The sequence below is a fragment of the Pseudomonas sp. AB39(2026) genome, assembly GCF_059831485.1.
On the sequence record NZ_CP195212.1, the window covers coordinates 911,824 to 968,485 of the forward strand.

General features: G+C 61.1%; 52 protein-coding genes and 2 pseudogenes (2 of these 54 running past the window's edge). 24 read left to right on the plus strand and 30 right to left on the minus strand.

Annotation, left to right across the window (positions count from 1 at the left end; genetic code table 11):
* On the minus strand, positions 1–838 hold the 5' portion of the coding sequence (locus tag ACSAMW_RS03930) for an acetolactate synthase large subunit (RefSeq protein ID WP_500592761.1). 806 nt of this gene lie to the left of the window's left edge; the window shows 838 of its 1,644 coding nt (coding positions 1–838); its start codon is at positions 836–838; its stop codon lies beyond the left edge, outside the window.
* 292 nt (positions 839–1,130) lie between these two features.
* Here ACSAMW_RS03930 and ACSAMW_RS03935 point away from each other — a divergent pair, with 292 nt between their 5' ends.
* Positions 1,131–2,429 (plus strand): Gfo/Idh/MocA family protein, encoded by a 1,299-nt coding sequence (locus ACSAMW_RS03935; RefSeq protein ID WP_500592762.1) that lies wholly within the window; start codon positions 1,131–1,133, stop codon positions 2,427–2,429.
* Positions 2,430–2,439: 10 nt separating this feature from the next.
* Here the strand turns inward: ACSAMW_RS03935 and ACSAMW_RS03940 are convergent, their stop codons facing one another.
* From ACSAMW_RS03940 to ACSAMW_RS03950, 3 genes are all read right to left on the minus strand, one after another.
* Positions 2,440–3,660, minus strand: a complete 1,221-nt coding sequence (locus ACSAMW_RS03940) for a chloride channel protein (protein WP_500593969.1) — start codon at positions 3,658–3,660, stop codon at positions 2,440–2,442.
* Between the two features lie 120 nt (positions 3,661–3,780).
* Positions 3,781–8,943, minus strand: a complete 5,163-nt coding sequence (proA, locus tag ACSAMW_RS03945; RefSeq protein WP_500592763.1) for an anti-phage protein ProA — start codon at positions 8,941–8,943, stop codon at positions 3,781–3,783.
* A 157-nt stretch (positions 8,944–9,100) separates the two neighbouring features.
* Entirely contained in the window at positions 9,101–10,096 is a 996-nt protein-coding gene (locus ACSAMW_RS03950) for an aldo/keto reductase (RefSeq protein ID WP_500592764.1), read from the minus strand.
* Between the two features lie 228 nt (positions 10,097–10,324).
* Here ACSAMW_RS03950 and ACSAMW_RS03955 point away from each other — a divergent pair, with 228 nt between their 5' ends.
* A complete protein-coding gene (locus tag ACSAMW_RS03955; protein ID WP_500592765.1) occupies positions 10,325–10,720 on the plus strand; it encodes a response regulator in 396 nt (131 codons plus the stop codon).
* A 7-nt stretch (positions 10,721–10,727) separates the two neighbouring features.
* On the opposite strand, the gene ACSAMW_RS03960 is transcribed toward ACSAMW_RS03955, so the two are convergent.
* Positions 10,728–10,955: a VF530 family protein gene (locus ACSAMW_RS03960; RefSeq protein ID WP_500592766.1), complete on the minus strand. Its 228-nt coding sequence runs from the start codon at positions 10,953–10,955 to the stop codon at positions 10,728–10,730.
* Positions 10,956–11,245: 290 nt separating this feature from the next.
* On the opposite strand from ACSAMW_RS03960, the gene ACSAMW_RS03965 reads away from it, so the two are divergent.
* Positions 11,246–11,731, plus strand: coding sequence for a flavin reductase family protein (locus tag ACSAMW_RS03965; RefSeq protein ID WP_500592767.1), 486 nt, complete (start codon positions 11,246–11,248; stop codon positions 11,729–11,731).
* Positions 11,732–12,018: 287 nt separating this feature from the next.
* A complete protein-coding gene (locus ACSAMW_RS03970) occupies positions 12,019–12,867 on the plus strand; it encodes a flagellin domain-containing protein (protein WP_500592556.1) in 849 nt (282 codons plus the stop codon).
* 59 nt (positions 12,868–12,926) lie between these two features.
* Here the strand turns inward: ACSAMW_RS03970 and ACSAMW_RS03975 are convergent, their stop codons facing one another.
* Positions 12,927–13,076: a hypothetical protein gene (locus ACSAMW_RS03975; protein WP_500592768.1), complete on the minus strand. Its 150-nt coding sequence runs from the start codon at positions 13,074–13,076 to the stop codon at positions 12,927–12,929.
* Positions 13,057–13,236 (minus strand): hypothetical protein, encoded by a 180-nt coding sequence (locus tag ACSAMW_RS03980; protein WP_500592769.1) that lies wholly within the window; start codon positions 13,234–13,236, stop codon positions 13,057–13,059. Before ACSAMW_RS03980 ends, ACSAMW_RS03975 begins: the two co-directional genes overlap by 20 nt.
* A gap of 173 nt (positions 13,237–13,409) precedes the next feature.
* On the opposite strand from ACSAMW_RS03980, the gene ACSAMW_RS03985 reads away from it, so the two are divergent.
* Complete coding sequence (locus tag ACSAMW_RS03985) at positions 13,410–14,621, plus strand: aldose 1-epimerase family protein (RefSeq protein ID WP_500592770.1); 1,212 nt, start codon at positions 13,410–13,412, stop codon at positions 14,619–14,621.
* Positions 14,622–14,815: 194 nt separating this feature from the next.
* Here the strand turns inward: ACSAMW_RS03985 and ACSAMW_RS03990 are convergent, their stop codons facing one another.
* Positions 14,816–15,274 (minus strand): VOC family protein, encoded by a 459-nt coding sequence (locus tag ACSAMW_RS03990; protein ID WP_500592771.1) that lies wholly within the window; start codon positions 15,272–15,274, stop codon positions 14,816–14,818.
* Between the two features lie 146 nt (positions 15,275–15,420).
* Positions 15,421–16,599 (minus strand): XylR family transcriptional regulator, encoded by a 1,179-nt coding sequence (locus tag ACSAMW_RS03995; protein WP_500592772.1) that lies wholly within the window; start codon positions 16,597–16,599, stop codon positions 15,421–15,423.
* Between the two features lie 139 nt (positions 16,600–16,738).
* Between ACSAMW_RS03995 and ACSAMW_RS04000 the strand changes: the two genes are divergently transcribed.
* The 3 genes from ACSAMW_RS04000 to ACSAMW_RS04010 all read left to right on the plus strand — a co-directional run bounded on the left by ACSAMW_RS04000 (position 16,739) and on the right by ACSAMW_RS04010 (position 18,401).
* Positions 16,739–16,984, plus strand: coding sequence for a type II toxin-antitoxin system Phd/YefM family antitoxin (locus ACSAMW_RS04000; RefSeq protein WP_500592773.1), 246 nt, complete (start codon positions 16,739–16,741; stop codon positions 16,982–16,984).
* Between the two features lie 373 nt (positions 16,985–17,357).
* Positions 17,358–18,017, plus strand: a complete 660-nt coding sequence (locus ACSAMW_RS04005; protein ID WP_500592774.1) for a hypothetical protein — start codon at positions 17,358–17,360, stop codon at positions 18,015–18,017.
* Between the two features lie 198 nt (positions 18,018–18,215).
* Positions 18,216–18,401: a hypothetical protein gene (locus ACSAMW_RS04010; RefSeq protein ID WP_500592775.1), complete on the plus strand. Its 186-nt coding sequence runs from the start codon at positions 18,216–18,218 to the stop codon at positions 18,399–18,401.
* A 185-nt stretch (positions 18,402–18,586) separates the two neighbouring features.
* Here ACSAMW_RS04010 and ACSAMW_RS04015 read toward each other — a convergent pair.
* Positions 18,587–18,820, minus strand: a pseudogene (locus ACSAMW_RS04015) (IS3 family transposase); the annotation flags it as partial.
* Positions 18,821–18,987: 167 nt separating this feature from the next.
* On the opposite strand from ACSAMW_RS04015, the gene xylA reads away from it, so the two are divergent.
* The 4 genes from xylA (at position 18,988) to ACSAMW_RS04035 (ending at position 24,158) form a co-directional block, all read left to right on the plus strand.
* A complete protein-coding gene (gene xylA / locus ACSAMW_RS04020) occupies positions 18,988–20,304 on the plus strand; it encodes a xylose isomerase (protein ID WP_500592776.1) in 1,317 nt (438 codons plus the stop codon).
* A gap of 114 nt (positions 20,305–20,418) precedes the next feature.
* Positions 20,419–21,420, plus strand: a complete 1,002-nt coding sequence (gene xylF, locus ACSAMW_RS04025) for a D-xylose ABC transporter substrate-binding protein (RefSeq protein WP_500592777.1) — start codon at positions 20,419–20,421, stop codon at positions 21,418–21,420.
* Between the two features lie 41 nt (positions 21,421–21,461).
* Entirely contained in the window at positions 21,462–23,021 is a 1,560-nt protein-coding gene (gene xylG / locus ACSAMW_RS04030) for a D-xylose ABC transporter ATP-binding protein (RefSeq protein ID WP_500592778.1), read from the plus strand.
* A complete protein-coding gene (locus ACSAMW_RS04035; protein ID WP_500592779.1) occupies positions 23,022–24,158 on the plus strand; it encodes a sugar ABC transporter permease in 1,137 nt (378 codons plus the stop codon).
* Between the two features lie 55 nt (positions 24,159–24,213).
* Here ACSAMW_RS04035 and ACSAMW_RS04040 read toward each other — a convergent pair whose 3' ends face one another.
* Entirely contained in the window at positions 24,214–25,545 is a 1,332-nt protein-coding gene (locus ACSAMW_RS04040; protein ID WP_500592780.1) for an aminotransferase-like domain-containing protein, read from the minus strand.
* Between the two features lie 102 nt (positions 25,546–25,647).
* Here ACSAMW_RS04040 and ACSAMW_RS04045 point away from each other — a divergent pair, with 102 nt between their 5' ends.
* Positions 25,648–26,517, plus strand: a complete 870-nt coding sequence (locus ACSAMW_RS04045) for a DMT family transporter (protein WP_500592781.1) — start codon at positions 25,648–25,650, stop codon at positions 26,515–26,517.
* A 114-nt stretch (positions 26,518–26,631) separates the two neighbouring features.
* Positions 26,632–27,603 (plus strand): SdiA-regulated domain-containing protein, encoded by a 972-nt coding sequence (locus tag ACSAMW_RS04050; protein WP_500592782.1) that lies wholly within the window; start codon positions 26,632–26,634, stop codon positions 27,601–27,603.
* Here ACSAMW_RS04050 and ACSAMW_RS04055 read toward each other — a convergent pair.
* A complete protein-coding gene (locus tag ACSAMW_RS04055) occupies positions 27,557–28,210 on the minus strand; it encodes a hypothetical protein (RefSeq protein ID WP_500592783.1) in 654 nt (217 codons plus the stop codon). The two genes, ACSAMW_RS04050 and ACSAMW_RS04055, sit on opposite strands and share 47 nt — an antisense overlap.
* A gap of 223 nt (positions 28,211–28,433) precedes the next feature.
* Between ACSAMW_RS04055 and ACSAMW_RS04060 the strand changes: the two genes are divergently transcribed.
* The gene (locus ACSAMW_RS04060; RefSeq protein WP_500592784.1) at positions 28,434–30,803 is read left to right on the plus strand and encodes a membrane-bound PQQ-dependent dehydrogenase, glucose/quinate/shikimate family; all 2,370 of its coding nucleotides are present in this window, start codon (positions 28,434–28,436) and stop codon (positions 30,801–30,803) included.
* Positions 30,804–30,813: 10 nt separating this feature from the next.
* Here the strand turns inward: ACSAMW_RS04060 and ACSAMW_RS04065 are convergent, their stop codons facing one another.
* Both ACSAMW_RS04065 and ACSAMW_RS04070 read right to left on the minus strand, forming a co-directional pair.
* Positions 30,814–31,224, minus strand: a complete 411-nt coding sequence (locus tag ACSAMW_RS04065; protein ID WP_500592785.1) for a hypothetical protein — start codon at positions 31,222–31,224, stop codon at positions 30,814–30,816.
* A 247-nt stretch (positions 31,225–31,471) separates the two neighbouring features.
* On the minus strand, positions 31,472–32,146 hold the full coding sequence (locus tag ACSAMW_RS04070; RefSeq protein WP_168085942.1) for an HAD family hydrolase: 675 nt from the start codon (positions 32,144–32,146) through the stop codon (positions 31,472–31,474).
* 170 nt (positions 32,147–32,316) lie between these two features.
* On the opposite strand from ACSAMW_RS04070, the gene ACSAMW_RS04075 reads away from it, so the two are divergent.
* Complete coding sequence (locus ACSAMW_RS04075; protein ID WP_500592786.1) at positions 32,317–32,943, plus strand: glutathione S-transferase family protein; 627 nt, start codon at positions 32,317–32,319, stop codon at positions 32,941–32,943.
* Between the two features lies 1 nt (position 32,944).
* Here the strand turns inward: ACSAMW_RS04075 and ACSAMW_RS04080 are convergent, their stop codons facing one another.
* From ACSAMW_RS04080 to ACSAMW_RS04140, 13 genes and pseudogenes are all read right to left on the minus strand, one after another.
* Positions 32,945–33,109 (minus strand): DUF2986 domain-containing protein, encoded by a 165-nt coding sequence (locus ACSAMW_RS04080; protein WP_500592787.1) that lies wholly within the window; start codon positions 33,107–33,109, stop codon positions 32,945–32,947.
* Between the two features lie 63 nt (positions 33,110–33,172).
* Positions 33,173–33,967, minus strand: coding sequence for a DeoR/GlpR family DNA-binding transcription regulator (locus tag ACSAMW_RS04085; RefSeq protein WP_500592788.1), 795 nt, complete (start codon positions 33,965–33,967; stop codon positions 33,173–33,175).
* A gap of 43 nt (positions 33,968–34,010) precedes the next feature.
* Complete coding sequence (locus ACSAMW_RS04090) at positions 34,011–34,697, minus strand: SDR family NAD(P)-dependent oxidoreductase (RefSeq protein WP_500592789.1); 687 nt, start codon at positions 34,695–34,697, stop codon at positions 34,011–34,013.
* A gap of 14 nt (positions 34,698–34,711) precedes the next feature.
* The gene (locus tag ACSAMW_RS04095; protein WP_500592790.1) at positions 34,712–35,836 is read right to left on the minus strand and encodes a sialidase family protein; all 1,125 of its coding nucleotides are present in this window, start codon (positions 35,834–35,836) and stop codon (positions 34,712–34,714) included.
* Positions 35,823–37,244 (minus strand): sodium:solute symporter family protein, encoded by a 1,422-nt coding sequence (locus tag ACSAMW_RS04100; RefSeq protein WP_500592791.1) that lies wholly within the window; start codon positions 37,242–37,244, stop codon positions 35,823–35,825. The genes ACSAMW_RS04095 and ACSAMW_RS04100 overlap by 14 nt, the downstream gene beginning before the upstream one ends.
* Before the next feature lie 49 nt (positions 37,245–37,293).
* Positions 37,294–38,328 carry a 4-hydroxythreonine-4-phosphate dehydrogenase PdxA gene (gene pdxA / locus ACSAMW_RS04105; protein WP_500592792.1) on the minus strand — a complete coding sequence of 345 codons (1,035 nt, stop codon included), beginning with the start codon at positions 38,326–38,328 and terminating at the stop codon, positions 37,294–37,296.
* Positions 38,321–39,613 (minus strand): four-carbon acid sugar kinase family protein, encoded by a 1,293-nt coding sequence (locus ACSAMW_RS04110; protein WP_500592793.1) that lies wholly within the window; start codon positions 39,611–39,613, stop codon positions 38,321–38,323. The genes pdxA and ACSAMW_RS04110 overlap by 8 nt, the downstream gene beginning before the upstream one ends.
* Positions 39,610–40,773 (minus strand): iron-containing alcohol dehydrogenase, encoded by a 1,164-nt coding sequence (locus tag ACSAMW_RS04115; RefSeq protein WP_500592794.1) that lies wholly within the window; start codon positions 40,771–40,773, stop codon positions 39,610–39,612. Before ACSAMW_RS04115 ends, ACSAMW_RS04110 begins: the two co-directional genes overlap by 4 nt.
* Positions 40,774–40,795: 22 nt before the next feature.
* Positions 40,796–41,671 carry a 4-hydroxy-tetrahydrodipicolinate synthase gene (gene dapA, locus ACSAMW_RS04120; RefSeq protein WP_500593970.1) on the minus strand — a complete coding sequence of 292 codons (876 nt, stop codon included), beginning with the start codon at positions 41,669–41,671 and terminating at the stop codon, positions 40,796–40,798.
* A 151-nt stretch (positions 41,672–41,822) separates the two neighbouring features.
* Positions 41,823–42,518, minus strand: a complete 696-nt coding sequence (locus tag ACSAMW_RS04125) for a tRNA (adenine(22)-N(1))-methyltransferase (RefSeq protein ID WP_500592795.1) — start codon at positions 42,516–42,518, stop codon at positions 41,823–41,825.
* 210 nt (positions 42,519–42,728) lie between these two features.
* Positions 42,729–43,262 (minus strand): methyl-accepting chemotaxis protein, encoded by a 534-nt coding sequence (locus ACSAMW_RS04130; protein WP_500593971.1) that lies wholly within the window; start codon positions 43,260–43,262, stop codon positions 42,729–42,731.
* A 12-nt stretch (positions 43,263–43,274) separates the two neighbouring features.
* Positions 43,275–44,045, minus strand: a pseudogene (locus ACSAMW_RS04135) (PAS domain-containing protein); the annotation flags it as partial.
* 102 nt (positions 44,046–44,147) lie between these two features.
* Positions 44,148–44,978 (minus strand): DUF1206 domain-containing protein, encoded by an 831-nt coding sequence (locus tag ACSAMW_RS04140; protein ID WP_500592796.1) that lies wholly within the window; start codon positions 44,976–44,978, stop codon positions 44,148–44,150.
* Positions 44,979–45,248: 270 nt separating this feature from the next.
* Here ACSAMW_RS04140 and ACSAMW_RS04145 point away from each other — a divergent pair, with 270 nt between their 5' ends.
* The 3 genes from ACSAMW_RS04145 to ACSAMW_RS04155 are packed head-to-tail and all read left to right on the plus strand — an operon-like array spanning position 45,249 to position 49,474.
* Positions 45,249–45,920 carry an ABC transporter ATP-binding protein gene (locus tag ACSAMW_RS04145; RefSeq protein ID WP_500592797.1) on the plus strand — a complete coding sequence of 224 codons (672 nt, stop codon included), beginning with the start codon at positions 45,249–45,251 and terminating at the stop codon, positions 45,918–45,920.
* A 1-nt stretch (position 45,921) separates the two neighbouring features.
* On the plus strand, positions 45,922–48,396 hold the full coding sequence (locus ACSAMW_RS04150) for an ABC transporter permease (RefSeq protein WP_500592798.1): 2,475 nt from the start codon (positions 45,922–45,924) through the stop codon (positions 48,394–48,396).
* The gene (locus ACSAMW_RS04155) at positions 48,386–49,474 is read left to right on the plus strand and encodes a lipocalin-like domain-containing protein (RefSeq protein WP_500592799.1); all 1,089 of its coding nucleotides are present in this window, start codon (positions 48,386–48,388) and stop codon (positions 49,472–49,474) included. Before ACSAMW_RS04150 ends, ACSAMW_RS04155 begins: the two co-directional genes overlap by 11 nt.
* 48 nt (positions 49,475–49,522) lie before the next feature.
* Here the strand turns inward: ACSAMW_RS04155 and ACSAMW_RS04160 are convergent, their stop codons facing one another.
* A complete protein-coding gene (locus tag ACSAMW_RS04160) occupies positions 49,523–50,896 on the minus strand; it encodes a nucleobase:cation symporter-2 family protein (RefSeq protein WP_500592800.1) in 1,374 nt (457 codons plus the stop codon).
* A 142-nt stretch (positions 50,897–51,038) separates the two neighbouring features.
* Between ACSAMW_RS04160 and ACSAMW_RS04165 the strand changes: the two genes are divergently transcribed.
* The 3 genes from ACSAMW_RS04165 to ACSAMW_RS04175 all read left to right on the plus strand — a co-directional run bounded on the left by ACSAMW_RS04165 (position 51,039) and on the right by ACSAMW_RS04175 (position 53,887).
* A complete protein-coding gene (locus ACSAMW_RS04165; protein ID WP_500592801.1) occupies positions 51,039–51,902 on the plus strand; it encodes an oxidoreductase in 864 nt (287 codons plus the stop codon).
* 109 nt (positions 51,903–52,011) lie between these two features.
* Entirely contained in the window at positions 52,012–52,620 is a 609-nt protein-coding gene (locus tag ACSAMW_RS04170; protein WP_500592802.1) for a TetR/AcrR family transcriptional regulator, read from the plus strand.
* Between the two features lie 124 nt (positions 52,621–52,744).
* Positions 52,745–53,887 (plus strand): alkene reductase, encoded by a 1,143-nt coding sequence (locus ACSAMW_RS04175; RefSeq protein WP_500592803.1) that lies wholly within the window; start codon positions 52,745–52,747, stop codon positions 53,885–53,887.
* An 8-nt stretch (positions 53,888–53,895) separates the two neighbouring features.
* On the opposite strand, the gene ACSAMW_RS04180 is transcribed toward ACSAMW_RS04175, so the two are convergent.
* On the minus strand, positions 53,896–54,360 hold the full coding sequence (locus ACSAMW_RS04180; protein WP_500592804.1) for a GNAT family N-acetyltransferase: 465 nt from the start codon (positions 54,358–54,360) through the stop codon (positions 53,896–53,898).
* 153 nt (positions 54,361–54,513) lie between these two features.
* On the opposite strand from ACSAMW_RS04180, the gene msrA reads away from it, so the two are divergent.
* A complete protein-coding gene (msrA, locus tag ACSAMW_RS04185; RefSeq protein ID WP_500592805.1) occupies positions 54,514–55,020 on the plus strand; it encodes a peptide-methionine (S)-S-oxide reductase MsrA in 507 nt (168 codons plus the stop codon).
* A gap of 560 nt (positions 55,021–55,580) precedes the next feature.
* Here the strand turns inward: msrA and ACSAMW_RS04190 are convergent.
* Entirely contained in the window at positions 55,581–56,291 is a 711-nt protein-coding gene (locus ACSAMW_RS04190) for an rRNA pseudouridine synthase (RefSeq protein WP_500592806.1), read from the minus strand.
* Between the two features lie 151 nt (positions 56,292–56,442).
* Between ACSAMW_RS04190 and ACSAMW_RS04195 the strand changes: the two genes are divergently transcribed.
* Positions 56,443–56,662, plus strand: the 5' portion of a protein-coding gene (locus ACSAMW_RS04195) for an acetyltransferase domain-containing protein (RefSeq protein WP_500592807.1). 980 nt of this gene lie beyond the right edge of the window; only the first 220 of its 1,200 coding nucleotides appear in the window; it begins with the start codon at positions 56,443–56,445; its stop codon lies off the right edge, out of view.

Genomic DNA, 56,662 nt, shown 5'->3' on the forward strand with positions numbered 1-56,662 from the left:
ACGGCGGCTTCTCGATCACGTCATGGCCGATGTTCACGATCAAATCGGCGGCTTCCACAGCACGGTGCACGAAGTCCCCGGCCGACAGCGCAGCGTTGCCCAGGAAGCGCGCATGACGCTCGTCCACCACGCCCTTGCCCATCTGGGTGGTCACGAAAGGAATATCGGTCTTGTCGATCAGCTGGCGCAGCACCTTGGCCGTCATCTTGCGGTTGGCGCCAGCCCCGATCACGAGGATGGGACGGCGGGCCGCTTGCAGTTTGGCTACGGCCGCGGCGATCGCTTTCTGTTCAGCCACCGGGCGGCGGTGCAAGCTCGGTGTGATCGGCAGGCTGTCGGTCTGCTCGGCGGCGATGTCTTCGGGCAGTTCCAGGTGCACTGCGCCCGGCTTTTCTTCCTCCGCCAGGCGGAAGGCTTCACGCACGCGGGATGGGATGTTGTCGGCCGATGCCAACTGGTGGGTGTATTTGGTCAGGGGCTGCATCATGCCGACCACGTCCAGGATCTGGAAACGGCCCTGCTTGGATTTCTTGATGGGCTTCTGCCCTGTGATCATCAGCATCGGCATGCCACCCAGGTAGGCATAGGCGCCGGCGGTCACCAGGTTGGTGGCGCCTGGGCCGAGGGTGGACAGGCTCACGCCGGTCTTGCCGGTCAAGCGACCATAGGTCGCAGCCATGAACCCGGCAGACTGCTCGTGGCGGGTCAGAATCAGCTTGATCGGTGACTTGCGCAAGGATTCGAGCAGGTCCAGGTTTTCTTCACCCGGAATCCCGAATACATACTCGACGCCTTCGTTTTCCAGGCATTGAACGACGACATCAGCGGCCTTGGCCATTTCCTTTCCCCATGAGTAAGCGCGTGCGTGCGCGTGGCGGTGAGTATGTAAAGGACAAGCGGGTAAAAAAGCCAGCCCTTTTTTCAGACTAGCGCCGCTGCGGTTACGTCACGTTGGGGTGTGATTGAGGTAACCGGGGCATAATGCTGCCGTAGGCGCCAAGCTCTGCCTGCGCAGCAATCTCGCAAGCGCGCGCAAGTCCGCCGCGGACGGGGTTGAGGGCGGATTCGTCGAAACCTTCCTGCCTTGCCTGCGGTCCGGTCTTGTACCCCCCTCCATTGCCGAGCCTGCCATGAGCGACGAACGCCCTACCCTCAACCGCCGTGCCCTATGCAAACTGGTGGCTGTGTCGGCCACTGCCGCGGCCGTAGCACCCAGCGCCATGGCCGCCACCTTCACAGCTCCTACCCCCGTGGACACCGGCAAGGTGGAACAGGGCGCGGTAACATTCCCCACCTGGCGGGGGCCGGCGGACACCCCTTCGCCACCACCGCCCAAGCCTCTGCCGCCGGAAGAGCGCATCGGCTTTGCCGTGGTAGGCCTGGGCCGGTTGGCGCTCGAAGAAATCCTTCCGGCCTTTGGCCAGTGCATGAAGGCCAAACCCGTGGCGCTGGTGTCGGGCTCGCCAGAAAAGCTGAAGGCTGTAGCCCAGCAATACGGCATCAAGCCTGACAGCTGCTACAGCTATGAAGACTTCGACCGCCTCCAGGACAACCCGGACGTCAAGGTGGTGTACATCGTGCTGCCCAACGCCATGCACCGGGAATTCTGCGAGCGGGCCGCCAAAGCCGGCAAGCACGTGCTGACGGAAAAACCCATGTCGGTCTCCTCCAAGGATGGCCAAGCCATGGTCGACGCTTGCCAACAGGCCGGGGTAAAACTAATGGTGGCCTACCGCATTCAATATGAACCCTACAACCGCCGAGCCATGGAACTGGTCCGCGGCAAGCAGTACGGGCGGCTGGTGGCGTATAACGGCATCAATACCCAGACGGTGGCGGCCGATGGCGACCGGCAATGGCGACACAAGAAAGCCATGGCCGGCGGAGGTTCTTTGGTGGACATTGGGCTGTACTGCTTGAACACCGCACGCTTCATCACCGGTGAAGAGCCCACCGAGGTGTATGCCACCACCTATTCCCCACCGGGTGATCCGCGTTTTGCCGACGTAGAGGAAACCGTACAATTCACTTTGCGCTTCCCCTCCCACACCGTCGCCAACTGCATGACCAGCTACGGCGCCCGCGACGACAAGCGCCAGCACCTGAACCTGGAAAAAGCGGCCATTGATATGCCTAACGCGTTTCTTTACCGGGGCCAGCGCATGGCCGTGGTGGACCGGGACGATGACGCCACGCGCAATGCCGAACTCACGTTAGCGCCCAAGAACCAGTTCGCGGCAGAGCTGGACCATATGGCGGATTGCGTACTGACCGGGCGTAAGCCGTACACCCCTGGAGAGGAAGGTGTACAGGACCACAAGCTGATGGAAGCTATCTACGAAAGCGCCCGTACGGGGCAACCAGTGAAGCTGGAGCCGATACAAGGGCTGGACCCTTTCCGCGGCCCGCCCCTGGCACAAGATGCCTGAAGCGCCAGGCCTAGGCCTTGGGCGCCACTTTATCCAGTATCTGCTTGGCCAGCGCATGGTATAGGGACACCGGGGCTATCCACCCGGAGATGGCGGCGGCCATCAAGGTAGTGCCCAGCATGGGAATGGCCAGGTCTGGGCTGTGGGACAGCTCCAGCACAATCACCGAAGCCGTAAGCGGCGAGCGCGTTACGCCCGCCAGGTAAGCGCCCATACCCAGTAAAGCGGCGGTTTGGAATTCGATACCAGGGAACAGACTGAGCACCGGCGCGAAAGCCGCGCCAATGCTGAGTGAGGGTGAGAACAACCCGCCTGGTATACCTGCCAGGTAGGACGCGACATTGGCCAGAAATTTCCACAGCAAAAAGCCGCCGTTGGTAATGGGCTGGCCTTCGAGCAACGCGCGGGTTTCCTCGTAGCCAGTGCCGAACACATGGTTGCCCGAGATCAGGCCCAGCACCGCCAGCACCAGCCCGCAGCCACCTGCAAAACGCATGGGGAAGCGGGAACGTAGCGCAGCCATTTTCCCTAGCCAGCCTCGGTCCGACGGCAGGACCAGCTTCACATACACCCCGCCCAGCACCCCACCGAACAGCGCGCAGGGCGGCACCGCACTCCAGCCCCAACCGCTGGGCAACTGCCCGCCAATGTCACCGAAATAGGCGTAATGGCCCATCAGGCCCAGAGTGACCATGCCGCCAATGAGCACCGCTGTCAGCACCAGGCCGCTGAAACGCTGTTCAAAGGTGCGGCTCAACTCTTCGATGGCAAATACCACGCCTGCCAGGGGTGTATTGAACGCTGCAGCAATCCCGGCAGCGCCCCCGGCCAGGATCAGCCCGGCCACCGTTCGCCGGCCATGCAGGCCCAAGCGGCGGCCAAAGGCATACAACACGGCCGCGCCCACGTGCACCGTAGGGCCTTCGCGCCCTACTGAACCGCCCACCAGCAGTGCGCCCAGGGTGCAGGCCATACGCACTGCCGCAACGGGCAGCGCCAACACCTGGTGGCGAAACCGCCTGGACGGTGTCTCCAGGGCAGCGATCACTTGGGGGATGCCACTGCCACGGGCATTCTGAAACCAGTGATGGGTAATGCCCGCCAGCAACGCGAAGCCCAAGGGCGTGACGATAAGCGGTAACCAGGCAGCTAAAGCCAGCAGGCGCTGAAACGCAGTGAATGCCGCGTCGGCCAGCCAGGCAAACGCCAGAGCCACCAGCCCTACCAGCAGCGCCCCGACCCAGAACCCCATGCGCTGTCGCCACAGCCCCCACTGGGGCTGCGCGAACCAATGGGTCCTGGCACCTGCTGGCGTGGGCTTGGGTTCAACCGACTCGTTTTGCATACCCTGCTACTCCTGCTCGGCGGCCAACAGTGACTTGAGTTCGGCATCCAGCCGTTGCAGTGCCCCAGCCTTGTCTACCCACCAATCGGTGGACCAGAGCCGCACCAAGTGCCACCCCAAGCCTCGGAGAATCTCCCCGCGCACCTTGTCGCGGTCCCGGGCCGTGGCGGCGCTGTGATAGGTAGCACCGTCGCACTCCACCCCAGCCAGGTAATCCCCAGGGCGCTGCGGGTGTACTACCCCCAGGTCGATGCGGAAGCGTGATACCCCCACCTGCGGCACCACGGTCCAGCCCAGGCTGCGTAACCCTTGGGCCACGGCTTCTTCAAACGGCGAGTCATAGCCCCCGACGGAACCGCGTACCGCACCGGCCAAGGCTTTAGGGCCGCGCTGGGCGAATTCGATAAAGTGCTTCAGGTCTGCGACCGCGCGGGCGCTGGTGCGATTGAGGTCGATCATCGAAGGGTCGAACGACGAGAACACCAGCATTTCCCGTCTCGAACGGGTAATGGCTACGTTCAGCCGGCGCCAGCCGCCTTCCTTGTTGAGGGGACCGAAGTTCATGGACATTACCGGGGCGCCCGGCTCGGTCGGCCCGTAGCCGATGCTGAGCATGATCAGGTCCCGCTCGTCCCCCTGCACGGTCTCCAGGTTTTTCACCACCACCGGCTCGGCCCGCCCTTCTTCCTGGAAGAAGGGTTCGATCTCGGGGTGTTGTTTGCGGGCCGCATCGAGCAGGTCATTGATCAGCTTCTGCTGGTCACTGTTCAAGGTGATGATGCCAATGGAATACCCAGCCGCCACAAACCCAGGGTCCGTCAGGCGCTTTACGGTTTCATCCACGATCGCTTGGGCTTCGGCATGGTTGAAGCGGCCTTTGCCCTTAGCATAGACGCCTTCTACCCGACGCCAGCCCACGGCACTGGCGCGGGTTTCGGCTGCCGGGAACGTGATCAGGTTGCTGTCGTAGTAGCGGTGGTTGGAGAACGCAATCAGGCTTTCGTGGCGGCTGCGGTAGTGCCAGCTCAGGCTGTGGCTGGGCACCCCGGCCCCCAGGCATTCGTCCAGGATGCTTTCCATGTCTTCGCCGGTGTCTTCCTCGCCCGCGTTGGCGCCCCGGTTGAAGAAGTTGGTGGGTGGCATCTGCCGGGGGTCCCCAGCGATCACCACCTGGGTGCCACGGGCGATAGAACCGATGGCGTCCCAGGGTGCGATCTGCGACGCTTCGTCGAAAATCACCAGGTCGAACGGCGGTTGATCCGGCGGTAGGAACTGGGCAATGGACAATGGGCTCATGAGCATGCACGGCGCCAGGCGGTTGAACGCGTCACCCATTTCAACGGCCAGTTGGCGCACGGGCTTGTGCCGTCGGGACTTCTGCAGCTCATGCTTGAGCACCGCAAAACCGCCTTCTCGGCCACTGTCGTTTTTCGAGGGGATGGTCCCGCACAGGCGGGCCCGGATGTACCGTACGCTCAAGGCGGCCAATTCATCGTCCAACTGGCTGAACCGCGCAATGTCGCTCAGGTGCTCGGCGGCCACAAAGTCGCGTAGCAGAGGCTCGGCATCGATACCCTCGGAGGCGAACCAATGGGCATAGGCGGTGGTGAAGGTGTCCACGCAGCTTGAGGCGGTCACCGCGCCACTGACCACCGCCTCGGCCAAGGGGCCGAGCCCTGCTTCGCGGGCCTCATCCCGCACCCGGCACCAGTCACACCAGGCTTTGAGCCGCGCGGGCTGGCGCTCAATGGCAGTGGCGGCCTCGCGCCGCGCCTGGGCGGGCAACGGTGCCGAGTCGCCTACGCCGATCAGGCGGATGAACTGGCTACTGACGTGAGCCTCGTAGGCAGCCGCCTGTTCCAGTGCCGTGGTGGCGGCTGCCACCTGGCCGTCGGGCCCCAACAGTTCGTTAGCCTCCACCACCAGCCGGGCCACGGCAGCGCGCAGGTCAATCAGGTGATCCGGCGAGCCTGCCAAGGCGCTGAGCTGGCGACGAATGCCCTCGGCCAATTCCCGCGCCCGCGCCATGCGGGGCCGATCGCTGGCAACGCCCCTCCAGCCCGGTACGCCTTGAAGGTCAGTGTCCAGTTGATCCAGCTCGGCCATCAGGTCGCGCATGCGTTCAAGGGTGTCCAGGTCCTTGGGCGTGTCAGGCGTGCCGGTGGCGCCGCCCAGGCTGGCCAATTGCTGGGTCACCTTGTTTTTGGCCAGCGTGGCGAAGAACCAGAATTTTCCCTCGGCCGCTTTCCAGGCCTCTTTCAAGCTGTCGAAAGGTAACCGGCGACAGGCGTCATCGGCATACGGTACCGACAGTGCCTGGCGCAGCTGCTCATAACGGTCGATCAATGGCTGTGCGTGGTCGATGGCAGCCAGCCGGGCCGGCGTGTCAGGCGAAAAAGCGAAACTCAGGTTCAGCCCATGGGCTTTGAGTAGCAGGCGAGCCAGCACACCCAAGCCTTGGGCCTGGACCGTGTCCGCCGCTGCCAGTGGCAAGCGCGTCAAGGCCAGCACCTGCTCGGCCGTGGCCTGAAGGGTATCCAGCACCTTAGGCACTTCTGAGGCGATCGCGGCCAGCTCAGCCTGCCAGCCGTTGGACCATTGGCTGTTGGCCACGGCCCCAAACTCTGCGGCCAAGGTGACGGCGGCGTCTGCGTTGAGCCCCAGCCGGCGGGCAAGATCCAGCAGGTGCTGGTAGCGGGCAGCGTCATGCACAGTGCCAACGGGCCACGTCAAACGAGGCATCGCGGGGGTGTGATCTCGCACCACACGGCCGATGGCCTGGTGCAGCGACAGCCCATTGGGGTGCCGCTGGTGCAGGACGGCCACGCGCGCGTTCAACTGTCCGCGCAGCACCTGCACCTTGTAGGCTTCGCGCTCCCACGCCTCGCTGGTCAGGGCTTCCCGGGTATCCCAGGCGCGCTCCAACTGCTTGAGCACCTCCACCTTCGAGACCTTGCTGGAGTGCAGCTCCAGGCAAAACTCACCCAGCCCCTTGGCTTCCAGCCGCCTGTAGACCACATCCAGCGCAGCGCGCTTCTCGGCCACGAACAGCACCCTGCGCCCCAGGGCCAGGTTGTGGGCAATCATGTTGGCGATGGTCTGGGATTTGCCCGTACCTGGAGGGCCGTCCAGCACAAAGCTGTGGCCACTGGCCGACGCCACCACGGCGGCCAACTGGGAGGAATCCGCTGGCAGGGGGGTGAACACCTGGGAAGGCGGCACGGTAGCGTCCAGGCGCTCGGGCCGTGGGAACGGGTGAGCCGGGCCGCCCCCCTCGCCTTGGCTGTCTCGATTGAGCAGGTGCCGGACCAGCGGGCTTTGCAACAACTGCTCACTATTGGCGGACAGGTCTTGCCACATCAAGTATTTGGCAAAAGAGAACGTTCCCAGCACCACGTCGGTGCTGACCTCGAACCCCGTGACGTCTCGAACCGCACGCCGCACCAGGTTCCAGATGCCCAGTACGTCGATGCCGTGCTCGTCCATGGGCAGGCCGTTTTCCAGGCCGGGAATGGTCAGCTCAAAGTCGTGGCGCAGCAGTTCCAGCAGGGTCAGGTTAAGCTGAGGTTCCTCATCCAGCACGGCCAGGGTCACCCCCGACAGGGCACTTTTGCGCTCCAGCTTCACAGGTAGCAGAATCAGAGGCGCCGAATAAGTTTTGGGGTCCTCAGCGCTTTTTTTCCATTTCAAAAAACCCAAGGCCAGGAACAGGGTATTGGCACCGCCCTCTTCCAGGTCGCCACGGGCCTTGCGGTACAGGTCGATCAGGCTGGCTTCGAGCCGCGCCTTGTCCAGGTTGGCCAACACCTCGCCACGCCCTAAGGCAGCCTGGGCGACCTCATCGAGCAGGCTTTGCTGGTGCTGGCGCTCATACAAGGCCGGGTCACGCCCGCTGCTTTCCAAGTCTGGCACTGGCACGATACGTAACCGCTGGCCACCGGCCAGGGCGTCTTCCAGGGCAGCGGGCTCCGAGCACAGCAGGCGTACGCCTTTGGCACTGTCGGGCAAGTGCAACAGGCGGTTGCGCGTTGTCAGGTCCAGCAGCTTGCGCTGCCAGAGGGTCAACGTGCCGGCAGGGCCCTCGGGTGCCTGGGGAATGTCCACGTCAAAACCCGGCAGCGCTGGCGCGGCCTCAAGGCTGTCCACAAGGCCGGGTGCTTCGGGTGCGTCAGGCAGCGGCAAGGCACTGGCCAAGGCCAGCGGCCGAATTTTCTGCATGCGCGCCCGGTGCAGGTCCAGGGCCATGAGAAAGTGATCATCCGTCAACTGCCGTTCGCCGGCCTGTACTGCCGTGGAGAAGGCCGGCGGTGGCATGTGGGTGGCCAAGGTGGTCTCGAAGACCACCAGCTCCTTGAGGTCCACGCGCTTGCGCACGGCGGTGGCATCGTCGGTCAGCAGTTGGGAGAATTCCTGGGGTTGCAGCCAGGCCCCTACCAAGGCATGCCCCTTGGCCAGAATGACCAAGGCATTCAGGCCGGCCTGCTCCAGGGCTGCGGCGAACAGCAAGGCCGTGTCCAGGCAGGTGGCCATGCCGTTTTCAAACACCTGCCCAGGGGCCCGGATTTTCTGGCCTTGGTCCTCGAAACTGGCCGGGGGCAAGGCATAGCTCAAGCGCAGGCTGCAGACGGCTGACCACAGGGCTGAGACCACTTCCCACACTCGGGTACGGGACTTGCCCTCATAGCCGTCGATGGCGTCTTTCTTACCCGCCCGGCGCAGGATGTCCGAAGCGGCCTTAAGCAGGCGATCCACGGCCGGGTCGTTGGGCAAGCAGAAGGCAGCCAGCAACTCGGGCATGGCGTTCAGCCCACCCCAGGCCATGCGTGCCAGCAGCTCCACGGGGTAGCGTTGCTCGGCCAGCACCTGTTCGCCTTGGGCAAGGCGCAGGATCACGTGCGCCTGCAGGCTTTCACTCAGTTCGGCCAGCACCCCGGCGTGAAGGTGAATGTCCCGGTCCGCCACCGACAGGGTGTCGCCGGGTTCCAGCCGCGCCAGGTGCCAACTGCGGGGTTCTGAAAAGGGTGGGTCGGTTACCAGGCTGAGGGTCAGGTCGCTCAGGGCCTCGGGACCTTCGTGCAGTACGGCCAGCTCACGTAGCACTGGCACGGCATTCTGGTGGAACGCAAAGCCGACCTTTCGGGCAACCACTGCCTCGATCCTGGGGTGCATGGGGTAAACTCCTCGAACACAGATCCCTCGCCGATGAACGGGCGAGGGAAAAAGTGCCTATAGTCCACGACACACCCCTGTACAGACAAACAGTTTATGCGCTGGCACGCATGAAACCTGAGGCGTGCGCAGTAGCGCTGCAGCCGATGCGTAGCTGTTAGCTGTAGCCACTGATGGTATGCGGCACATAGGGCGCTTCGAGGCGTTCCCGCTCGTCCTGCGTCAGTACCAGGTCCAGTGCAGTGACGGCATCGTTAAGCTGAGCCACCTTGGAGGCCCCCACGATGGGTGCAGATACGCCAGGCTTGCCCAGCACCCACGCCAGTGCCACCTGGGCCATGGGCACGCCCCGCTCGCCTGCAATCTGCTCGACCACATCGATCACGTGGCCATCCAAGGCTTCGGCACCCTTATAGAACGACTGCCCGGACAGGTCGGTGCGCATGCGTTCGGTCTCTTGCCCGTTCGGCCGAGTCAGGCGGCCACGGGCCAGGGGGCTCCAAGGGATCAGCCCTACGCCTTGGTCCTGGCACAGGGGCAGCATCTCACGCTCCTCTTCCCGGTACAGCAGGTTAAGGTGATTCTGCATGGACACGAAGCGGCTCCACCCGTGCTCCTTAGCCACTTGCTGCGCTTTGGCGAACTGCCAGGCAAACATGGACGACGCACCGATGTACCGGGCCTTACCGGCCTTCACCACATCGTGCAGGGCTTCCATGGTTTCTTCGATAGGCGTGTGATAGTCCCAACGGTGGATCTGGTACAGGTCCACATAGTCCATGCCCAGGCGGGTGAGGCTGGCGTCGATATTGGCCATGATGGCCTTACGTGACAGCCCCTGTTCGTTCGGGCGTGAACCTCCCCCCAGCATGCTGGCAGAGAAGAAGACCTTGGTGGCCACTACCACTTCATCACGGCGCGTGAATTCCTTCAGCAGCTTGCCCAGGATGGTCTCGGAGGTGCCTGCCGAGTAGCTGTTGGCGGTATCGAAAAAGTTGATACCGTGCTCCACCGCCTGCTTCACGATAGGCCGGCTGGCCGCTTCATCCAGTGTCCAGGCATGAGTGCCCGCATCAGGCTCGCCAAACGTCATGCACCCCAGGCAGAGGCGCGAGATGTCTAGGCCGGTTGTTCCTAGTTTGGTCATGTTCATGATGGGCTCCTGGTCTCAAAGCCTTGGACCTTACCTCACCTGGCTTAAACGCACCATGAAAGCGCTCAATGGCGCCGAAGCCATCAGCGTATAACAATCGCTGTTCAAACCTTGTACAAAATGCCCCGCATTGGTCGATATCTGTACAAAACGTACCTCTCATCCGCCATGGTGATCGACACTCACCTCACAGTGTCAGAACTTTGACAATTATGGATGCGATCAGCCATGCAAAAAGATAATGCTGCCCCGCTGTGCCGGGACATACTGATCGTCGAGGACGAACCTACGTTGCGTGAGATCATGGTGCTTGCCTTGGAAGACCTGGGCGCGCGCGTGGTGGCTGTGGAAACGGCGGATCAAGGGCTCACGGCTATCTCTGCGATGCGGCCTGACCTGCTGGTAACCGATGTGCAAACGCCCGGCAAGCTCGACGGCTGGGAGCTGGCCTGGCTCATTCACGACTATGACCCTGACATCGCCGTGATCGTGACCAGCGGTTTCCATGCCAGGGGCAACGACCCGCTGCCGCCCAGCGCTGCCTTCCTGCCCAAGCCCTGGACACTCGACCACCTGTACGCCATCGTGCAGACCAAGATCCGCGAGCACCTCAAGCACAACTGACGCCAGGTCAGTAAGCTCGTTGTTGCAAGTCCACAAACAAAGCTTCGACTTTCTGCCGCGCCCAGGGAGTTTTGCGCAGGAAAGCGAGGCTGGACTTCACGCTGGGGTCATGTTTGAAACACCGGACGTCCACCTGGGCCGCTAGCCCCTCCCACCCGTAGTGGCCTACCAGTTCATTGAGCAGCCGTTCAAGGGTAATGCCGTGCAGCGGGTTGGTGTTCGAGGACAGGGTCATAAGGTGCCAATGGTTTTAGTTTAAAAGCCCGGTAGCTTAGTGCAGTTGGGAGATAACAGCTAACCCGTGCCGGGCAAATGCGAAGGCGCCCATCCTGAAGGGCGACGTTAGACACGTGCACCGTCTGGCACGGGGCGTGCGTTCAGGTATTATCTGGGTCGACCCTTGTGGAGCCGTGTGAACCAGGGCTGCACAAGGATCGGTTTCAAGTATAGAAAACCGTATGGATCAACCGGTCTAAGGCACCCTATGCCAGGCCCATTCGTGATGGATCAAGAGGTAAGGCGGCAATGATCGAACCCCATGTGTACAAAGATGTAATGGCCTCCTTCCCCTCCGGAGTAACCGTGGTTACCACGCTGGACAGCGACGGTGAACTGGTTGGCATTACCGCCAGTGCCTTCAGCGCTCTGTCGCTGGACCCTGCCCTAGTATTGTTCTGCCCCAATTACTCCTCTAATACCTACCCGGTACTGGTGCAAAGCAAACGGTTCGCCATCCACTTGCTGTCTGGCGAGCAACAGGCCCATGCCTACGCGTTTGCCAGCAAGGACAAGGACAAAGCACGCCAGTTGCCCTGGACCTTGAGCGCTTTGGGCAACCCATTGCTTGAGGGGGCCACGGCCATTATCGAGTGCGAGCTGTGGCGTGAATACGAAGGCGGTGACCATGCCATCATCGTTGGGGAGGTGAAGAACCTGATCCTGCCCAGCGAACCGGTCACCCCCATGATCTACCACCGCGGAAAAATGGGTACCCTGCCCGCTTTCAATTGAAGTACCAGGCCGCGTACTCGGCCGTCCTGGGCAGCGGGCTGAACGCCAAGGTCGAACCTGCCGCCCCGCCCCAGGGCCATCGCCCTGGCTTGGTAACCAGCACTACCAGTGCTTATTACCAAGGTAAAGGTTTGCAGCAGGATTGTGAACGGTGTCTCACAACAGGCCACATCCGGGGTTAAAGCAATCGCACAGGGCGACGATAACTAGGGCATAGGTTCTCCGGGCCATTTCCAAACAGCCAGGGCCGGAAGCCGTACTCCACAATCGACCCTGAGGTTTGCACCATGTCGTTGACCGTTAACACCAACATCGCTTCCTTGACCGTTCAGAACAACCTGAACAAGGCTTCGTCTGCCACTGCAACCTCGATGACTCGCCTGTCCTCGGGTCTGAAAATCAACAGCGCCAAAGACGACGCTGCTGGCCTGCAGATCGCTACCCGCCTGACCACCCAGATCAAAGGCCTGACCGTCGCCACCAAGAACGCCAACGACGCCACCTCGATCGCCCAGACCGCTGAAGGCGCGCTCCAGGAAACCACCAGCATTCTGCAGCGTATGCGTGAACTGGCTGTTCAGTCCCGCAACGACTCCAACAGCTCGGCTGACCGTACCGCCCTGCAGTCCGAATTCGGCCAGATGAGCGACGAACTGACCCGTATCTCCACCTCTACCACCTTCGGTACAGGCATGAAGCTGCTGGACGGTTCCGCTTCCGCCCTGCAGTTCCAGGTAGGCGCCATGACCGGTTCCGACCAGCACATCGACCTGGGCATCAGCCTGGACGCATCGGCCTCTGGCCTGGGTGTAGCCTCGGTTGCCATCACCGGTTCGGACGTCAGCGCTGCGCACACCGCCATCGACTCGGCCATCACCGCCATCGACGCCGCACTGAACTCTGTGAACAACACCCGTGCTGACCTGGGTGCCAAGCAGAACCGTCTGGAAAGCACCATCAGCAACATCAGCAACATCATCGAAAACGCCACGGCTTCTCGCTCTACCATCCAGGACGTGGACTTCGCCGCTGAAACCGCTGAGCTGACCAAGCAGCAAACCCTGCAACAGGCTTCCACCGCGATCCTGTCCCAGGCTAATCAGATCCCGTCGTCTGTACTGAAACTGCTTCAGTAAGACCGACTCGGCTGGAAACAAAAAGGGTACGCCACGGCGTACCCTTTTTGCGTTGCAGTTCAGTGTTCAGGTTCGTCCGCTTCGCGAACTCCTACAGTAAGCCGGTGCCGGTCTTGATTGCTGTAGGACCGGGTGTAGCCGAAGGCGGAGACCGGGAACAGGTCGCTGCGGTACAGCGGCTGGCAACGCTTAATCAGCTTTACCGTCATTAAAGGTTTTCTCAGCCTCATCGACAGCTGACTCAGCAGGCTGATCGCCCCCTTTGTCATCGGTACTCACGCCCTCCTTCTCCGACAGCAGTTCCTTGTCACTGTATGCGCCGCCCGGGCCTGGGTAGGGGCTGGCTTTGCCATTGTCGTCTTTTACCATGGTGTTTCTCCCATTCAGTATTCAAGAACGCCTATGCGTTCTCATGGGAGGCCAGCAGAGCCACAGAGTGCCCTAAGGAAGATAAGCGGTTCGCAGAACATTAGTCGCCCCATTGCTGAAACGCTTCATCAGCGTTATAAAAAGCGCCTACAACACTAAAAAAGGCACCTCTCATGAAACCCCTCCACCTGCTTGCAGCACTTGGCACGCTGGCCATGACTTCCCACGCCCTGGCGCGGGACTATGTGCTGCTGGACACTGACAAACCTGCTGAACCGTTCAAGATCACCAGTGCTGAACTCGGGGCCAAGACCCCAGCGCCCTTCACCATCACCGTGCGTACTCTGCACGGCGGCCGGCAGGAAGGGGTCAGTGTGATCGACATCGACAACGGCAAGATGAAGCTGTCAGTGGTGCCTACACGCGGCATGAACGTGCTGAACGCTTCGGTTGGCACGGTGCGCATGGGCTGGGATTCTCCCGTCAAGGAGGTGGTAAACCCTGCCTTTATCGAACTCACCGGGCGTGACGGCTTGGGCTGGCTGGGGGGGTTCAATGAGCTGGTCGCACGCTGTGGCTATGAGTGGGTAGGCCACCCTGGCGTGGACAATGGCGAAATGCTGACCCTCCATGGTCGGGCGGCTAACATTCCTGCCAGCCGCGTGACGCTGCACATTGACGACACGCCGCCCTACGCCATTCACCTACGCGGCGAACTGAAAGAGCAGGCCTTCAAGAAGGTGGATTTCACCGTGGCCACCGAGCTGGTGACGGTGCCGGGCAGTGCCCGCTTTGACCTCAACGATGTGCTCACCAACAACGGCGACTACCCTAAGGAATACCAGGCGCTGTACCACAGCAATTTCAGCACGCCGTTCCTGGAAGAAGGTGCGCGTTTCGTGGCGCCAGTCAAGCAAGTTTCGCCGTTCAACGACAAGGCCAAAGGGGACCTCAGCACCTGGGACACCTACCGCGCGCCCACACGCGACTATGACGAGACCGTGTACAACGTGGTGCCCTACGCCGACGACAAGGGCCAGACCCTGACCGTGCTGCACAACAAGGCCGGCAGCCTGGGCGTGGCCGTAGGCTTCAACACCCAGACGCTTCCCGTATTCTCCCTTTGGAAAAACACCGACACCCAGGGCCAGGGCTATGTCACCGGCCTGGAGCCCGGCACCAGCTTCTCCTACAACCGTCGCTACCAGCGCCCGTTGAACCTTGTGCCCAAGATCGGCCCCAAGGAAACCCGCCAGTTCAGCATCAGCTACAGCCTGTTGGCAGATAAGCCAGCGGTGGACCAGGCCGTCGAATCGGTGAAGCGCATTCAGAATGGGCGCAACACTGAGGTACGTGACACGCCGCTGGTGGATTTGAAGCAATAGGGTTGAGCGGTAAGCGGCAAGCGTCCGGCGAACTCACCTTCCTAACTCCAGCTTTAAGGACCATGGCGCTTCTTGAATCCGGGGCGACGATTTCCACTTTTTTTAGGTGGGGATTCTGGAGGTGTGTTCGGTGGACACTTAAGGTGGAGGTACGGCAGCGTTCATCCCATGGGATGAGGGCGGTTAGCAGAAAGCTACTCATCAGCCTGCATCAGTTCCAGAGTGATATTATCTGGCCCGGTTACATATACAACCAGCGTTCCCTTGCGTGGGCCTGCGGGAATCGGTTGAGGCTTACCTCTTGCTTGCCAGCCCGCTTGCTCAATGCGTTCGATTACAACGTGTATGTCTTGCACGCTCAATGCCAAGTGCGCTGAGCCAATCGCTGATGCCGTAGGTGGGGTGATACCGTGGCGGTCACCCTGCGAATATTCTAGCAATTCTACCCGGCTGCCATCTGGGCCTTTAACTATCGCCGTTCGCACCTTCGGGTCGGCGGTGCCGGTGACTTGCAGAATGAATTGGCCACCCATTTCCGACTGACGTTCAAGCATGAACCCAAGTCCAATTGTCCAAAAGCGAATGGCTTCTTCTAATGAGCTGACTGCGAAGCCCATATGATCGACGGCATGCACCATCTGGTTAGCGTTCATCAAATGATCCTTTAAAGGTTTTGGGGTTAGAGCTTCGTTGGCGTATGGAGATCCCCGCGATCACCCTAATTACGGATTTTAGAAAATGTGTTCGCTGGCCGCTTACGGTAAGCGGTAAGCGGCAAGACGGGCTCGCGAGCCTGGGTTTACTGGCTGCTTGAAGCTTGGTACTCCCTGGGGGTGCAGCCGAACTCGCGGCGGAACACGGTATGCAGGTACTGCGGCGATTTGAAGCCGCAGGCCTGGGCGATATCGGCGATGGCCACCCCCGCTTCTGCCAACCCCTTGGAAGCAGCGGCCAGCTTGAAGCGCAGTATCTCGTCATGGACACTGCGCCCTCGCTCGCGCTTGAAGTGCGCCTCCAATGACGAACGAGAAACCCCTACATACCCGGCCACTTGCGCGGTCTTGATGCCTTGGCAGGCGTACTGGCGAATGAAGTGCAGGGCCTGCATCACATAGGCATTGCCCAGCGGCTGGTGCAGGCTGGACGCCTGAACGTTGATGGCTTCTGGCGGCACCAGCACCTGCGTACCCGCCGAGGGCACGCCATGCAACATCTGGTGCAGCAGCTTCGCCGCGGTACGGCCCATGGCTTCCGTGCCTTGAATCACCGAACTCAAGGGCACACGTGTGAGGGTACGGGTGAGCGGGTCGTTGTCGATGCCGATCAACGCCACCTGCTCCGGCACTGCAATGCCTGCCGTAAGGCAAGCCTGCAACAATTGCCGCGCACGGGCATCGCTGACGGCAATGATGCCGATGGGTTTAGGCAGGCTATGCAGCCAGGCAATTTGTTGCTCCACGGCACTGTTCCACAGCGGCGCGCTGGTACCTAGCCCCCGGTACACCTCCACCGGCAGGCCATCACGCTGCATCAACTGGCGAAAGGCAACTTCGCGCTCCTGAGCCCAGCGGTTGGCCTGTGCCTCGGGCAGGCTGAAACAGGCAAAGCGCGTAAGCCCTGCCTCGATCAAGTGGTCATAGGCCAGCTTGATAAGCGCGGCATTATCGGTGGCCACGTAGGGAATGTGCCTGGGATAGGCGCGTGTGTCCTGATACGAGCCGCCCACGGCCACCACGGGCAGCTTGATGCCGCTCAACGCCTCGCCAATCAGGGGGTCGTCGAAATCCGCGATGATCCCATCCCCCTGCCAGCGCTCGATGCCACGCAGGCGGCACAGAAAATCCTCTTCCAGAAACAGATCCCAGGACGCCCGGGTGCTGCTCAGGTAATTGCCAATGCCGGTGATGATGCCGCGGTCGTAGATCTTGCCGCCATTGAACAACAGCGCGATACGGTGAACAGGAGGCACGGTTTTCATTGTTGTTGTCCAGTGCAAAGGGGCTGTAGACAGGCTAAGGCATGTCGCAGGAAATGCCCAATAACAATAGATTCGAAACGACCACCTTAAATTAGCTAAGCAAACGACTAAGCTGTGGCCCTCTGAAGGAGAACGATTCATGCCAATCGCCACCTATGGTATTAACGCTGCGAAGACGCGCCTTTCTCAGTTGGTCGAAGACGCACTTGCAGGAAAGGAGGTAATCATTTCGCGTAATGGGCAGCCTGTTGTCCGCCTTGAGGTGATTGGGGATGCCGCCCCTTTTAAACCTCGCATTGGCGGCTTGCAAGGGCGGACTTTTAGTGAGGTCGCTTTTGAAGCAATGGATGCTGAGATAGCTGACCTCTTTGAGAAAAAAGTGTGAAGTTTATTTCTGTTGGATAGCTTAACGGCGTCACGGGAGATTAAGTATCCTTCCTAACCGGCCACCCTACTCCCAATAATTGTCATTACACGCTCACTGAGCTGATCGTTTATGCAGAGTGGAAAGTCAAGGAGACCTAAGCTTGTATCGATGACATCAAGATGATATTTTTATGGCTGTGATGCTGTAACTCCTGGCCCATAATTTAAAGCGATAGCGCTTTAAACTGGTCTGAGAATTCAGTTCGGAGCCAACATCCTCTTTACATTTAGAAACCAAGTTTAGCCTTTTATGGAACCAGATCGTGATTTGTAACCACTCAGGGGGGCAATATTTGGATCCTGTTTAAATCAATTTTTAAAGGAGATAATTAATGGACGTGAGTCGCTCAGGCCAGCTTAGTTCCCAATATCCACAGCACATTGATCCCGTGGAACATGATCAAACTACCTCGATTAAAGCAGCTGACAAACCAGGTCGAGACTCAGCGCCTTCCGATTCTGTGTCTCAGGACAAGTCTTATCATGAGCCGCTTCCATCCAGAGGAAGTAATCGGACCTATCGACCTAGGTCTTTATCAGAGACAAGGATACACGCTCAACTTTCACAAGATGAAAATGAGAAAGTCTTTTCCTTGAAAGACTTCGATAAGTCATTAGACAATTTTGGAGAATTTTTCGCTTCGCATACAGTAGCGTTACACCATGAACTGGACTCGATGAAAAATACTGTCGGAGAACTCTCGACCTCTCTTGCTACGATAAAAAATCAAAAATCGAATTTAGAGCAAAGCGTATCAGCGCGTAAAGAAGGTGCGAAAGCGCGTGCCATTTCGCGAGAAAATACCATTAAAGAACTTCAGGAAGAAAATAAAGGTCTCAATCTTTATAAGGATCAGTCGGATAGCTTAATGGCCAAAATGCAGGAAGCCGTCGATTCCATGGAATCAAAATTAGGCAAACTCAACAAAGACTTAGGAGAAAAATCCAAGATAATCAGCTCACAATCCAATGCAATAAAAAAAGGCAAATAATCATCTAAAGAAGTTAAGAATTCTCATTTAGAAGACCTTCAAGAAAAAGACAGGACCATTGTTGAAATCCAAAATCAAATCAATAACCTGCAATCCGAGCTTGATGCAGAAAAGCAAAAAAACACTCTACTTCAAGCTCAGCTAGGTGCCATTAGCTCAACCGAAAGGCAATTCACACCTGCAAAATCTAATGCGTTGGTGAAAACTGGTAAAAAGATAAGTGATCAGTCAGAGGTTTTACAAAAACTCAACACCAAGCTTCTGGATGAACGAAAAGAAATGGTTGCACAGAACAAAGAAAACAAGAAAGAAATTGCCCAGCTAAAAGGCCGACTGATTCAGCTAGCAAAGCTGGCCGGAATTGAGCTTCCAGAAGCGAACTAAATATATAGGCAGGCCAGTTCAAAACAGCATTACTGGCTTGCCGTGATAATTGAATATCCTAAACTTTATTCACCAAAACAAGCCCAGCTTGGAATTACCGTTAGTGATAAGCGGCGTGGCTAATCGCGCTTGATTCATCACTCGAAATGGGAAGTGTTATTTGATTGACCCGTGCGCTGTGCCGATCAACAATTCCCGGACTCAGAATTGAGTTTTTCTTCCGCAACAGCCGGCGGCACGAAGCCGTTGTGCTGATGCGGCCTTGTCCAGTTTTACCGCTGCATGAGATAGCGCCCGATACCTTGCTCGGCCAGCGCTGCCGTCATATAGCCCACCGTCGGTATCCATTCCGTTTTCAAGCTCCGAGACAGCCGCTCCGTGGGCGCGTTGTCATAGCAATTCCCCCGTCGGCTCATGCTTTAAGTTATCAGCTCTCTGCTTACTAGGTAGTTGTTCACGAACGCTCGCCTTCGGCTACAAGCCCCTACCTACGCAAAAACGCACCCCACCCTGACGGTTTTCATAATCGCCCTCCACTCGGCCATTGCTAGCATCAGCTCACACTCCATAACAACAAGGCCGCCCCATGCCGTACTTCCCTGATGTGGAACCTATCCGATACGAAGGCCCGGACAGCGATGCCCCCCTCGCCTTTCGCCATTACGACGCCAACAAGCTGGTGCTGGGCAAACCCATGCGTGAGCACTTGCGCATGGCGGCGTGCTATTGGCACACCTTTGTGTGGCCGGGAGCGGACATGTTTGGGGTGGGGACCTTCAAGCGCCCCTGGCAAACGCCGGGAAACCCAATGGAAATGGCCATCGCCAAGGCCGAGGCCGCCTTTGAATTCTTCTCCAAGCTGGGCGTGGACTACTACAGCTTCCACGACACGGACGTGGCACCCGAAGGGGCCTCACTGAAGGAGTACCGGGACAATTTCGCCCAGATGGTGGACCACCTGGAGCGCCATCAGGAACAGAGCGGCGTACAGCTGCTGTGGGGCACCGCCAATTGCTTCAGCAACCCCCGGTTTGCCGCCGGGGCCGCCAGCAACCCGGACCCGGAAGTATTCGCCTATGCCGCTACCCAGGTGTTCAGCGCTATGAACGCCACCCAGCGGCTCAAAGGCGCCAACTACGTGCTATGGGGCGGCCGTGAGGGCTATGAAACCCTGCTCAACACCGACCTCAAGCGTGAACGCGAGCAGTTGGGCCGTTTCATGCGCATGGTGGTGGAGCACAAGCACAAGATCGGGTTCACGGGGCACTTGCTGATCGAGCCCAAGCCCCAGGAGCCCACCAAGCACCAATACGACTATGACAGCGCCACGGTATTCGGTTTTCTACAGCAATACGGGCTGGAGCAGGACATCAAGGTCAACATCGAAGCCAACCACGCCACCCTGGCCGGCCACAGCTTCCACCACGAGATCGCGACAGCCGTGTCCCTGGGTATCTTTGGCAGCATCGATGCCAACCGGGGCGACCCGCAGAATGGCTGGGACACGGACCAGTTCCCTAACAGCGTGGAAGAAATGACCCTGGCCACTTACGAGATTCTGAAAGCGGGCGGTTTTACCCACGGTGGCTTCAACTTCGATTCCAAAGTGCGCCGGCAAAGCCTGGACGAGGTGGACCTGTTCCACGGCCACATAGCGGCCATGGACGTGTTGGCGCTGTCCCTCGAACGCGCCGCCGCCATGGTGCAGAACGACCGGCTGCAGGCGTTCAAAGACCAGCGTTATGCCGGCTGGCAGCAACCGTTCGGCCAGCAGGTGCTGGCGGGTGAATTCACCCTTGAGTCCCTGGCCCAACACGCCTTCAGCCATGAGCTGAATCCTCAGGCAGTGAGTGGCCGGCAGGAAATGCTCGAAGGCATTGTGAACCGGTTCATCTACCGCTAGGCGCTGTGACATTCGTACGACAAATCATTACGCGCCGTTGGCCGCTACGTTCTACAGTGGTTACCGGCAGTTGCAATACTTGTGTCTCCAACAACAATAAAAGGGCGCACTACCATGAAAGCACTCAAACGTACCCTGCTGGCCAGCGCATTGGCCTTGCTGTCCCTTCCCGTAATGGCCGACTCTGCGCACCCGAAAATCGGCTTCTCTATCGACGACCTGCGCTTGGAGCGCTGGGCGCGTGACCGCGATTACTTCGTGGCCGCGGCAGAAAAGATGGACGCCAAGGTGTTCGTGCAATCGGCCGACGCCAATGAGCAGAAACAGATCTCCCAGATCGAAAACCTGATCTCCCGTGGCGTGGATGTGATTGTGATCGTGCCGTTCAATGCCACGGTGCTCACCAACGCCGTGGCCGAAGCCAAGAAAGCCGGCATCAAGGTGGTGTCGTACGACCGGCTCATTCTCAATGCCGATGTGGATGCCTATATCTCCTTTGATAACGAGAAAGTAGGCGAAATGCAGGCCAGCGGCGTACTCAAAGCGGCGCCCAAGGGTAACTATTTCCTGTTGGGCGGCGCACCTACCGACAACAACGCCAAGGTGCTGCGTGAAGGCCAGATGAAGGTGCTGCAACCGGCCATCGACAAGGGCGACATCAAGATTGTGGGCCAGCAATGGGTCAAGGAGTGGAACCCTACGGAAGCCCTGAGCATTGTGGAAAACGCCCTGACCAAGAACAACAACAAGATCGACGGCATCGTAGCCTCCAACGACGCCACTGCAGGCGGTGCCATCCAGGCCCTGGCCGCGCAAAAACTGGCCGGCAAGGTACCCATCTCGGGGCAGGACGCCGACCTGGCAGCGGTCAAGCGGGTAATCGATGGCACCCAGACCATGACCGTCTACAAGCCCCTCAAGCTGATCGCGTCCGAGGCAGCCAAGCTGTCGGTGCAGTTGGCCCGTAACGAGAAGCCCAGCTATAGCTCCCAGTACGACAATGGTGCCAAGAAGGTGGACACCATTCTGCTCACCCCCACCCCGCTGACCAAGGACAACATCGACCTGCTGGAAAAGGACGGCTTCTACACCCCGGCCCAAATGAAAGGGCAGTAAGCGTGTGAACCTGACTGTCGCTTGCGTGTGAGTGCCGAGCCATGCCTGACTACCTGTTGCAAATGAATGGCATCGTCAAACGCTTTGGCGGTGTAAAGGCCTTGAATGGCATCGATCTCAAGGTACGGCCCGGCGAATGCGTGGGCCTGTGCGGCGAGAACGGTGCCGGCAAGTCCACCCTTATGAAGGTACTGTCGGCGGTGTACCCCTTCGGCACCTGGGAGGGGGACATCCTCTGGGACGGGCAGCCCCTCAAGGCCCAGTCTATTCGGGACACCGAAGCAGCCGGGATTGTGATTATCCACCAGGAATTGACCCTGGTGCCGGACCTTTCGGTGGCTGAGAACATCTTCATGGGCCACGAACTGACACTTCCCGGTGGCCGGATGAACTACCCGGCCATGTATCACCGGGCCGAGGCCCTGATGCGCGAGCTGAAGGTGCCCGACATGAACGTGGCACTGCCGGTGTCCCAGTACGGTGGCGGCTACCAGCAACTGGTAGAAATTGCCAAGGCGTTGAACAAGCAGGCTCGGCTGCTGATCCTGGATGAGCCCTCGTCGGCCCTGACCCGGTCGGAAATCGAGGTGTTGCTGGGCATCATCCGCGACCTCAAAGCCAAGGGTGTGGCCTGTGTGTACATATCCCACAAGCTCGATGAAGTGGCGGCGGTGTGCGACACCATTTCGGTGATTCGTGACGGCAAGCACATCGCGACCACGGCCATGGCGGACATGGACATTCCCAGGATCATCACACAGATGGTTGGGCGTGAAATGAGCAACCTCTACCCTTCCCAACCCCATGAAGTGGGCGAGGTGATCTTCGAGGCTCGGCATTTCACCTGCTATGACCAGGACAACCCCAAGCGCAAGCGAGTGGACGATATTTCCTTCATCCTCAAGCGTGGCGAAATCCTGGGCATCGCTGGGCTGGTAGGTGCCGGACGCACCGAGCTGGTGACGGCGCTGTTCGGTGCCTACCCTGGGCGCTACGAGGGCCAGGTGTGGCTCAACGGTGAGCGCATCGATACGCGCACCCCGCTCAAATCCATCCGGGCAGGCGTGTGCATGGTGCCTGAAGACCGCAAGCGCCAGGGCATCATTCCCGACTTGGGTGTGGGCCAGAACATCACCCTGGCCGTGCTGGACACCTATTCTAAGCTGACCCGCATCGATGCCGAGGCCGAACTGGGCAGCATTGATCGGGAAATCACCCGCATGCACCTGAAAACCGCCAGCCCCTTCCTGCCCATTACCAGCCTGTCGGGGGGTAACCAGCAGAAAGCCGTGCTGGCCAAGATGCTGCTGGCCCAGCCCAAGGTGCTGATACTGGACGAGCCCACCCGTGGGGTGGATGTGGGCGCCAAGTACGAGATCTACAAGCTGATGGGCGCGCTGGCCGCCCAGGGCGTGTCGATCATCATGGTGTCGTCGGAGCTGGCCGAAGTGCTGGGTGTGTCGGACCGCGTGCTGGTGATCGGGGAAGGCCAGTTGCGGGGTGATTTCCTTAACAAGGGGCTGACCCAGGAACAGGTGCTGGCTGCTGCGCTGACGGCGCCATCAGGCCATGACAATGACAACAAGCGGAAAACTGCCTAGATGAACCAGGTCAAACAACTGTTCACCCGCTACAAGATGCTGGCACTGGTGATCGCAGTGGCGATCATCTGGTTGTTCTTCAGCTGGCAGACCGAAGGCGGGTTCGTAACCCCGCGCAACCTCTCCAACCTGCTGCGGCAGATGTCCATTACCGGCATTCTGGCCTGCGGCATGGTGCTGGTGATCATCAGCGGGGAGATCGACCTGTCGGTAGGCTCACTGCTCGGCCTGCTGGGCGGGCTGGCGGCGATTCTGGACGTGGTCTATCACGTACCTCTGCTGGCCAACCTCGGGCTAGTGGCGCTGTGCGGCCTAGTGATCGGCCTGGCCAATGGCTGCATGACCGCCTACCTGCGCATTCCCTCGTTCATTGTAGGCCTGGGCGGCATGCTTGCCTTCAGAGGCGTGCTGCTGGGCATTACCGGGGGGACTACCATCGCGCCGGTGTCACCTGAGTTGGTGTATGTGGGCCAGGGCTACCTGCCCCAGAGCGTTGGCTTGGTGCTAGGTGCTGCATTGTTTGCCTTGACCCTGTTCCTGACGTGGCGGCAACGTCGAAACAGGGCCCTCCATGGCCTGGCGCCCCACACACTGGTCCGTGACCTTTTGCGGGTGGTGGTGATTGGCCTGGTGCTGGCGGCCTTTGTGTACACCCTCAATAGTTACGACGGCATTCCAGTGCCGGTGCTTCTGCTGTTGGTGTTGCTGGGCGTGTTCAGCTATGTGACCAGCCAGACAGTCTTCGGCCGGCGCATTTACTCAGTGGGCAGCAACATGGAGGCTACGCGGCTCTCCGGCATTAACGTGCAAGCCATCAAGTTATGGATCTTCGGCATCATGGGGGTGATGTGCGCCCTGGCCGGCCTTGTGAACACCGCTCGGCTGGCAGCCGGTTCCCCCTCTGCCGGGAACATGGGTGAGCTGGACGCCATTGCGGCCTGCTTTATCGGCGGCACCTCCATGCGCGGCGGTTCTGGCACGGTGTACGGTGCCTTGCTGGGCGCGTTGGTGATCACCAGCCTGGACAACGGCATGTCCATGCTGGACGTGGACAGCTATTGGCAGATGATCGTCAAGGGCAGCATTCTGGTGCTAGCGGTATGGGTAGACGTGAGTACCCGTGCCGGGCGGCGGTGAGTACCACCTAGAGCGGGTATTCCCGGGCTTTGCCCGGTCCAACAGGGGGGCTGTGCTAGCCGTAGGCCGTCACCGCCCACTTCACTTTCTCCAGGGCCGGTTTCAACAGCGGCTGCGCTACCGAACCCAAGGCCAGGCGCAAGGCGTGTGGCACGTGCGGGGTCACCGCAAAGGGCTCTGCCGTGGACACGGCAATCTGCTCGTTGAGCAACACTGTGACCACTTGGTCGGCCCTGGCCTCCTCGGGCAGCGGCAGCCACAGGAACCAGGACGTATCATGGGCCGTGTACGTCAGCCCTTGCAGAGCCTGCCGGGCGATGACTTGGCGCGCTCTGGCGTCTCCACGCTTCTCAGCCTCCAACCGCCCTACCGTACCGTCTTCCAACCACTGGGTGACTAAGGCCGTCAACACGCATGGCGTGTTCCACGTCGTAGCACGGATCACACGCTCCAGGGCTGGTACCCAGGCCACCGGGGCAATCACAAACCCCACGCGCAGCCCTGTGGCGATGTTCTTGGAAAAGCCGGACACGTACAGCGTCCGCTCGGGCGCCAGCATCGCCACGGGGATGGGCGCGGGGTCTACCAGGTAGGCGTAGGCCGCGTCTTCTATCAACAGCACGTTGTGCGCACGTGCCAACGCCACCAAGGCGACGCGTTGCGCTTGCGGCATCACCCACCCTAGGGGGTTGTGCAAGGTAGGCAGGGTGTACACCGCCTTCACACGACGCTGTTTGCACAACCGGGCAAGGGCGTCCAGGTCTGGCCCGCCTTCACCCGCAGGGATGGCAACCACCTCCAGGTGCAGGGCCTGGGCCAGCACCTTGAAACCTGAATACGTCAATGCATCGGCCGCAATCACATCACCTGGTTTCAACATCGCCATCAGGGCAACGGCCAAGCCGTGCTGGGCGCCATTCACAATCAGCACTTGTGCTGCGTCCACCGTCAAACCGCGTGCCTCGGCATGCCGGGCGAATGCCTCGCGCTCATGGAGGCGGCCGGCATGGGGCTGGTACCGCAACAGGGCATCCAGGTCGCCGGTGGATGCCAGTTGGCGCAGCCCGGCCCTGAGCAGTTCGGTTTGATGGGGCAATGATGGATAGTTGAAGTTTAGGTCCAGCATGCCAGGGGCAATGTCTACCTGATCGATACCGTGGCCTTCAGGCAGCGATCTGTCTCTGACATAGGTGCCCCGCCCGGTCTCGCAGCTCACAAGCCCCATGGCCTGCAGCTCGGCATACACCCTGGAAGCTGTCACCAGCGCCAGCCCTTCCTGGGCGGCCAACTGCCGATGGGGTGGCAAGCGAGTGCCGGGCTTGAGCACCCCCGCTCGAATATCGGCGGCTAATGCATCCACAAGCGCTTTATAACGAGCGGGGGGCATGGGTGTATCCATGACAATTTTTTGATTGTGCTGATTGTGCAACCTTACCCTGATCCTTACTACCCCACCTGCACGGATAACCCCATGGAAGGTAATGCACTTATGAGGCAGCACACGCGATACGCCGGCTGGATCAACGGGCTGATCGGTGTGATGATTTTCAGCGGCTCCTTACCGGCCACCCGCCTGGCTGTCACTCAGTTCGACCCGCTGTTCCTGACCTTCGCCCGTGCCTGTATCGCCGGCGCCCTCGCCGTGTGCCTGTTGCTCCTGTTCAAGCAGCGGCCCCCTACCCGCTCACAACTCGTATCGTTGGCCGTGGTAGCAGCGGGTGTGGTGGTAGGCTTCCCACTGCTCACAGCCCTGGCGCTGAAGTCGGTCACGGCCGGGCATGCCATCGTGTTTATCGGGTTGTTGCCACTGGTCACGGCTGCGTTTGGCGTGCTGCGTGGCGGCGAACGACCAAAACCTGCCTTCTGGGTGTTTTCGGCACTGGGCAGCGGCGCAGTTGCGGGCTTCGCGGTCACTCAAGGCCTGGCGGCTTCAGCGGCGGGCGACCTGTTAATGCTGCTGGCCATCCTGGCGTGTGGGATGGGTTACGCCGAGGGCGCGAAGCTGGCACAGGCCTTGGGTGGGTGGCAGGTTATCTGTTGGGCGCTGTTGCTGTCGTTGCCTTTGATGCTGGGCGCGAGCCTGGCCTGGCTGCCTTCTGATTTTTCCAATGTCAGTGCAACCGGGTGGGCAAGCCTGGGCTACGTATCGGTGTTCAGCATGCTGGTGGGGTTTGTATTCTGGTACCGGGGCCTGGCGCAAGGCGGCGTGGCTGTGGTGGGGCAGTTGCAGCTATTGCAACCATTCTTTGGCCTGGCCCTGGCAGCGGCAGTGCTCCATGAACAGGTCAGCCCAGCCATGGCCAGCATTGCCGGGGTAGTGATCCTGTGCATCCTGGGTGCCCGGCGATTTGGGCGATAGCGCAGGTAACTGAAACCTTTCGTTAATCTGCTCGTGACATTCCACTGCCATAGTCACTGCGCGTTCGGTCAGCCGACTGAGCGCCGTGAACGACGCTGCCGTGGAGGCCCTTGCATGACGACGCAAACCCTTACTCGCCAAGGGCTTCGCTTACGCCCGCGCCTGCTTGGCCTACGGCTGCCCAACCTGCGTGCAGCCCTGCTGATGGCGGCGGTGTGTGCAGTGGGTGTTCAGGTGTACCGGGAATGCTGGTTCGAACAGGCCTATGGGCATTGGCACAATGTGTGGGCCGGCAACGCCGCCCCGGCCCAGAACCTATGGCTGCCAGCGTTCACCGTAGCCATTGATGCCAAGGTGGTGGAACCGGGCTTGCGCAACCTGTCAGGCATCACCTATGACTACGACAATGACCGCCTGCTGGCCGTGACCAATGACACGCCCATTGAACTGCTGGTACTGACCAAAGAGGGCGAGGTAGAGGGCCGCTACGCTTTGACAGGGTTCCAGGACCCGGAAGCCATTACCTACGTGGGCCACGATCGGGTAGTGATTGCCGAAGAGCGCACGCAGCGGCTGAATATGATCACCCTGCCGCGCTCGCCGCAGCCGTTGGCAGCCGCCCAGGCGCAGACGGTGACCTTGGGGCTGAACCTCACCCGTAACAACAAGGGGCTTGAGGGCGTGACCTACGACCCCGCCACCGACAGGCTGTTCGCCATAAAAGAACGTGACCCCTTACAGATGTGGGCCGTGACAGGCCTTATGAAGTCGGTACAAGGGCCGGTCAACGTGTCGATCACTGACCTTACCTCCTGGCTGACCCTCAACCGCTATGCCAGCGACCTGTCCGATGGCTATTTCGACCCCGTCACTGGGCACCTGCTATTGCTCAGCGACCAATCGAAAAACATTACCGAACTGGACAGCGAAGGTCGCTTCGTCAGCATTCGATCCTTGCGCGCCAACCTGGGTGGCCTGGCCAAGGATGCGCCCCAGCCTGAGGGCATCACCATGGATACCGACGGCAACCTGTATGTGGTCAGCGAACCCAACCTGTTCTACCGGTTTGCAAAGCCGGCTCATTGACTGCCCGGCGTGCGCGCCAGAAATACTCCAAGCTAGCCGCCAGCCACAGGGTATAGGTCAGCAGCTCGATGCCCTCTTCCACCGCGGTCTTGGCCAGCCGTGCATAGCCGCCCTGCAGGATAAGGTGCCACAGGGCCCCCATGCCGAACACCCGTGAGAACACCAATACGGCGAACCCGGTAGAGAAGGCGCTGAATTCGCGAGATTTCAAAAAAACCAGGATTCCGCTCAGGGTACTTGCACGGTTCGAGGCTTTGCAGGCGAACCCTATGCAGCCGCCTGCGATCAGCATCAGGGGCCAGCACCAGGCACTGTGGCTGATAGGGTCGAACAGCCCGTCTAGCTCACGCATCAGCAAGCAGGCGAAAAACCCACCTGCCAGCACCTTGAAGCCCCGCGCTTCCTTCGCGGCAGGTGCGAGCCAGAACAGCAGCGCGCACGCCAACAACATCGATTCCTGGCCAATCTCAGTGAACGATAACTCCAGAAGGTCGGTGTGAAACACCGCCAGGTCTAGCCACAACAGGGTAATGGCCACTGCCACCAGGGCCAGGCGCAAGACGAAACCGACGCCTGCCTGTAGCAGGGTATTTATGGGTAATTGCACAGCACAGTCCGTTACATCATCAGCCAAACGAGCCGGCAACAGTAAACGAATCTTTCACACTTTTTTTACATATCTTTATCGATTGGAAGTATCACTCCAATTTATTGTTATTAGGCAGCCGCGCCTTGGCCTGCCCAATATTTCCGAAGACAGGTCAATAAGGGCAGGCCTTTCCCACCGGCGGCTGGTATAAGGCTGACTTCGACTCCACAGGAAAAACGCGATGGTCGTGAAAGCAACGAGTGCCCTGATGGCAGCGCTGGCGGTGGCACTGGTGTACATGGGGAGTCGCCTCCTGCTGGCGGGCGGGTCACCGGCCTACCTGGGGATCGGCGGTGTAATCCTGCTCACAGCGGTGTTGCTGTGGTTCAAAAAGCGCAGTGCACTCACTCTCTACGCCCTGCTGATGTGGGCCATTCTGGCCTGGATCATTATGGAAGCCGGGTTCGATAAGTGGCAGTGGATTCCCCGTGGCGATGTGTTTGCACTGGTGGGTTTCTGGCTGGCCATGCCCTGGGTGGTCCGCCCTTTGATGCAGGCCCACACGGCCAGCGACACCCGCCGTTTTCATCCGGTGCTGGGCACTACGGTTGCCGTGATGATGGCCATGGTGCTTGCCCTGACCCTGTACGACCCCTACCCCATCGCCGGCACGCTGGGCAACGCCGTTACAACACGCGACAACGCTTCTGCCGGAAGCGACTGGGCCGCGTATGGGGGCACGAACCAGGGCCAGCGATTCTCTATTTTGAACCAAATCAACACTACTAACGTGAGCACCCTGGTGCCAGCCTGGGAATACCATACCGGTGACCTGCGCGACCCGAACACAGATGCCCGCGAATACACCTTCGAGGCCACGCCCCTGAAGGTCAACAACCGGGTCTACCTATGCACGGCCCATAACGAGGTGCATGCCCTGGTGCCGGAAACTGGCACCCTGGCCTGGAAGTACGTACCGGAAAAAAATCGGTCGTACCTGCAGCAGCACCAGACCTGCCGAGGCGTGAGCTATTACGCTGTCGCTTCAGAAGCGGCCGTTACGCTACCTGGGGCCTGTGCCAAGCGCATTCTGATGGCCACCGCCGACGCGCGGCTGCTGGCGCTGGACGCCGACACCGGCCAACTGTGCGAAGGGTTCGGCGACAAGGGCGTTGTTAACCTGAGCGCCAACATGGGCACGCTTCGCCCCCATGCCCTGATGCAAACCTCGGCCCCGCTGGTGGCTGGCGGCCTGGTGGTGCTGGGCAGCTCGGTGATGGACAACGGCTACAAAGACGGCAACCCGTCCGGGGTCATCCGCGCCTACAGTGCCGTAACCGGCCAGCTGGTGTGGAACTTCGACCCAGCCAACCCCACGGCGACCCAGCCTATCGCGGCGGGCCAGACGTACCCCCAGGACACCCCAGTGGCCTGGGCTACCCTAAGCGCTGATGTGAAAAACGGCCTGGTCTACGTGCCGTTCGGCAACGCCTCGCCTGATGAACTGGGGGCCCGGCGCAACCCGGCCAATAACACGGAAATCTTCCGCGATACCCTGGTGGCGCTAGACCTGAACACAGGTGCATTCAAGTGGAAGTTCCAGACTTCCAATAACGATCTGTGGGACCGTGACAACCCTTCCCAGCCCAGCCTGCTCGACATCGGCGAAGACGGCAGCAAGCAGCCAGCGCTGGTGCTGCCTACCAAGGTGGGCAACCTGTTCGTACTCAACCGCCTGACCGGCGAACCCTTGGTGCCGGTGAACGAGGTCAAGGTGTCCACGGAGGGCGGCGTGCCAGGGGAACACTTTGCACAGACACAAGCAGTGTCCGGCATCAATTTCATTCCCAAGCCGCTAAGCGAAAACGCCATGTGGGGGCTCACGCCGTTTGATCAGATGGCCTGCCGCATCAGCTTTCATAAGCTGCGCTACGACGCCAACCCCTGGACGCCGGCCACCGAGCAAGGTTCGTTGATTTTCCCTGGCAACATTGGTGTGTTCAACTGGGGCTCGGTCGCCGTGGACCCGGATCGCCAATTGCTGATCGCCACGCCTGTGCGCCTGGCCTACCGTTACGACCTGATCAAACGTGACGCACAACACCCTGAAAAGCGCCTGTTTACTGAAGAAGGTTCCCCCTACTGGAACGAGAACTTCCAGGGGGACTACGCCATCAAGATCAAGCAATTTGTGTCGTCCCTAGGTATACCGTGTATCGCGCCGCCATGGGGGCGCATGGCGGGCGTGGACCTGAGGACCGGCAAAACCCAGTGGCTACGCCGCACGGGGACCACCAAGAACTTGAAGACAGCGTTCCTGGCTGATCGCTTCCCTGTGGGTTTCCCGGTTGGCATGGTCGCCCATGGGGGGCCTTTGGCGACTGCTGGCGGGTTGGTGTTCCAAGGGGCGACAGCAGACAATTTCTTCAGGGCCTATGACATCAACACCGGGGCGCTGCTGTGGCAGACCGAACTGCCCGCAGGGGGCCAGGCCACGCCGTCTACCTACCTGGGCAGCGACGGCAAGCAGTATGTGGTGATTTCAGCAGGCGGGCATTCCGGGCTGGGGACTACCCTGGGAGATAGCGTGGTGGCGTTCAGAGTGAACTGAAGTGTGATGCTCAGGGCTCGCGCCCCTCACGGACGTGGGCCGCGTCTACGATTAAGGCACCCTGCAGCCGGCGGATGCGCGGTGCCACGTGGTAGGCGCCATCGTCGTTATGACGCAGGTAGACCCGGCTGCAGGCCAGGCAACGCCACACGGTGGCCTGGTTGCAAGGGTAGAACTGCACCGCGATGGGTGCGGTGGGCGACCAGTAGCCCATGTGGTCAGGGTCGTACTCGTCCAGCGTAGCGTGCTCGGGCGCGTATCGGGCCAATGTACCCAGTTGCTCGAAATGAGCGTCGCGATAGCCCACGGGCCAGTTGGACCAGCCGCTCAGGTCGCGGGCCAGGCACGCGCAGGCGCCCGTCACAAGGCTGTCAACGGCGGCCAGTTCGCGTAGTGTGGGGGTATCGATGAACCCGTCCATGTGGCAGTGCTCCTGAAGGTCATGGGGCGCAAGTTGAGCCAAGTGGACTCAGTATACGCCCGACCGTCCAAGTTCGCCGGCTGCACCCGCGCTTCGCCAGCTCCCACATAGCCTGATGCCTGCCACATTGTAGGAGTGGGGGGCCGGCCTTCCGGCGAAGCCTGCGAATGCTTAACGCCAATCACCCGTATAACGTCATTCGAGCACATTCGCCGGCTTCGCCAGCTCCCACACCACGCGCCGTTGTTTATTCGAACGACGCCACTTCATCCAGGTGATTCAACAGGTCCAGGGGTTCTTCATACACCCGCAGCGCCCCTGCGCGTTCCAGCTCGCTGATGTCGTAACCACCCGAGAGCAAGCCGATCCCGGTGGCCTTGGCGCGGCGCGCCGCGAGCATGTCCCAGATGGCGTCGCCAATCACCAGGCATTCCTCAATGGGCACCCCCATCTTGTCGGCACCGGCGATAAACAGGCTAGGGTCAGGCTTGCCCTGCTTTACGTCGTCGCGGGTCACCAGAGTGATCTTGTCCTTATCCAGCCCTAGCACCTTGAGGTTGATTTCAGCGGTCGACATTTCGCCACTGGTGGCGATGCACCACTTCAAGTTCTCCGCATCCAGCTTCTTCAACAGATCTACCGCGCCAGGCAATGCAATGATCTGCCCTTGCAGGCGCTCATACGCTTCGCTGTGGCGCTTGCTCAGACGCTCGGCCTGTTCCTCGGTCAGGTCCAGGCCTGTCTCGCGGGACAGGTTTTTCAGCATCAGGCCGCCGCTCATGCCGATCTTGCGGTGCAAGCGCCACATGGGCAGGGGGATGCCTTCGGCGTCCAAGGCTTCTTTCCAGGCCGCCACGTTCTGGTACACGCTGTCGGTCAAGGTGCCATCGAGGTCGAAGATAAAAGAGGTTTTGTCGCGCATGGGTCAATCCGTAAACAGGCGGGTTCAAGCATCAGAGAAAGCCCGCGCCGCGATGGTTCAAGGGGATTGGCAACGCGTGGGTAGTGAACACCTGCAGCCGTGAACGTTTACGGCACGCCTGGGTGGCAGGAGGGTCCACTGCTACTCACCTGCACACGCCTGGAGCTTCGATGATCACCGTTCACCACCTCAATAACTCCCGTTCGCAACGCATTCTGTGGCTGCTGGAAGAACTGGGGATGCCTTATGAAATCAAGCGCTACCAGCGTGACCCGGACACCAACCTGGCCCCTGCCGAACTCAAGGCTGTCCACCCGCTGGGCAAGTCCCCTGTGATTGAAGACGGCCCTCATGTGCTGATCGAATCCGGCGCGATCGTGGACTACCTGATTCGCCGCCACGGCGAAGGCCGCCTGCAGCCCGACCCGGCCACTGCAACCTACGATGAATACGTGCAATGGCTGCACTTCGCCGAAGGCTCAGCCATGCTGCCACTGATGCTTGACCTGTATGTAGGCCGCCTGGGTGACGCCGGCGCCCCCTTGAAACCCAGGATCGATTCGGAACTGGAGAACTACCTGGGCTACTTGAACACGGCGCTGGGCCTGACGCCCTACCTGGTCGGTGAGGCGTTAACCGGGGCCGATATCCAGATGAGTTTCATTGGTGAACTGGCCAAGGCGCGGGGCAAGATCGACGCCTACCCTCACCTGGCCGCCTGGGTTGACCGGCTGCAAGCGCGCCCCGCTTACAAAAAGGCCATCGAGCAAGGTGGTGAGTACGCCTACGGTCGTTAAGTCAGGGCGCTGGAGGGGATGATGACGCCGGCAGCAGGGCCTCTTCGGCCAGCCTGGCGCGGTCTGCCTTGCTGATGTACTTGTCCTTCTTCACAGGGGCCAGCTTTGCGCTGGCCTTCTTGGCATGGGCCTTGAGCAGCTGTTTGATCTTTTTCTGTCGGTTCACGAGCGGGTTCTCCAGGCGCTGGACGGCTGACAACGCAGACAAGGGTAACGTAAAGCAGGCGGTTCAGCGCGGCTCGGGTTCATTAGGTAGACCGTTCACTGAATGCACCTTTACCCACGGCAAGCCTTCAAACGCTGTCAGTTGCTCCGGCCGTGCACCCGCCGTGATCAGCGTCCACTCGGTTTTAAGGGGCGTCCAGTGCTGCTGATGATCGCGGCCCAGCTTGCTGGCATCGGCCAGCACGAACACATGGGCAGCTTGGTTAATCATCTGTTCCTTAAGGTAGGCCTGGGCGGCACTGGCCTCACACAACCCCCGCTCGGCCACTACCCCGTCAGCGCTGAGAAATACCTTGTCTGCGCTTAGCCGTGCCAGTGCGGCCATGGCCGCTGGCCCTACGCTGGACATGCTGCCCACCCGTAATTCACCACCGAGCAAGGTGACCTGGCCTTCGGGCAGGTTACGCAGCCAGGGCACGGCCAGCATGTTGTTGGTAATTACGTGCAGCCCGGTGCGCTCGTTCAACAACTGCGCCAGCGCCAGCGTGGTTGTGCCGCCATCGAGCAGAACAGTGTCATGGTCCTGGATAAAGCCCAAGGCTGCACGGGCAATGGTACTTTTTTCCATAGCCGACAGTGTGCTGCGCTCTTCCAGCGAAGGCTCAGGCTCGCGTGCTCCCACATGCGCAGCCCCGCCGTACGTGCGCATGATCAGCCCCTGCTCTGCCAGGGCTGTGAGGTCCCGGCGCACAGTAGCCTCCGAAACGCCCAGCGCCTCACAAAGCGTCTCTACATTGGTATTGCCCGGGTTGGCCAGCACCCGTTCAAGGATGGCCTGACGGCGGTTGGCGACTTTCATTCGTGTCCTTGCAAAATACGGCGGCGGTGGGCGCTACTGTACCTCAGAGCGAAGCGCCACCACAGATCACCAACTGCTGCCCCGTAATCGCCCCTGCATCCGGCCCCAGCAGAAAGCCGACGTACCCGGCCACCTCTTCAGGCTGTACGTACCGGCCCAACGGTGGCAGGCGCGGCGGCGTACCCTGCCGGGCCGGGTCACGCAGCATGGGCGTATCCGTGGCGCCAGGTGCCACCAGGTTCACAGTTATCCCCTGAGGGGCCAGCTCCAGTGCCCACGACCGCACCAGCCCCATCAATGCCGCTTTGGTCGCCGCGTACTGGCTTCGCCCGGCCGCGCCATACATGGTACGGCTGCCCACGATCACCACACGACCGCCCTGCCCCAATTGGCTGTACAGGCGGTCCACCAACTGTGTGGCCGCCTCTACATGCACGCGCCACATGGCCTGGCCGTCTTCCAGTTTCAATTCGCCCAGCGAGGCGGTGCGCATGAACCCGGCGGCATGAACAATAGCGTTGACCGGCGCCACGTCGGCCAGAGCCTGGGCGGTTGCTTCCCGGTCGCTCAGGTCCACACCGATCCACCGCAGGCTTGGGTGCTCAAGGTCCGGCGCTGTGCGGCTCATACCGATAACCTGCCAGCTCGTGGCTAACAGGCGCCGGGTGATAGCCAGGCCGATACCGGAACTCACGCCGGTTACCAAGGCTGCCTTGCGTACTGGTTCCATCTCGTCACCCCGGATCATTGCACGCTATTGAGCGGCAGGCGCACGTGTTTGATCTTCTGCCGAAAGTACGTGAAGGCTATATGCAAACTGCCGTCGCGGGCTTGGAGGATGCTGGGGTAGGAGAACTCCCGGTTGAGCTTCTGCTGGGAATTGTTGGTCATGCAGAAGCCGTCTCCCAGTTCCAGGTCGACCCGTACCGGCCAGGTGTGGCCGTCGTCCGTGGACAATGCCAGGCTCATGGGCGCGCGGGGGATGCCCCACACCGCCGATTTACCCATAGCATTGGCGCCTGGGGTAATGCGGTCGTCGCCTTCGTCTTCGATTTCGTCATACAACGACGCCCGACGCTCGCTGATGCCCTCGGCATTGACTGGGTTATACACCAGCGCCAGCGCGCCGTTGGCCAGCTTCACGTACTGGATCGAAGAGTTGTTGTTGGGCAGTTCGGTAGGTTCGGGCGCGGACCAGGTACGGCCACGGTCATAGGAGCGGCTGGCGTAGATGTGGTCTGCCCACCGGCTGCGGAACAGCCCGAGCAGGCTGCCGTCCTCCAGTTGCTGGACATTCATGTGTACGCAGCCGGTGCTGTCGGGTACATCATGGCGCGCCCAGGTGGCACCGGCATCGGATGAGATCATCACGGCGCTTACGTCATGGCTGCCGATCCACTTCTCACCCGGCTGGGTGATGCAGTACCACACTGGCAGCACCCAATCACCGTTGTCCAGCACCGCCGGCGGGTGGCGAACGAAGGTGCCCGCCTGCTCGAACAGGGTGTCTACCGGCCCCCAGGTACGGCCGCCATCCGTGGACAACCGCCGGCGGACGATGGCGGTTTCCTGGTTACCGGACACCTGGGCAGTCCAGATCAGCCACAGTGGGCCATCGGGTGCCTGGAACAGGATAGGGTTCTGTTCCGAGCGGGCCGTGTCGTCACTCAGTTGTTGCGGATCGCTCCATTGCATTTCACCCGGCTTCAGGCGCGAGAGCAGCACGAAAATATCCGCCATGCCTTCCTGGGTACCGGCAAACCAAGTGCACAGCAGCGTGCCATCGTGCAATTCATGCAGGTTGGCGGCGTGGTTCTGCGCATAGGGTGTGGGCAGGAACGCGTCCTGACGCTGCTCAATGGTGGGCATGGGGCACCTCGGTGGTGTCAGGCGCCTGGGCGGCGCGGGTGGGCTGGGGCAGGCAACGCTCGATCAGGATCACCAGCGCCGGTGTAGCCAGCGCAATGTACATGTTGTCGATGCCATAGGGGTTTTTCAGCAAATACCACACACTGGTGGTGATAGTAGACGCCGCCAGGCCCAAGGTAGCGCCGCGGGTAGTGGCAAAGAACGGCAGGTAGATGGCCACCAGCGCCACTACCGTGATGGACAGGCGCAAGGCGCGGGTAAAGAACGACAGGTTGAGAATTTCCGGTACGAAAAACACGAAGAACAGCGGCACAAAGCCGATCACCAAGCCGATCAGTTTGGTAGTGCGAAACTCCTGATCGGCGTTGGGCTTGAACCAAGGCACGTAAAAATCCCGCACGACCAGCGACGCGATGGCCAGGGCCACGGTGCTCACACCTACGAAGATCGACGCCACCAGGGAAATGGTCACCACACCGGCAAGCACCGGGCTCATGGATTGCAGAAACACCGGCATGGCGTAGAGGCTGTCCATGCTGGGGTACATGTACTTGGCAATCACCCCGATCAGCCCCAAGGCGATGGAAATAGGAAGGCACAGGATCGCGGCCCAGAAGGTAGACGAGCGCGCAGCACTGGCACTGCGGGTAGACGACACCGCCTGAATGATGAACTGCGTGGAAAAGATGGCCCCGGCCGTGCCGACGATCCAGGCCACCACCTTTGACCCACCAATGGCGCCATCCCAAGTGAAATAATGCTCCGGCAGGCCGTGGCTCACGTTGCTGAAACCACCGCTCAGGGACAAGGCCGTGCCCAGCACGATAAAGATGCCCACGTATTTCACCGCCGTATGCAGCACGCTCACATAGGCCACGCTTTTCAGGCCGCCGAACACGTAATACAGCGTGCTGATAATGGCGGTGATAAAGGCGGCCACTGGGAGGTTGATCTTGAGCACTGTCGAGATGGCCGCCGCGCCGCTGATGTAGTTGCCTACGTTCACCAGCAGCAATGCGTAGATCATAATGATCGACACCATGAGCTTGGTGGAGCGTCCGTACTTCTTCTCGATAAAGCCGGAAATGGTGAACTCGCCGGAGTTGTACAACTTACGCGCCATCAGCAAGCCAAATAGCGGGAAGCCAATGGCCGCAGCCACCACCGCCCACGAGGCTGCCATACCGCTCTCGAACGCCGCCTGTGCCGTGCCCACCGTGGACTTGGCGCCAATGTACTCACTCATCATCAGGATACCGACGATGTAGGCCGGCATGCTGCGGGCCGCCACCATGTACTGCTCACTCGTTCGGCTGCGCAGGCGCAAGCTGATCCAGGTGGTAAAGAGGATATAGGCCACGACCATGGCGACGATGATCAACGTGTCCTGGGTATCGAACGTGTGCATGGTGTTCGCTCCGTTTGTTGTTGTAATGGGGCGTTGAACAGGTAAGGGATCAGTACACGGCAGCAACCACTGGGGGGTCGGTTTCAGGCGCAGTGCGGGTGGCCAGCTCCACGGCCTGGCGCAGGGCTTCGATCAGGCTGCGCTCGTCGGCAATGCCCTTGCCGGCAATGTCGAAGGCGGTGCCGTGGTCAACCGAGGTGCGGATCACCGGCAAGCCGATGGTCACGTTTACCCCGGCTTCCAGCCCCATGACTTTTACCGGGCCGTGGCCTTGGTCGTGATACATGGCAACCACCGCGTCGAAGTCTCCACGGCCGGCCCGGAAGAACAAAGTGTCCGCCGGCAGTGGCCCTTCCACACGCCAGCCGCGTGCGCGCAATTCGTTGATGGCCGGCTGGATCTTGGTGGCTTCTTCCCCATAGCCGAACAGTCCGTTCTCACCGGCATGGGGGTTGATGCCGCAGACGGCGATCAAAGGGTCATGGATACCGGCGCGTACCAGTGTCTGATGCGCTCTTTCAATGGTGCGCCGTACCAGCCCAGGCTCGATGCGGTTGATAGCGTCGATGATGCCAATGTGGGTCGTCACATGGATCACCCGCAAGGTAGGCGTCATCAGCATCATGGACACCTCTTCCACCCCCGTGAGATGCGCCAGCATTTCTGTATGGCCGGGGAAAATATGCCCCCCGGCGTGCAGCGCTTCCTTATTCAACGGGGCCGTGCAAATGGCCTGCAGCTGCCCGGCCTGGGCCAGCTCCACTGTGCGCTTGATGTAGTGATAGGCCGCGTCCCCGGCTACGGCAGACAACCGGCCATAGGGAAGGCCTGCTGGAATCAGTTTCAGGTCGATGCAGTCGATCACCCCTGGCACATACCGCGCCTGGTCAGGGGTGGTGATGCTGCTGACTTGAAGGTTCCCGCCCACGATGCGGTTGGCATCGGCCAGGCGCGCAGCATCCCCGATCACCAGCGGGCGGCACAGGGCGTAGACCGAGGCATGGGCCAGGGCTTTGACGATGATCTCCGGGCCAACCCCGGCAGCATCGCCCATGGTGATACCGATGACAGGCAGTTCAGACATGGGGCGTATCCTTTTCAAGCAAAGCGGTGGCTGGCGCGATAGCGCCTTCGCTGGCCCGTACCTGGCACCAGGCGTTGTGAAGCGTGGCAGGCTGGCCGAAACCACCCGCCTTGGTGATCACGGTCAGCCGTCGGCCGCCGTGGCAAGCCGTGGCACAGGCCACGCCGGGGGTCAGCTCGGTGTGCAGTTCCAGCACGTCGATCCCGGCATGGCTGAGCACAGCACGGGCCGTTTCGCCTCCCGTGGCGATCAGGCACCCCGCGTGAGCCAGCGGCCCTTTGAGCAAGGCACCCAAGGCCTGGGACAAAGCCGGCCCCTGCGCGGGGTCACGGCCCACTTGGATCAAGGTGACCAACGCGTCCTGCCCGTTGGCCAAGGCGTGGGCAAGTTGTGCCGCCCACTCATCCCGCTGCGGCTGGGCCTCATCAGCCACTAGCAGGCGGGGTGACAGCTGTAACCTGAAAGGCGCCGTGTGCCCTGCCAAATGCTCCGCCTGCCCATGGGAATGCGCCGACATGCTGCCCACCACCGTCAGCACAGGCCCGGCCAGGGCAGGCCCGGCCAGGACAGGTCCCGTGAGGCCCGCATGCCCGTGGTTGCCAGTAACCGGCGGCAGGGACAATTCCAGTGCCAGATGCCGCGCCAGGCCGGCCGAGCCCACCCAGAATACCTGGGCCCACAGGGGCGCCGAAGCAGTGGCCAAGTGCGCAAGGTCTTCCTCGTACAGGGCATCGCACACCAGCACCTGGGTGCCCTGGGTACAGTGTTGGCGCAACACCTGTGGCAGGTCCGGTTGTGCCAGTGCCGAGCGGGAGAGGCCCGCCACGCGAACACCTTGGGCACTGAACAATGCCAGCAGGTCCGCGCTGCCGCTCAAACCTTCGTTGGCCCACACATCGGAATCACTCACGGGCGCTTCGCCCAGCCATTGCACGCCACCTCGTGTGGTCCGCCCCAAGGCAGGAAAGGCCGGTGCCACCAGCGCCATGCCCCTGCCCAACAGTGCAACCACCTCGCTGACCACATTCCCCCGCAAGGTGGAATCGACTTTCTTGTACAGCGGGCAGGCCGCTAACGCAGGCTGCGCCAATACGGCCAACTGAGCTTCGGCCGCCTGTTGAGGCGACAGCCGCCGCGTGTCCAGGTCCAGCGCAGTGACGCCCGGCTGCAATGCGCCCACGGCAGTGCCAATGACGACGCGAGCAAGGCACTGGCGGGTAAACCCCACGGCACAATCTGCAGCACCAGACAGGTCGTCCGCGATAACCAGTAGGCTGTCCGTCATGGCAGCAACCGACGGTAGACGGCCTGGATGTCGCTCAGGCTCATGGCCTTGGGGTTGTTCACCATCAGGCGCGTGACCTTTGACGCCGCGACCGCCAACTCCGGCAAATGGGCTTCGGTCACGCCAAATGTCGTCAGGTCCTGGGGGATATTCAGCACAGCGGTCCACTGCACAATCCGCTCGATCAACTTGGCCGCTGCGGTTTCGGCACCGTCGGCAGGATCGGCCACGCCACACACACAAGCGGCCCTTTTCAGCCGGTCGGCACAGGCATCCTGGTTGAAGGCCATCACATGGGGCAGCAACATGGCATTGGCCACCCCATGGGTGACGTGAAATTGCCCGCCCAAGGGGTAGGCCAGCGCATGAACGGCAGCCGTGCCTGCGGCCGTCAGTGCCAGCCCCCCATACATGGAGCCCAGCAGCATATCCCCACGCGCCTGGACGGAGTCCGGCTGGGCGTAGGCCTGTTCGATACTGCCCGCGATCAAGCGCATGGCTTCCAAGGCAAAACCGTCGCTCACCGGGTTGGCCTTGGTAGAAATGTAGGATTCCAGCGCGTGGGTGAATGCATCCATGCCCGTAGCGGCCGTGATGGCCTTGGGTAGGGTCAAGGTCAGCAGCGGGTCGAGCAATACCAGCGTCGGCAGCAGATGCCGGCTGACCACGCCCACTTTCAGCGCTTCGTCCGGCAGGGTCACGATGGCGTTAGGTGTGACTTCAGAGCCGGTGCCGGAGGTGGTCGGCACCAGTATCAGAGGCACCCCCGCCTTGGGCACCTTGTCGATGCCCAGCATGTCCCTCACCGCCACGCTATTGGTGAGCATCACGGCGAACAACTTGGCGGCGTCCAGCACGCTGCCACCCCCCACGGCGATCAGTGCATCGGGCGAATGGGGCGCCACTTGCCGCTCGAACACCTGGCTGATGTTTTCGATGCTGGGTTCGATCTCCACGTTGTCGATCACGTGCAGCTCAATGTCCCGCTCGGCAAACAGGGCCTTCAAACGGTCCGTCACGCCCTGGCGGTGCATGGCGTTCTGTGTGACCAGCACCAGGCGGCGCAGCGGTGTGTCCAGCAGGTTGAGGTGATCGCCCAGGCTGTCGAGTGCCGCTGGACCATGGATCAGGTGTTTAACGGTCTGAAAATGGTAAGGCATGGCGCGAGACTCCTTGGCAGGTTCAGGGGCGGTACACGGCCAGCAGGCGCTCCAGGGTGTGAACCGCTGCTTCGTCCAAGGGCGAAACAGGCGGCCGGCAGGGGCCCACACGAACGTTGAGCAGGTCTGCTGCTTTCTTGAGCACTACCGGCATGGTGCCCATGGCGAAGGCATCACGCAGCGGGCGCAGGTGTTCCTGGGCCGCTCGTGCCCCTTCATGGTCCCCGGCCTGGAAGCGGCGCCAGATGTCCATCACCACCCCGGGTACGGCGTTGGCGGTCGCGGCCACCGCACCGTCACCCCCGGCGAGCAAGTTCCAATAGATCAGAGAGTCTGTACCGGCGAACACCGCAAAATCGTCGCTGCGGTACTGGATCATCTGCACCAGGTTGTCGAAGTTGCCGGCGCTGTCCTTGATGCCCTTGATCTGAGGGTGCTGGGACAGGGTGGCCACAGCGCCTATGCCAATGGACACGCCAGTTTTCGCCGGAATGTTGTACATCATGATGGGCAGGGCTGAGGCGTCTGCGATGGCGGTGTAATGGTTGACCAGCTCTTTCTGGCTGATGGCGTTGAAGAACGGGGTGATCACCGACAGCGCGTCTACGCCCAGTTCAACCATCCGGCTGTTCATCTCGATCACTTCGTGGGTGGCAAAGGCCCCGGTACCGGCAATGACTGGCACCCGGCCCGCGGCCGCTTCCACGGTAATGCGCGCAATGTTCAGTTTTTCGCGCTCGCTCAGCGTGAAGAATTCGCCATTGGTACCCAGCACGAACAGCCCATGGACGCCATGCTCGATCAGGTTTTCGATCAATGAACGCAGCGCGCCTTCATCCACCTGATGGGTGTCCGTAAAGGGCGTGACCAGCGCTGGAACGATGCCTTGGAATCTCATCATGACGTCTCATTGTGATTGTTCTGGTCGTCATGATGCGCTTAGTGATTGCTTCAATCAATAATTAATTTTATTTAGCTAGATAATGATCGTTTTGATCATTTGGTGGAGCCGGTTCCCGGGCAAGCCCAGTCCCACAAGGGCGCAGAGCTTAGCTGAGTAGTTGGGTGATCCAGCTTACCTGGCGGCGGAGTTCGTTTAGCTTCTCAGCAGGCGCGCCTTGCTGGGCTTGGCTGAGTTGGGCCAGGGCGCGCTGCCGCACCTGCAGCAACCGCCGCCACTTGGCCAGGAAGGCAGGGGTGCGGGCCTGCATCAGCAAGGGGCCGAAATACAGTTCCTGCTCGGTATAGGCCACCGGCCCGGTAGGGTCGGCGGTGATAATCTCGTAATCGAAGCGGTTTTCCCGCAGCACCTGCTCGGCCAGGATGCGGTAACCATTGACCATCAACCAATGGCGCAGCGGCCGCTCACCACCATTGGGCTGCAGGATCAGCCGCTCGGTCCCCTTCAGGAAGGCCCGGCCGCTGTCCAGAATGTCCCTTATGGTTTCCCCGCCCATGCCACAGAGGGTGATTGCCGTGACCCCGTCTTCAGGGCGGATGGCCGCCAGGCCACTGGCCAGGCGCACCTCAATGCAGTGCTCGAACCCATTTTCACGGACGGTACGCCCGGCAGCCTGAAATGGTGTGTGTGCCACCTCACCTGCGATGGCACGGGTGATCTGCCCTCGACGCATCAGCGCCACTGGCAGGTAGGCATGGTCGGAGCCGATGTCCGCTAGACAAGCCGCTTGGGGCACCTGAGCAGCCACATGCTCCAGGCGCTGGGACAGGGTGTGTTCGTTCAACAGTAGCCTCGGGGCTCAGCAACGGCCCGCGCCTGGGCCAGGCAATCAATGCGCGGCGCCAGTGTAATGGCCGCAGGCGCTGAGTGCAGCAGCCTGAACAGAGGTATTGCACCGGCGATACCGGGTAACCTGGCGAAAGCGCCAATGGGAACCTGGCACACGCATGCAGGCCGTTGCGGCCAGCGACGGTCCACCTATCATCTGCAGCGTTCAGCGCCCCAGGCGGGTGGCGAACTGCTCTACTGCACCGAGTACTTTGCGGGCCCCGTCCTGGATCTCCACAATGGCCGAGCCGGCCTGGTTGGCCAGGTTTAGGCCTTGCTCGGCCTGTTCGCGGCCTGTGCCGATCACTGTTACAGCCTCGGACGCCAACCGCTGGTTCTGCTGAACCACGCCAGCGATCTCCACGGTGGCCTGGGTGGTACGGGACGCCAGTTGGCGCACTTCATCGGCCACCACCGCAAAGCCCCTGCCCTGCTCCCCTGCCCGTGCGGCTTCAATGGCCGCGTTCAGGGCCAGTAGGTTGGTCTGCTCGGCAATGCTGCTGATGGTTTTGATGATGGTGGTAATCACCTGGCTCTGCTGGTCCAAGGCCTCGATGCCTTCGGCTGCGCCTTGCATCTGCCGGGCCAGCTCGCGCATCACGGCCACCGTCTGCTGGACCACCTCGGCACCGCGCTGAGCGGTGGTGTCGGTTTGAACCGAAGTGGAGTAGGCCAGGGAGGCGGCATCGGAGACCGCCATTTCCTGGTTCACCTGCTCAGTGATCACGGTCGCGAATTTCACCACCTTGACCAGGCGATTGCTGGCATTGAATACGGGGTTGTAGGACGCTTCCAGCCACACCGTTTGCCCGGCACCGTCTATGCGCTTGAACCGGCCGGCCACGAACTCGCCTTGGCGCAGGCGCTCCCAGAAGGCGGCATACTCGGCCGACTGGGCGTCCTCTGGGGTGCAGAACAGGCGGTGATGCTTGCCTTTGATCTGTTCAAGCCGCACCCCCATCGCGTTTAGAAAGCGCTCATTGGCCACCAGCACATGGCCCTGCAGGTCGAACTCGATCACCGCTGTGGACCGCTGCAGCGCCTTGATCATGCTGTCCTGCTCACGGGACGTTTCGATAGTGCGGGTCAGGTCACTGGCGTAAATCACGTAGCTGAGCTTGTTGTCCACCTTGCGAATGGGGTGAAGCAGCACCCGCAACCAGGCCTCGCGCCCATCGCCACGCAGCAGCCGCAGCGTACCGGTGAAGTTGCCGCCCTCTTTCAAGGCAGACCACACGCGCCGATGGAAACTGTCCTGCCGGGCCTCATCCGGCACCAGCTCCGACAGCAGGCGCCCTTGCACGCTGGCCTCCCGGTGCAACATCTCTTGTTGAAAATTGGCATTCACATGCTCGATCCGCCCGTCTGCGTCCAAGTGCATGACGAGCATGTCCTCGTCCAGCCCAGCGCGGATCTGTTCGATGGTTGCCAGCTCATCGCGAAGGGTGGCCAGCGCCATTTTGTTCTGATTGCTGAAAAACATGTGAGCACCTGTACAACGCAGCGGAAGGAAAGTAACAAGCCTTCATCGGCTGAAAACTCCTACACTGAACCCCTGCCTGTACACATTTTTTCGCGACTTCAGCTACTTTGAGAACGGGTTGGGTGCGTGAACGTGGGGCACGTCGACTTCAACACGTCGCCAGGCCGCTTCCGAAAAGCTGTACACCGAGAAGGCGATCAGCCCCAGTGCGATGACCATCAGGATCAGGCCGCCGCCGGGCAGTGTCTGCAGGGCGTTGAGGGCTTCTTTCATGCCAGGCGGGTGCATGGCCTGGTAGCTGGAACCACTAATGCCTAACAGCACGGCGATTTCTATAAACACCACACCTCGGGCTATCAGGCCGAACCGTGCCACGGGCCGCACGTACTTCATGGTGTCTTCGTCAGCTTCGAAATACTTTTCGAAGGACGCCTTCCACCCCTTTACCAAGTGCGCAATGCCCACGCCTAATGGCACCAGCGCCACCAGGTAAACCAGGAGGTTGGAGTGTGGCCAGGCCAACAGGCTCGACAGCAGGTCCTGGGTTTGCCCCCCTCCAGAGTCACCCGAGCGTTGCAGGTTGCTCACCAACAGGCCCAACGCAAAAACCCCCAACGCGCCATTGACCAGCCCCCCGGCCAACAGGCCGATGCGGATCACCCAGCCTTTCAGGCCCGTACCATGGTGGTCTACATCCCGAACCGCCTGGAACACGCGCCAGGCAGCAAACGCAAACAGCCCCGCCACCACCAGCCCCACCATCACATGGCCCAGGGGTTGGCTGAACACAGCGGTAAGGCTGCTGTGGCTGTCTTTGGGGTTTGAAGACCCCTTGGCGGCGAGCAGGGCGAAAATCCCAACCAACAAGTAAACGATGCCCCGCGCGGCATAGCCACAACGTGCGAGAACAACCAAGGTGTGATGGGGTGACATAAAGGGGCCGGTTCCTGAAGAAAGATACAGGACCAGACCGCAGCAGGGTGCCGGGGGTTCGATCAGGGCAACCGATGGCCTGCAGCCCGGCACTACCTTGCACAGCCGTGTCTGTACCTGCTGCACGCCCGCCATTGAGTAGGGCACCCCATTGATTCGAGTACCAAAGGGAACGTACCTTGCGTCTCTTTGCCGAAACACTGCCAACGATGCCCTGCATGTGCGTTGGCGCCCTGCTTCATGCCCTTCTACTGCTCAGGCGCCCCTTTGATGCTCCACGTCCATAACGTGTTCAAACGCTACGCCACCGCCCAAGGACCTCTCGATGTGCTGCGGGGTGCCAACCTGCACATGGACGCCGGCCAGAGCCTGGCGTTGATGGGGGAATCCGGCAGCGGTAAAAGTACCCTCCTGCACCTGGTCGCCGGCCTGGATCAGGTAGACAGCGGGACCATTGAAGTGGCTGGGCAGCGCTTGGACCGGATGAGCGAAGCCCAACTGGCCAACTGGCGGCGCACCCAGGTGGGGCTGGTATTCCAGCAATTCAACCTGATCAGCAGCTTGAAGGTGGAGGACAACCTGGCCTTCCAGGCTCGGCTGGCAGGGCGGCTCGATACCCACTGGCAAGCCGAACTGGTCACCCGCCTGGGGCTGGGTGGCCTGCTCACCCGTTACCCTGAACAGCTGTCCGGTGGGCAGCAGCAACGGGTGGCCATCGGCCGGGCCTTGGCGTCCCGCCCGCCTCTATTGCTGGCCGATGAGCCGACCGGCAACCTGGACGAGGCGACCAGTGACGAAGTGCTGCAACTGTTGCTGGACATCCTGGCCGACAGCCCCACCAGCCTGTTGATGGTGACCCATAGCCCTCGCGTGGCCGCGCGCCTGTCACGCCAGGCCGTGCTGCGCCACGGTCGTTTAGCCGCTGACGACGGGCAGCCCTGATATGGCGACCTTCTATTGGGCACTTCGGGCGCTGGTCAGCCACTGGCGGCGCCACCCTGTACAGCTGGCAAGCGTGCTGACCGGGTTATGGCTGGCAACCAGCCTGCTTACCGGTGTGCAGGCGCTGAACAGCCAGGCCCGTGACAGTTATGCCAAGGCCAGCCAGCTTATTGGCGGTGAGCCCCAAGCCAGCTTGGTGGCGACCAACGGCGCCACGGTTTCTCAAGACGCATTCGTAGCCCTTCGCCGCGCAGGCTGGCCGGTGTCACCGGTGCTTCGCGGGCGCTTGGTGCTCAAGGACCAGCCAGAACAGCGCTTGCAAGTGATGGGCATAGAGCCCGTATCGCTCCCAACCGGTACCTCCCTGGCGGGGCAAGCCATGAGCACCGGACAGCTGGTGGCGTTCTTCACACCCCCAGGCGTGACCTGGGTAGCGCCGCAAACCTTGCTGGCGCTAGGCATGGCAGAAGGCACGCAGCCCCTGACAGAAGAGGGCCAGGCCCTCCCGCCCTTGCAGGCAAAAGCCGACATGGCGCCGGGTTTGCTGCTGGTGGACATCGGGTTTGCCCAGCGCCTGCTGAACCGGCCAGGCCAGGTGTCGCGGTTGCTGTTACCAAAGGGCTACCCCCTGCCGCCCCTGCCGGACGCTTTTGCTCACCAGTTGAAGGTGCAGCACAGCGGCGATGAAAACGACTTGGGCAAGCTGACCGAAAGCTTTCACCTGAACCTCGACGCCTTGGGGTTCCTGTCCTTTGTGGTGGGTTTGTTTATCGTCCATGCGGCTATTGGGCTGGCACTGGAACAACGCCGCGGCCTGTTACGAAACCTTCGCGCCAGTGGTGTGAGCGCTCGGTTGCTGATCGTGGCGCTGGCGGTAGAGCTGGGTGCCATGGCCCTGGTCGGCGGCGTGGCTGGCGTAGTGAGCGGCTACGGGCTGGCCAGCCTGCTGCTGCCCGATGTGGCAGCCAGCCTAAGGGGGCTATACGGTGCCGAAGTGGCTGGGCAGCTCACGCTCAGCCCCTGGTGGTGGTTGAGTGGCATTGGGGTCAGCCTTTTGGGTGCGCTGTTGGCTGGCAGTAACAGCCTGCTGCGTGCAGCACGCCTGCCTTTGCTGGCATTGGGCAGCGCCCAGGCTTGGCAGGAGTCCCATACACGCTGGTTGCGCCGACAGGGCGGCATTGCTGCCTTGGGTCTGGGCATTGCCTTGGCCGCTGCAGTGTGGGGCAACAGCCTGGCCATGGGGTTTGTGCTGATGGCCGGCCTGCTGCTGGGGGCCGCGCTTGGGCTGCCTGTGGTGCTTAACGGCCTGCTCAACGCCCTGCTCGGCCGCCGTAGCGCTGTGCTGGGCCAGTGGTTTCTGGCGGACTGCCGCCAGCAGTTGCCTGCACTGAGCCTGGCGCTGATGGCGCTGCTGCTGGCCATGGCCGCCAACATAGGCGCCGGGAGCATGACCTCTGGGTTTCGCGAAACCTTCGTTCACTGGCTGGGCCAACGGCTGACCGCTGAGCTGTACATCAACCCGGCCAGCCCGCAGCAAGCCCTGCCGCTGCAGGCCTGGCTACAGCAGCAGCCCGAGATCAAAGCCGTATTGCCCAACCGGGACGTGCCCCTTCAGCTCGATGGGTGGCCAGCGGACCTGTACGGCATCATCGATCACCCCAACTACCGTGAGCATTGGCCATTGCTTGAGGCCGCCACAGGCGACCCCTGGGCGCAACTGGCCCACGACCAGGCCCTGATGCTGAGTGAACAACTAGCGCGGCGCCTGAAAGTGGCCGTGGGTGATGAGGTACAGCTTCCAACACCGGCAGGCCCCTGGGCTGTGAAGGTGGTTGGCATCTATGCCGACTACGGCAACCCCAAAGGTCATGCGCTGGTGAACACCGACCACCTGCTGGCCCATTGGCCCGAGCAGAAGCCTGATCGTTTCAACCTGCGTATTGACCCGCACGACGTCCCGGCCCTGCTGAACCGCCTGCATGCACAGTTCGAGTTGGATGACAGCCATATCATTGACCAAGCCCAGCTTAAAACCTGGTCCACCCAAGTGTTTGAACGCACCTTTGCCGCGACTGGGGCACTTAACAGCCTCACCCTGGGCGTTGCCGGTGTCGCCTTGTTTATCAGCCTGCTCACGCAGAGCCAGAGCCGGCTCGGGCAATTGGCACCCCTATGGGCGCTGGGGGTCACCCGGCGCCAGCTGATGCTGCTGAACCTAGCCCAGACCTGGCTGCTGGCGGTACTGACGCTGACTTTGGCGGTTCCTCTGGGCCTGTTGCTGGCCTGGTGCCTGGATGCGGTGATCAATGTGCAAGCGTTCGGTTGGCGCCTGCCGCTGCAGGTCTTCCCCTTGCAACTGCTGCAATTGATGGGCCTGGCCATGATCGCAACGCTGCTGGCCTCCGCTTGGCCCTTGTATCGACTATTCAAGACGCAACCTGCCGACTTGCTAAGGACCTTTGCCCATGAGGTATGAATGGCTCGCGGGTGTTGTGGCATTCCTGGCCCTTGCCGCCTGCGATGCCCCGCCGGACACCGAAAAGGGATTTGCAGGGCTGGCAGACGACGCCACGGCGTATGCCCGGGTAACGCCCGGCAAGCGCTTTATATTCCCTGAGGACCATGGCCCCCACGACGGTTACCGTATCGAATGGTGGTACATCACCGCCAACCTTACAGGCCCGAACGGTCAGCCTTTCGGCGTTCAGTGGACCCTGTTCCGCAATGCCCTGCCCCGAACGGCCCAAGCCTTGGCCGACAACACAGGGTGGGCCAACCGTAACCTGTGGATGGGCCATGCCGCCGTGACATCCGCAGACCGCCACTACGCCGCAGAACGCTATGCGCGGGGCGGCATCGACCAAGCAGGCGTGACCCTCAAGCCTTTTGCAGCCTGGATCGACGACTGGTCCCTGGCCAGCCGCGCATCCGATGAAAAACCGCTCGCCGATATGCAGCTCAACGCCCAGGGCCCTCACTTTGGCTATCAGCTGCACCTCACCTCTACCCGCCCGCTGGTATTGCAAGGTCACGGCGGCTTTAGCCAGAAGTCCGAAGCCGGCCAGGCGTCCTATTACTACAGCCAGCCATTTTTCGACGCCTCAGGGCAGGTCACCCTGGACGGCACAACCTACAAGGTATCTGGCTCAGCTTGGCTGGACCGCGAATGGAGCAGCCAGCCACTGACCGCCAACCAGACCGGGTGGGATTGGTTTTCCATTCACTTGAACAGTGGCGCGCAGGTGATGCTCTACCGTATGCGACAGAAGCAGGGTGAACCCTACCTCACGGGCACCTGGATCAACGCCGATGGCACTACAGAACCGCTGGCCCCCAACGGCATCACTCTGGTGCCGATAAGCACTACCCGGGTGGAAGGCCGTGACATGCCCACACATTGGTCCATCAGCATTCCCAGCAAAGGCCTCGATGTGAGCGTGCAGGCGCTCAACCCCAACGCCTGGATGGCGTTGCGGATTCCCTATTGGGAGGGCCCGGTGACCCTCAGCGGCACGCACTCAGGCGTGGGCTACCTGGAGATGACCGGGTATTGAACGCAGGTCGCGATGAGCCTATACACACGGCGACCTACACCCTAACTGTCAGCGTGTGTGCTGGGGCAGAAACCAGTTCAGCAGCAGCGCACAGATGCCCCCGGTCGCCACACCGGATTCCAGCACGTTGCGCAGTGCAGTGGGCAGGTGCGCTAGAAACTCCGGCACCTGGTTAACGCCCAGCCCCAGGGCAAGGGACACCGCAATGATCAGCAGCGCACGGCGATCCAGGTCGACGCCCGCCAGGATGTTGATGCCTGAGGCTGCCACGGCACCGAACATCACCATGGCGGCACCGCCCAGCACCGGCTCGGGAACCGCTTGAATCACCCCGGCCACAGCCGGGAACAGCCCCAGCACCACCAGCATCAGCGCAATCCACGTGCCCAGGCTGCGGCTGGCGATGCCGGTCAGCTGAATCACGCCATTGTTCTGGGCGAACACGGAGCTGGGGAACGTATTGAACACACCCGCCAGCAGCGAGTTGACACCGTTGACCAGCACCCCACCCTTGATGCGTTGCATCCACACCGGCCCTTCCACCGGCTGGCCGGACACCTTGCTGGTGGCCGTTACATCACCGATCGCTTCCAGCGAGGTCACCAGGTAGATCACCAGCATTGGAATAAACAGGCTCCAGGAAAACCCCAGCCCAAAGTGCAACGGCGTGGGCACCTGGAACAGCGCGGCCTGGTGCATCCCGGTGAAGTCCAGCCGGCCCAGGTAACCAGCCAGGGCGTAACCGACCCCCAGGGCGATCACAATGGCCCCGCTACGCATCCACACCAGCGGGATTCTGTTAAGTACCACGATCACCGCCAGCACCACCCCAGACAGCAACAGGTTTTCACCGTTGGCGAAGGTGCCCGTAGCCATAGCACCAAAACCGCCGCCCATGCTGATGAGGCCGACCTTGATCAGGGTGAGGCCGATCATCAGCACCACGATGCCGGTCACCAGCGGTGTGATCAGCCGTTTAACGAACGGGAGTATGCGAGACAAGCCGATTTCCACGAACGAGCCCGCGATCACCACACCGAAAATGGCCGCCATCACCCCTTCCACAGGTGTGCCCTCCTTCACCATCAGGGCGCCACCGGCGATCAGCGGCCCCACAAAGTTGAAGCTGGTGCCCTGAACGATCAATAAGCCTGCACCCAGTGGGCCGAAGCGACGGCACTGCACGTAAGTAGCGATGCCGGACACGATTAAGCTCAAGGACACAATCAGGTTGGTGTCGCGCGGCGACACACCCAGGGCGTGGCAAATCAGTAAGGCCGGCGTCACGATGGGCACGATGATCGCCAGCAGGTGTTGCAGAGCAGCCAGGAGGGCCACCAGCGGGCGCGGTCGGTCTTCGAGGCCGTAGATCAGCTCACTGCCGTTAGGGGCAGGTGGTACAGGCGTATCAAGCGGTTGCATGGCAGGGCCCAATGGTGAAAAGGGGCGGATTCTACCCTGCGTCAGTCGCGTTGGGGCATTTGACTGAACACAGGCGGCGCGTAGCGAGTCGCACTTACACGCGCCCCATTTCACCCCCACCGCTGCACGACGGAGAACGACAATGGCAAGTGATACCTCTAACAGCCCGGTCTGGTTCATCACCGGGTGCTCCACCGGTTTCGGCCAGGCACTGGCACAGCAGGTGGTGCAGCGTGGCTGGCGCCTGGTAGCCACCGCCAGGGACAAGGCGCGGGTAGCCGGCCTGGCAAAAGGCGCCGAAGACCGTGTGCTCACGCTCAGCCTGGACGTCTGTGACAGCCAGCAAGTAAGTGCCGCCACCCAAGCCGCCCTTGAACGGTTCGGGCGTATCGATGTGCTGGTCAACAACGCTGGGTACGGCTACCAAAGCTCCATCGAAGAAGGCGTGGACGCCGAGATCCGTGCTCAATTCGATGCCAACGTCTTCGGCCTGTTTGCCATGACCCGCGCCGTGCTGCCCGCTATGCGCGCCCAGCGCAGCGGGCATGTGATCAACATCACCTCCGTGGCCGGGTTGATCGGCTACCCTGGCTCTGGCTATTACGCGGCCTCCAAACACGCGGTCGAGGGCTTCTCGGACGCACTGAACGTGGAAGTGAAGCCACTGGGCATCGCCGTGACCTGCGTGGAGCCGGGGCCCTTTCGCACAGACTGGGCAGGCCGTTCGCTGCACCAGACGCCCTCCACCCTGGAGGATTACAAGGAGACGGCGGGCAAACGCATGGCCACCACGCGCGAGGGTAGCGGCAACCAAAAGGGAGACCCTGTACGCGCAGGTGAAGCCATGATTGCCCTGACGCAAATGGACTCGCCACCGCGCCACCTGGTACTCGGGGCCTGGGGCCATGAAGCAGTGGTAACGGACCTGAAAGCGCGGCTCACGGAAATCGAAAGTACGCGCGACCTTAGTTGTGGGGCTGACTTTCCTGCTGACTCACAAGGGTAGTGTCTATTCAGGCCACCACGCATGATGAAATGTGAAAGGGTTGGCAAGAAGGACCAACCTCACCAATAAAGCCTAGACGATCGGTCTAATCAACGTTATGGTACGGCCCATGAAAACTTCAGCGCCCGCTCAGAGCAGCGACACCCGTGACAGCATCCTGGCCAATGGTCAGCGCATCATCGCGGGCAAGGGCTTTGCCGCGGTAGGCCTCAATGAAATCCTGACCGCTGCGGGTGTCCCGAAGGGGTCGTTCTACCACTACTTCGGCTCCAAGGATGCGTTCGGCGAGGCAATGCTGGACACCTACTTCACAGCCTACCAGGCCGAGGTAGACGCCACGCTCAACGCGCCAGGGAAAAACCCGGTCGAACAGGTGCTGGACTATTTCAGCCAATGGCAGGCGAACCAGTCGTTCGAGGAGTGCCAAGGCAAATGCCTGGCAGTGAAGCTGGGTGCCGAAGTGCCTGACTTGTCCGAAGCCATGCGCCTGGCCCTCAAGCGAGGCACAGGGGGCGTGATCGAGCGGCTGGCTGGCGGGATCGAACGGGCCATAGGCGAAGGCCTGCTGCGCATCAACGGCATGCCCTACGCAGTTGCCGAAAGCCTGTACCAGCTGTGGATGGGGGCCAGTGTGATGGTCAAGATCCACCGCAGCCTGCAACCTTTTGATACAGCCATGGTGACCACACGGGCACTGTTGGGGCTGCCACCACGTTAGACCGTGTGTGAAAGCACTCTAAGGGGTGCTTTTTTTGCGCAACATTTATAGACGACCGGTCTATTCTAATTTCCATCTGTACTGCTTCAGTGCAATTCGCTCAACCGATTAAGGATTCATGTTTATGAAATACCCTGCCTTCTTCACACCCGCTACCTTGGGCCACCATACCCTCAAGAACCGCTTCGTAATGCCGCCGTTGACGCGTCAACGCAGTGCGCAACCTGGGGACGTGCCCACGCAAACCATGGCGCGCTATTACGCTCAGCGCGCCAGCGCGGGCCTGATCGTCACCGAAGGCACCCAGATCGAACCCCGTGGACAGGGTTATGCCTGGACGCCAGGCATCTATAGCGCTGAACAAGTGGCTGGCTGGCGCGTGGTCACGGACGCCGTACATGCCGAGGGCGGAGTGATTTTTGCGCAGCTGTGGCACGTGGGGCGTGTGTCCCATAGCGCCCTTCAACCAGACGGTGCAGCCCCAGTGGCCCCGTCGGCGCTGTTGCCTCAGAAGGTCAAGGCGTTCATCGAGACCGCCCCCGGTGCAGGCGTGCTGGTCGAGCCACCCTTGCCTCGTGCATTGAGTACCGAAGAGGTCCGCGAACTGGTAGCGATGTATGCCCAGGCCGCCCGAAATGCACTTGAAGCCGGCTTCGACGGCGTTGAAATTCACGCCGCCAACGGCTACCTGGTGAACCAGTTCATTTCTGCTCACGCCAACCAGCGCACCGACGCCTACGGCGGCTCCCTGGAAAACCGCTTGCGCTTCCTCAAGGAAGTGGTTGAAGCGGTGGTGGATGTCGTAGGCCCGGAGCGCTTGGGTGTGCGTTTCAGCCCTTTGTTCACCAGCACGGATGAGGACCGGGTATACATCGGTTTCGTTGAGGACGACCCGCACCATACCTACCTGGAAGCCATCAAGGTGTTGGAGCAGGCGGGTGTGGCCTACCTGTCCATCGCCGAAGCCGACTGGGACAACGCGCCTGATTTGCCGGAAACCTTCCGCCGCGCCGTGCGCGACACCTTCACCGGCCGCATCATCTACGCAGGCCGCTACACGGCCGAACGAGGTGAACGCCTGATCGAGGCGGGCCTAGCGGACCTGATCGCGTTCGGTAGGCCCTTTATTGCCAACCCGGACCTGCCCCGCCGTGTTCAGAACGGCTGGCCCTTGACGCCCGTGGACCCCACCACCATGTACGGCGGCACCGACCATGGTTTCACGGACTACCCCGTGTACACGCCGGCCGCTGCAACGGTGGGCTGACACCCTGTTCAAGCGCCCAATGCTCTGACCATCAGGCAGTGGGCCTTGCCCCACTGCTCGAAGTGCTCCATCACCGCCCACCCGCGGTCGGCGTAGTACTGTTGGCGGTCCTGGGTATGCAGGTACAACCGGTGCACGCCCCGCGCTTTGGCCTCAGCGCAGATGGCCTCGATCAACTGGTTGGCCAGGCCACGGTTGCGCGCCGATGGCGTCACGAACACACAGGCCAACCAGGGCCCCAAGTCCGGCCTTGAAGGCAAGTCCCTGGTAGCCAGGCATGCGCCCCCCAGTAGCTGGCCGTGTTCAGCTGCAATCAGGCACTGCCAGTCACCATTATGCTGCCCCTCGGCGAATTCACGCTGCCAGCCTTCCAAGGGTTGGTCGATGAATTCGTAGGTAAATTGTTCGTGCAACCACTGGGCATAGAGGCCACTGTGGTGCATCGCATTGCGAAGCCAGGTCAAGGTGAGCATGATTTCAAGGCGTCTTGAGGGATGAAGGTATGAGCAAGCGATAGCGTTATTATCACTCCAATTATCGGGGACCGGCATCCTCCCCCTTGGAATTCGACAAAGCGCCCTGATAACTCTGCCACTATTGACCGTATTTGACCCAAAGGAACCACGATGACTGGCCAAACCGAAACCGCCCTCCTTGCCGGCGGCTGCTTCTGGGGCATGCAGGACCTGATCCGACGCTATCCAGGCGTTTTGAACACCCGCGTAGGCTACACCGGCGGCGAAGTGCCGAACGCCACCTACCGTAACCACGGCAACCATGCCGAGGCTATCGAGATTGTGTTCGACCCGGCTGTGATCAGCTACCGGAAGATTCTGGAGTTCTTCTTCCAGATCCATGACCCTAGCACCCCCAACCGCCAGGGTAACGACCTGGGGCCTAGCTACCGCTCCGCCATCTACTACTTCAATGAGGGGCAACGTGCCACGGCCGAAGATACGGTCGCTGACGTGGACGCCTCAAAGCTTTGGCCCGGCAAGGTAGTGACCGAGATCGAGCCGGCAGGCGATTTCTGGGAAGCAGAACCCGAGCACCAGGACTACCTGGAACGCATTCCAGACGGGTATACCTGCCACTTCATCCGGCCGAACTGGACCTTGCCCAAGCGCGGCTGAGCTTAGCGCACCAAGCGGGGCCGTGCTACGCGCGGCCCATTTTGGGACCGGTCGTAGCCGAAGGCGTAGGCCGAAAACGTACCGCAGCACCACCTGTTGAGCCCGGTTCGCAGGCTTCGCCAGCTTCCTACACGGGCCCCTGTTGGACCGGTCGTAGCCGAAGGCGTAGGCCGGGACATACCGCAGCACCACCTGTTGAGCCCCGTTCGCAGGCTTCGCCAGCTTCCTACACGGGCCCCTGTTGGACCGGTCGTAGCCGAAGGCGTAGGCCGGGAACGCACTGCAGCACCACCTGTTGAGCCCGGTTCGCAGGCTTCGCCAGCTTCCTACACGGGCGCCTTGTTGGGCCGGTCGCAGCCGAAGGCGTTGGCCGGGAACATACCGCAGCACCACCTGTTGAGCCCGGTTCGCAGGCTTCGCCAGCTTCCTACACGGGCCCCTGTTGGACCGGTCATAGCCGAAGGCGTAGGCCGGGAACGCACTGCAGCACCACCTGTTGAGCCCGGTTCGCAGGCTTCGCCAGCTTCCTACACGGGCCCCTGTTGGAATCGTGCAACACCTCAAAACCGCTCTTGCACCGCCACATACCGCCACTGCCCCAAGGGTAGCTTGCCCATGGGCACGCCGCCCAAGCGCAGGCGGCGCATGGAGATGACACTCAACCCCACCGCCTCGCACAACTGCGCGATAAGCCCCGGCGTCGGCGCCTTCAGGGCAACACGTAGGTGGGTTTCGTTCTGCCAGCTGCACTTGGCCGCGGGCAGCGCCTGCTTGCGGACGATGATCCCGCGCTTGAGCAATTCAAGGCCGTTGGCGCGCAGGGTGCCCTGCACCTCCACCACATACTCCTGCTCCAGCTTTCCGAACTCGGCCGTGAGCTTGCGCGCGGTGCGCCAGTCCTGGGTGAACACCTGCAGGCCAGTGGCGCCAGGCTGGAGCGGGGCCAGGCATTGAAGCCGGCTGAAATGCCCCTTGAGCACACGCTTGCCCGTATCAAAGGCTGACGCTTGGGTAAGCGGGGTAATGGACGCCAGGGCACTGGCCTCATCCAGCCCTGGAGCCTGGTTGAGGATAAGCGTAATCGGCTCCGGCGCCTCGGCCTTAGCACCTGGCAGCAGGGCCACCTGCTGGTCCTGCACCTGGAACTGCGGCGTGTCTACCACGTTGCCGTCCACCGTGACCCACCCACCTTCGATATACAGCTCTGCCTCGCGGCGAGAGCAGCCCACCTGTTCGATCAGGCGGCGGGACAGGCGTTGTGTATCGGTCATTGGAGCGTGCTCTGGGAAAAGCCGCCATTGTATCGGGCCGAGGGTTACAAGGGAAAACCCATCGTTGAGTAAGGTGAGGCCAACGAACACAACACACCTTAAATGTTATGGTATAACACTAACATTATCAGTACTCATGGAGGCTGTCTGCATGGTCGCCGTTCTCGCCACATTGCCCCAACCCAACGCTCCCGCTGCTTTACAGGACACCCCCCAGGTTCGCTCACGGATGTTGGCCATTGATGCCCTTCGTGGTTTGGTAATGCTGTTCATGCTGGTCGATCACGTGCGCGAGACCTTCTTTCTGCATGTTCAGGTCAGCGACCCCATGAACCCGCTCACTACACCCCTTGACCTGTTTTTCACTCGCC

Coding starts and splice junctions, on each gene's coding strand:
- ACSAMW_RS03935 (WP_500592762.1), top strand. CDS start 1,131: ATGAGCGACGAACGCCCTACCCTCAACCGCCGTGCCCTATGCAAACTG.
- proA (WP_500592763.1), bottom strand. CDS start 8,943: ATGCACCCCAGGATCGAGGCAGTGGTTGCCCGAAAGGTCGGCTTTGCG.
- ACSAMW_RS03950 (WP_500592764.1), bottom strand. CDS start 10,096: ATGAACATGACCAAACTAGGAACAACCGGCCTAGACATCTCGCGCCTC.
- ACSAMW_RS03955 (WP_500592765.1), top strand. CDS start 10,325: ATGCAAAAAGATAATGCTGCCCCGCTGTGCCGGGACATACTGATCGTC.
- ACSAMW_RS03960 (WP_500592766.1), bottom strand. CDS start 10,955: ATGACCCTGTCCTCGAACACCAACCCGCTGCACGGCATTACCCTTGAA.
- ACSAMW_RS03965 (WP_500592767.1), top strand. CDS start 11,246: ATGATCGAACCCCATGTGTACAAAGATGTAATGGCCTCCTTCCCCTCC.
- ACSAMW_RS03970 (WP_500592556.1), top strand. CDS start 12,019: ATGTCGTTGACCGTTAACACCAACATCGCTTCCTTGACCGTTCAGAAC.
- ACSAMW_RS03975 (WP_500592768.1), bottom strand. CDS start 13,076: ATGACGGTAAAGCTGATTAAGCGTTGCCAGCCGCTGTACCGCAGCGAC.
- ACSAMW_RS03980 (WP_500592769.1), bottom strand. CDS start 13,236: ATGGTAAAAGACGACAATGGCAAAGCCAGCCCCTACCCAGGCCCGGGC.
- ACSAMW_RS03985 (WP_500592770.1), top strand. CDS start 13,410: ATGAAACCCCTCCACCTGCTTGCAGCACTTGGCACGCTGGCCATGACT.
- ACSAMW_RS03990 (WP_500592771.1), bottom strand. CDS start 15,274: ATGAACGCTAACCAGATGGTGCATGCCGTCGATCATATGGGCTTCGCA.
- ACSAMW_RS03995 (WP_500592772.1), bottom strand. CDS start 16,599: ATGAAAACCGTGCCTCCTGTTCACCGTATCGCGCTGTTGTTCAATGGC.
- ACSAMW_RS04000 (WP_500592773.1), top strand. CDS start 16,739: ATGCCAATCGCCACCTATGGTATTAACGCTGCGAAGACGCGCCTTTCT.
- ACSAMW_RS04005 (WP_500592774.1), top strand. CDS start 17,358: ATGGACGTGAGTCGCTCAGGCCAGCTTAGTTCCCAATATCCACAGCAC.
- xylA (WP_500592776.1), top strand. CDS start 18,988: ATGCCGTACTTCCCTGATGTGGAACCTATCCGATACGAAGGCCCGGAC.
- xylF (WP_500592777.1), top strand. CDS start 20,419: ATGAAAGCACTCAAACGTACCCTGCTGGCCAGCGCATTGGCCTTGCTG.
- xylG (WP_500592778.1), top strand. CDS start 21,462: ATGCCTGACTACCTGTTGCAAATGAATGGCATCGTCAAACGCTTTGGC.
- ACSAMW_RS04035 (WP_500592779.1), top strand. CDS start 23,022: ATGAACCAGGTCAAACAACTGTTCACCCGCTACAAGATGCTGGCACTG.
- ACSAMW_RS04040 (WP_500592780.1), bottom strand. CDS start 25,545: ATGCCCCCCGCTCGTTATAAAGCGCTTGTGGATGCATTAGCCGCCGAT.
- ACSAMW_RS04045 (WP_500592781.1), top strand. CDS start 25,648: ATGAGGCAGCACACGCGATACGCCGGCTGGATCAACGGGCTGATCGGT.
- ACSAMW_RS04050 (WP_500592782.1), top strand. CDS start 26,632: ATGACGACGCAAACCCTTACTCGCCAAGGGCTTCGCTTACGCCCGCGC.
- ACSAMW_RS04060 (WP_500592784.1), top strand. CDS start 28,434: ATGGTCGTGAAAGCAACGAGTGCCCTGATGGCAGCGCTGGCGGTGGCA.
- ACSAMW_RS04065 (WP_500592785.1), bottom strand. CDS start 31,224: ATGGACGGGTTCATCGATACCCCCACACTACGCGAACTGGCCGCCGTT.
- ACSAMW_RS04070 (WP_168085942.1), bottom strand. CDS start 32,146: ATGCGCGACAAAACCTCTTTTATCTTCGACCTCGATGGCACCTTGACC.
- ACSAMW_RS04075 (WP_500592786.1), top strand. CDS start 32,317: ATGATCACCGTTCACCACCTCAATAACTCCCGTTCGCAACGCATTCTG.
- ACSAMW_RS04085 (WP_500592788.1), bottom strand. CDS start 33,967: ATGAAAGTCGCCAACCGCCGTCAGGCCATCCTTGAACGGGTGCTGGCC.
- ACSAMW_RS04090 (WP_500592789.1), bottom strand. CDS start 34,697: ATGGAACCAGTACGCAAGGCAGCCTTGGTAACCGGCGTGAGTTCCGGT.
- ACSAMW_RS04095 (WP_500592790.1), bottom strand. CDS start 35,836: ATGCCCACCATTGAGCAGCGTCAGGACGCGTTCCTGCCCACACCCTAT.
- ACSAMW_RS04100 (WP_500592791.1), bottom strand. CDS start 37,244: ATGCACACGTTCGATACCCAGGACACGTTGATCATCGTCGCCATGGTC.
- pdxA (WP_500592792.1), bottom strand. CDS start 38,328: ATGTCTGAACTGCCTGTCATCGGTATCACCATGGGCGATGCTGCCGGG.
- ACSAMW_RS04110 (WP_500592793.1), bottom strand. CDS start 39,613: ATGACGGACAGCCTACTGGTTATCGCGGACGACCTGTCTGGTGCTGCA.
- ACSAMW_RS04115 (WP_500592794.1), bottom strand. CDS start 40,773: ATGCCTTACCATTTTCAGACCGTTAAACACCTGATCCATGGTCCAGCG.
- dapA (WP_500593970.1), bottom strand. CDS start 41,671: ATGAGATTCCAAGGCATCGTTCCAGCGCTGGTCACGCCCTTTACGGAC.
- ACSAMW_RS04130 (WP_500593971.1), bottom strand. CDS start 43,262: ATGGCGGTCTCCGATGCCGCCTCCCTGGCCTACTCCACTTCGGTTCAA.
- ACSAMW_RS04140 (WP_500592796.1), bottom strand. CDS start 44,978: ATGTCACCCCATCACACCTTGGTTGTTCTCGCACGTTGTGGCTATGCC.
- ACSAMW_RS04145 (WP_500592797.1), top strand. CDS start 45,249: ATGCTCCACGTCCATAACGTGTTCAAACGCTACGCCACCGCCCAAGGA.
- ACSAMW_RS04150 (WP_500592798.1), top strand. CDS start 45,922: ATGGCGACCTTCTATTGGGCACTTCGGGCGCTGGTCAGCCACTGGCGG.
- ACSAMW_RS04155 (WP_500592799.1), top strand. CDS start 48,386: ATGAGGTATGAATGGCTCGCGGGTGTTGTGGCATTCCTGGCCCTTGCC.
- ACSAMW_RS04160 (WP_500592800.1), bottom strand. CDS start 50,896: ATGCAACCGCTTGATACGCCTGTACCACCTGCCCCTAACGGCAGTGAG.
- ACSAMW_RS04165 (WP_500592801.1), top strand. CDS start 51,039: ATGGCAAGTGATACCTCTAACAGCCCGGTCTGGTTCATCACCGGGTGC.
- ACSAMW_RS04170 (WP_500592802.1), top strand. CDS start 52,012: ATGAAAACTTCAGCGCCCGCTCAGAGCAGCGACACCCGTGACAGCATC.
- ACSAMW_RS04175 (WP_500592803.1), top strand. CDS start 52,745: ATGAAATACCCTGCCTTCTTCACACCCGCTACCTTGGGCCACCATACC.
- ACSAMW_RS04180 (WP_500592804.1), bottom strand. CDS start 54,360: ATGCTCACCTTGACCTGGCTTCGCAATGCGATGCACCACAGTGGCCTC.
- msrA (WP_500592805.1), top strand. CDS start 54,514: ATGACTGGCCAAACCGAAACCGCCCTCCTTGCCGGCGGCTGCTTCTGG.
- ACSAMW_RS04190 (WP_500592806.1), bottom strand. CDS start 56,291: ATGACCGATACACAACGCCTGTCCCGCCGCCTGATCGAACAGGTGGGC.